The organism is Paracoccus sp. C2R09 (assembly GCF_018860625.1).
Classification (GTDB): Bacteria; Pseudomonadota; Alphaproteobacteria; order Rhodobacterales; family Rhodobacteraceae; genus Paracoccus.
This window is the reverse complement of the sequence record NZ_JAHKQB010000039.1, coordinates 1-57671: the sequence shown is the minus strand read 5'-3', so window position 1 is coordinate 57671 and position 57671 is coordinate 1. Positions and strand designations below refer to the sequence as shown.

50 protein-coding genes are annotated in these 57671 nt (G+C 63.0%); 35 read left to right on the top strand and 15 right to left on the bottom strand.

The features are described from left to right. Positions 1-1879: 1879 nt before the first annotated feature. The 3 genes from repC to repA all read right to left on the bottom strand — a co-directional run bounded on the left by repC (position 1880) and on the right by repA (position 5327). Positions 1880-3052, bottom strand: coding sequence for a plasmid replication protein RepC (gene repC, locus KO490_RS16300; protein WP_216020484.1), 1173 nt, complete (start codon positions 3050-3052; stop codon positions 1880-1882). 182 nt (positions 3053-3234) lie between these two features. Then, the gene (gene repB / locus KO490_RS16295) at positions 3235-4140 is read right to left on the bottom strand and encodes a plasmid partitioning protein RepB (protein ID WP_216020483.1); all 906 of its coding nucleotides are present in this window, start codon (positions 4138-4140) and stop codon (positions 3235-3237) included. Beyond that, complete coding sequence (gene repA / locus KO490_RS16290; RefSeq protein ID WP_216020482.1) at positions 4140-5327, bottom strand: plasmid partitioning protein RepA; 1188 nt, start codon at positions 5325-5327, stop codon at positions 4140-4142. The genes repB and repA overlap by 1 nt, the downstream gene beginning before the upstream one ends. 186 nt (positions 5328-5513) lie before the next feature. On the opposite strand from repA, the gene KO490_RS16285 reads away from it, so the two are divergent. Then, positions 5514-5753 carry a type II toxin-antitoxin system PrlF family antitoxin gene (locus tag KO490_RS16285; protein WP_216020481.1) on the top strand — a complete coding sequence of 80 codons (240 nt, stop codon included), beginning with the start codon at positions 5514-5516 and terminating at the stop codon, positions 5751-5753. Beyond that, a complete protein-coding gene (locus KO490_RS16280) occupies positions 5750-6151 on the top strand; it encodes a PIN domain-containing protein (protein WP_216020480.1) in 402 nt (133 codons plus the stop codon). The genes KO490_RS16285 and KO490_RS16280 overlap by 4 nt, the downstream gene beginning before the upstream one ends. Positions 6152-6169: 18 nt before the next feature. Here KO490_RS16280 and KO490_RS16275 read toward each other — a convergent pair whose 3' ends face one another. Further along, positions 6170-7066, bottom strand: a complete 897-nt coding sequence (locus tag KO490_RS16275; RefSeq protein WP_216020479.1) for a LysR family transcriptional regulator — start codon at positions 7064-7066, stop codon at positions 6170-6172. Positions 7067-7181: 115 nt separating this feature from the next. On the opposite strand from KO490_RS16275, the gene KO490_RS16270 reads away from it, so the two are divergent. The 5 genes from KO490_RS16270 to KO490_RS16250 all read left to right on the top strand — a co-directional run bounded on the left by KO490_RS16270 (position 7182) and on the right by KO490_RS16250 (position 13146). Continuing rightward, on the top strand, positions 7182-7835 hold the full coding sequence (locus KO490_RS16270) for a pyroglutamyl-peptidase I (protein WP_216020478.1): 654 nt from the start codon (positions 7182-7184) through the stop codon (positions 7833-7835). A gap of 13 nt (positions 7836-7848) precedes the next feature. Next, positions 7849-9690 carry an ABC transporter ATP-binding protein gene (locus KO490_RS16265; RefSeq protein WP_216020477.1) on the top strand — a complete coding sequence of 614 codons (1842 nt, stop codon included), beginning with the start codon at positions 7849-7851 and terminating at the stop codon, positions 9688-9690. Between the two features lie 33 nt (positions 9691-9723). Then, entirely contained in the window at positions 9724-11259 is a 1536-nt protein-coding gene (locus tag KO490_RS16260; protein ID WP_216020476.1) for an ABC transporter substrate-binding protein, read from the top strand. 83 nt (positions 11260-11342) lie between these two features. After that, positions 11343-12269 carry an ABC transporter permease gene (locus KO490_RS16255; protein ID WP_216020475.1) on the top strand — a complete coding sequence of 309 codons (927 nt, stop codon included), beginning with the start codon at positions 11343-11345 and terminating at the stop codon, positions 12267-12269. Between the two features lies 1 nt (position 12270). Next, on the top strand, positions 12271-13146 hold the full coding sequence (locus KO490_RS16250; protein ID WP_216020474.1) for an ABC transporter permease: 876 nt from the start codon (positions 12271-12273) through the stop codon (positions 13144-13146). Between the two features lie 136 nt (positions 13147-13282). Here the strand turns inward: KO490_RS16250 and KO490_RS16245 are convergent, their stop codons facing one another. Both KO490_RS16245 and KO490_RS16240 read right to left on the bottom strand, forming a co-directional pair. Then, entirely contained in the window at positions 13283-14176 is an 894-nt protein-coding gene (locus tag KO490_RS16245; RefSeq protein ID WP_216020473.1) for a hypothetical protein, read from the bottom strand. A 57-nt stretch (positions 14177-14233) separates the two neighbouring features. Then, positions 14234-14590 (bottom strand): peptidoglycan-binding protein, encoded by a 357-nt coding sequence (locus tag KO490_RS16240; protein ID WP_216020472.1) that lies wholly within the window; start codon positions 14588-14590, stop codon positions 14234-14236. A gap of 775 nt (positions 14591-15365) precedes the next feature. Here KO490_RS16240 and KO490_RS16235 point away from each other — a divergent pair. The 9 genes from KO490_RS16235 (at position 15366) to KO490_RS16195 (ending at position 27446) form a co-directional block, all read left to right on the top strand. Further along, positions 15366-15632, top strand: coding sequence for a hypothetical protein (locus tag KO490_RS16235; protein WP_216020471.1), 267 nt, complete (start codon positions 15366-15368; stop codon positions 15630-15632). A gap of 219 nt (positions 15633-15851) precedes the next feature. Further along, complete coding sequence (locus KO490_RS16230) at positions 15852-16004, top strand: hypothetical protein (protein ID WP_216020470.1); 153 nt, start codon at positions 15852-15854, stop codon at positions 16002-16004. Positions 16005-17133: 1129 nt separating this feature from the next. Next, positions 17134-18156 carry an efflux RND transporter periplasmic adaptor subunit gene (locus tag KO490_RS16225; RefSeq protein ID WP_216020469.1) on the top strand — a complete coding sequence of 341 codons (1023 nt, stop codon included), beginning with the start codon at positions 17134-17136 and terminating at the stop codon, positions 18154-18156. A 4-nt stretch (positions 18157-18160) separates the two neighbouring features. Continuing rightward, complete coding sequence (locus tag KO490_RS16220) at positions 18161-21268, top strand: efflux RND transporter permease subunit (RefSeq protein ID WP_216020468.1); 3108 nt, start codon at positions 18161-18163, stop codon at positions 21266-21268. Between the two features lie 157 nt (positions 21269-21425). Continuing rightward, positions 21426-22151 carry a DUF1499 domain-containing protein gene (locus KO490_RS16215; protein WP_216020467.1) on the top strand — a complete coding sequence of 242 codons (726 nt, stop codon included), beginning with the start codon at positions 21426-21428 and terminating at the stop codon, positions 22149-22151. Positions 22152-22227: 76 nt separating this feature from the next. Then, positions 22228-24012 carry an ABC transporter ATP-binding protein gene (locus KO490_RS16210; RefSeq protein ID WP_216020466.1) on the top strand — a complete coding sequence of 595 codons (1785 nt, stop codon included), beginning with the start codon at positions 22228-22230 and terminating at the stop codon, positions 24010-24012. Next, positions 24009-25880 carry an ABC transporter ATP-binding protein gene (locus KO490_RS16205; RefSeq protein WP_216020465.1) on the top strand — a complete coding sequence of 624 codons (1872 nt, stop codon included), beginning with the start codon at positions 24009-24011 and terminating at the stop codon, positions 25878-25880. The genes KO490_RS16210 and KO490_RS16205 overlap by 4 nt, the downstream gene beginning before the upstream one ends. Positions 25881-25883: 3 nt before the next feature. Next, the gene (locus KO490_RS16200; RefSeq protein ID WP_216020464.1) at positions 25884-26414 is read left to right on the top strand and encodes a ricin-type beta-trefoil lectin domain protein; all 531 of its coding nucleotides are present in this window, start codon (positions 25884-25886) and stop codon (positions 26412-26414) included. Positions 26415-26519: 105 nt separating this feature from the next. Further along, positions 26520-27446 (top strand): YHYH protein, encoded by a 927-nt coding sequence (locus tag KO490_RS16195; RefSeq protein WP_216020463.1) that lies wholly within the window; start codon positions 26520-26522, stop codon positions 27444-27446. On the opposite strand, the gene KO490_RS16190 is transcribed toward KO490_RS16195, so the two are convergent. Genes KO490_RS16190 through KO490_RS16180 form a run of 3 tightly spaced genes read right to left on the bottom strand, consistent with a single transcriptional unit; the run spans position 27380 to position 30365 of the window. Then, positions 27380-27838, bottom strand: coding sequence for a GtrA family protein (locus KO490_RS16190; protein ID WP_216020462.1), 459 nt, complete (start codon positions 27836-27838; stop codon positions 27380-27382). The genes KO490_RS16195 and KO490_RS16190 overlap by 67 nt on opposite strands. Further along, positions 27832-28845, bottom strand: a complete 1014-nt coding sequence (locus KO490_RS16185) for a glycosyltransferase family 2 protein (RefSeq protein ID WP_252727261.1) — start codon at positions 28843-28845, stop codon at positions 27832-27834. Before KO490_RS16185 ends, KO490_RS16190 begins: the two co-directional genes overlap by 7 nt. Continuing rightward, positions 28845-30365 carry a glycosyltransferase family 39 protein gene (locus KO490_RS16180; protein ID WP_252727260.1) on the bottom strand — a complete coding sequence of 507 codons (1521 nt, stop codon included), beginning with the start codon at positions 30363-30365 and terminating at the stop codon, positions 28845-28847. Before KO490_RS16180 ends, KO490_RS16185 begins: the two co-directional genes overlap by 1 nt. Before the next feature lie 169 nt (positions 30366-30534). Here KO490_RS16180 and KO490_RS16175 point away from each other — a divergent pair, with 169 nt between their 5' ends. The 16 genes from KO490_RS16175 to KO490_RS16100 all read left to right on the top strand — a co-directional run bounded on the left by KO490_RS16175 (position 30535) and on the right by KO490_RS16100 (position 48028). Further along, positions 30535-31206 (top strand): response regulator transcription factor, encoded by a 672-nt coding sequence (locus tag KO490_RS16175; protein WP_216020461.1) that lies wholly within the window; start codon positions 30535-30537, stop codon positions 31204-31206. A 10-nt stretch (positions 31207-31216) separates the two neighbouring features. Then, the gene (locus KO490_RS16170; protein ID WP_216020460.1) at positions 31217-32599 is read left to right on the top strand and encodes a HAMP domain-containing sensor histidine kinase; all 1383 of its coding nucleotides are present in this window, start codon (positions 31217-31219) and stop codon (positions 32597-32599) included. 997 nt (positions 32600-33596) lie between these two features. Further along, entirely contained in the window at positions 33597-33953 is a 357-nt protein-coding gene (locus tag KO490_RS16165) for an Hpt domain-containing protein (protein WP_216020459.1), read from the top strand. Beyond that, positions 33950-35902 carry a cellulose biosynthesis cyclic di-GMP-binding regulatory protein BcsB gene (locus tag KO490_RS16160; protein ID WP_216020458.1) on the top strand — a complete coding sequence of 651 codons (1953 nt, stop codon included), beginning with the start codon at positions 33950-33952 and terminating at the stop codon, positions 35900-35902. The genes KO490_RS16165 and KO490_RS16160 overlap by 4 nt, the downstream gene beginning before the upstream one ends. Before the next feature lie 6 nt (positions 35903-35908). Next, the gene (locus KO490_RS16155) at positions 35909-37813 is read left to right on the top strand and encodes a glycosyltransferase family 2 protein (RefSeq protein ID WP_216020457.1); all 1905 of its coding nucleotides are present in this window, start codon (positions 35909-35911) and stop codon (positions 37811-37813) included. After that, the gene (locus tag KO490_RS16150) at positions 37810-39219 is read left to right on the top strand and encodes a hypothetical protein (RefSeq protein WP_216020456.1); all 1410 of its coding nucleotides are present in this window, start codon (positions 37810-37812) and stop codon (positions 39217-39219) included. Before KO490_RS16155 ends, KO490_RS16150 begins: the two co-directional genes overlap by 4 nt. Positions 39220-39230: 11 nt before the next feature. Further along, positions 39231-40184, top strand: a complete 954-nt coding sequence (locus KO490_RS16145; protein WP_216020455.1) for a response regulator — start codon at positions 39231-39233, stop codon at positions 40182-40184. A 37-nt stretch (positions 40185-40221) separates the two neighbouring features. Then, the gene (locus tag KO490_RS16140) at positions 40222-42192 is read left to right on the top strand and encodes an ATP-binding protein (protein ID WP_216020454.1); all 1971 of its coding nucleotides are present in this window, start codon (positions 40222-40224) and stop codon (positions 42190-42192) included. Next, the gene (locus KO490_RS16135; RefSeq protein WP_216020453.1) at positions 42179-42577 is read left to right on the top strand and encodes a response regulator; all 399 of its coding nucleotides are present in this window, start codon (positions 42179-42181) and stop codon (positions 42575-42577) included. Before KO490_RS16140 ends, KO490_RS16135 begins: the two co-directional genes overlap by 14 nt. Further along, positions 42577-43260 carry a hypothetical protein gene (locus KO490_RS16130; RefSeq protein WP_252727259.1) on the top strand — a complete coding sequence of 228 codons (684 nt, stop codon included), beginning with the start codon at positions 42577-42579 and terminating at the stop codon, positions 43258-43260. The genes KO490_RS16135 and KO490_RS16130 overlap by 1 nt, the downstream gene beginning before the upstream one ends. Positions 43261-43749: 489 nt before the next feature. Next, positions 43750-44067, top strand: coding sequence for a hypothetical protein (locus KO490_RS16125; RefSeq protein WP_216020452.1), 318 nt, complete (start codon positions 43750-43752; stop codon positions 44065-44067). 86 nt (positions 44068-44153) lie between these two features. After that, positions 44154-44582, top strand: coding sequence for a cytochrome c (locus KO490_RS16120; RefSeq protein ID WP_216020451.1), 429 nt, complete (start codon positions 44154-44156; stop codon positions 44580-44582). Between the two features lies 1 nt (position 44583). Further along, entirely contained in the window at positions 44584-45963 is a 1380-nt protein-coding gene (locus tag KO490_RS16115) for a multicopper oxidase family protein (RefSeq protein ID WP_216020450.1), read from the top strand. Next, the gene (locus KO490_RS16110) at positions 45960-46367 is read left to right on the top strand and encodes a cytochrome c (protein ID WP_216020449.1); all 408 of its coding nucleotides are present in this window, start codon (positions 45960-45962) and stop codon (positions 46365-46367) included. The genes KO490_RS16115 and KO490_RS16110 overlap by 4 nt, the downstream gene beginning before the upstream one ends. A 63-nt stretch (positions 46368-46430) precedes the next feature. Next, positions 46431-47255 carry a DUF6692 family protein gene (locus KO490_RS16105; protein ID WP_216020448.1) on the top strand — a complete coding sequence of 275 codons (825 nt, stop codon included), beginning with the start codon at positions 46431-46433 and terminating at the stop codon, positions 47253-47255. Between the two features lie 11 nt (positions 47256-47266). Further along, the gene (locus KO490_RS16100; RefSeq protein WP_216020447.1) at positions 47267-48028 is read left to right on the top strand and encodes a MauE/DoxX family redox-associated membrane protein; all 762 of its coding nucleotides are present in this window, start codon (positions 47267-47269) and stop codon (positions 48026-48028) included. A 54-nt stretch (positions 48029-48082) separates the two neighbouring features. Here the strand turns inward: KO490_RS16100 and KO490_RS16095 are convergent, their stop codons facing one another. The 5 genes from KO490_RS16095 to KO490_RS16075 all read right to left on the bottom strand — a co-directional run bounded on the left by KO490_RS16095 (position 48083) and on the right by KO490_RS16075 (position 52364). Further along, entirely contained in the window at positions 48083-48958 is an 876-nt protein-coding gene (locus tag KO490_RS16095) for a copper resistance D family protein (protein ID WP_216020446.1), read from the bottom strand. A 1-nt stretch (position 48959) separates the two neighbouring features. Continuing rightward, positions 48960-49322, bottom strand: a complete 363-nt coding sequence (locus tag KO490_RS16090; RefSeq protein WP_216020445.1) for a copper resistance CopC family protein — start codon at positions 49320-49322, stop codon at positions 48960-48962. 80 nt (positions 49323-49402) lie between these two features. After that, positions 49403-50116 (bottom strand): copper resistance protein B, encoded by a 714-nt coding sequence (locus KO490_RS16085; RefSeq protein ID WP_303463317.1) that lies wholly within the window; start codon positions 50114-50116, stop codon positions 49403-49405. Between the two features lie 29 nt (positions 50117-50145). Continuing rightward, positions 50146-51825 carry a copper resistance system multicopper oxidase gene (locus tag KO490_RS16080; protein WP_216020444.1) on the bottom strand — a complete coding sequence of 560 codons (1680 nt, stop codon included), beginning with the start codon at positions 51823-51825 and terminating at the stop codon, positions 50146-50148. Positions 51826-52010: 185 nt separating this feature from the next. Next, positions 52011-52364: a hypothetical protein gene (locus KO490_RS16075; protein WP_216020443.1), complete on the bottom strand. Its 354-nt coding sequence runs from the start codon at positions 52362-52364 to the stop codon at positions 52011-52013. A 268-nt stretch (positions 52365-52632) separates the two neighbouring features. Between KO490_RS16075 and KO490_RS16070 the strand changes: the two genes are divergently transcribed. The 3 genes from KO490_RS16070 to KO490_RS16735 all read left to right on the top strand — a co-directional run bounded on the left by KO490_RS16070 (position 52633) and on the right by KO490_RS16735 (position 56918). Next, positions 52633-53277, top strand: a complete 645-nt coding sequence (locus KO490_RS16070) for a DUF998 domain-containing protein (RefSeq protein ID WP_216020442.1) — start codon at positions 52633-52635, stop codon at positions 53275-53277. A gap of 1307 nt (positions 53278-54584) precedes the next feature. Next, the gene (locus KO490_RS16065) at positions 54585-56108 is read left to right on the top strand and encodes a calcium-binding protein (RefSeq protein WP_216020441.1); all 1524 of its coding nucleotides are present in this window, start codon (positions 54585-54587) and stop codon (positions 56106-56108) included. A 378-nt stretch (positions 56109-56486) separates the two neighbouring features. Next, on the top strand, positions 56487-56918 hold the full coding sequence (locus KO490_RS16735) for a nuclear transport factor 2 family protein (protein WP_371822374.1): 432 nt from the start codon (positions 56487-56489) through the stop codon (positions 56916-56918). Positions 56919-57270: 352 nt separating this feature from the next. On the opposite strand, the gene KO490_RS16055 is transcribed toward KO490_RS16735, so the two are convergent. Then, the coding region (locus tag KO490_RS16055; RefSeq protein ID WP_371822373.1) for a hypothetical protein at positions 57271-57671 on the bottom strand (401 nt) is incomplete at its 5' end.

Genomic DNA, 57671 nt, shown 5'->3' with positions numbered 1-57671 from the left:
TATGACTTGAGAACTGTGACCTCTTTTGACGGGGGGCTATACAAACGGCATCATAGGACGTGCTCCAGCATAGATAACTCGCACGCCCACTCGATCGGCTTTATGGCAGGGTTGCTGGGCTCCCAACCCATGGCATGCGCTTCAAGCGGAAGAATACAACTACCGCCCTTCCCGGCTTTCCTGAAGGATACGTGTACAGCTGCTTTCCCGTCCGATCCTGCATGCTGTTCGGCGTCATTTGCACCCTCTTATGATCAGATCTAACGCATCCCTATGTGTCTTGCAGCCGAAGTCGCGGCGATATGCAACGTGCCCTCACGCAAATGGCGGCCAGTAGCATCATTTTTAACCCAGTATGTTTGCTGGAGAGTTGGATCGGCATTTGAGCAACGACCGGCTTGCGAGGGCTGTCTAGAGATCTAGGAGCATCGAAAGACCTTAACGATGCCGAGCTTGCGCACTACTTAACTTCGCATTTTCTGGACTATTCAGGCACGGCCATACAGTCCGGCGCAAGTGGACGGTCGCAACGAAATCGCGACGACAGACCAAAGGTATCACACTGTCTATTTCTTTCAGTTGTTCCGATCCGATTTCCGCCTGTGCCGAACTCCGACGATTCCTTGCATCATGCGATGACCGGAAGCATATCAACAATGGTACATTGGATTGAGCCTGCACTTTGAAAGTTGACAGCTGTCAACTTTGTGGCTGCTAAGCTGGACTTCGTGGACCTTGGCTCGGGCAGCCTGCCGACCGGGGACGTATCATATCGTCAGGCGGACCTACATCGACCAGCGGAAATCACAAGGGCCGAGTTGACAGCTGTCAACTTTCGCTAGCTTGAAAATTCGATACCGCCCCGAGGCACNNGTGCCTCGGGGCGGTATCGCGTCTACAACAGGACGAAGCCTCCAATTCGAAGCCAAGGCTTCAGCCTGCGCCCAAACGACCAGGTGCATTAGAAATTCGCCCTAAAACAGACACCGCAAATTGCGATCATTCCTGCGATCGAACCTAGGATAACATTGTCTTTGTCGAGCGAAGCAAGATAGCCATAACGCCATATAGAATAGCCTGAAGTCGTGGACGGTTCGCACCCACCCGCCGTCTCTCGAAGGTATTCAAACAGACGCCCCGCTTGCTGGTCGAACTCACGAAAGCATCCGAAGGTTGGCTAGCTTTGACCAGTATCACCTCAGCATCATGTACAAAGCGCGGCGGACTTCGATCAAGTGAAGAGAAGTACGAGAGATTATACATCGAACCTTCCGCATCGGCGTTATCCAGAGATGTTCACATCTCGTCACGATAGCCTTGACCAGCTGATCCTACACACGTTCGAATATCGCTAGCGAAAACTCTCGTGGCCAAATGCCGTGCGACGACTTCTGGTCTATCGGTGCCTCTAGGATCAAGAATGGGGCTGCCCATTTGTGGTAAGGAGTATACTCTTTGAGGACATGTAAGATACCCTTATACCCTAGCAAACTTTCAGTCGCCGGCTACTTAATCGGTAACCGCGGAGCGACAAAAGCCTCCTGCCAAGGCGAACAGATGACATGTGGAAGACTAATACTCTCCGAACCAAGACATGACTGAACAGAACTCTTCTGCTTGCTAATTTTTTTTTGGTGTGTCCGGCGCCATGCTAGTCTTGCCTACCAGAGCATGTCATTGGGAGCTTGAAAGTTGGTCGTAAGATCTAGGCAACTGTAGTCCAGATAGGGATGCACCAAACCCCGTCAAGAAGTGGATCGTTACTTCGATATGAGCTTACTCGTGATTCAGGGCTCCATTGCAGACATCGGCTCGAACTGGTCAAGTCAGAGTTTACGCCAGTTCCAACATTGAGGTGGATGCATATTCATGGACGATCTCAGGAGCTACCAATCGAAAAGCGCGATTTCCTACTCCCAAAGCAAGCGCCCTCGCCATTGGTTCGCAGCAAAGCGAATGTCATAGGCAATGGTGTAAACGATGCCATACGCGCTTTTTGAGATAGCTTTCGCAGATATGCTCCTGGATTTGCAATTGAGCCCGCTCTTTCTAACATGCAGGCTACCGTTATAGCTGCGTGCAGATCTCCCATTGCGTCACACGCATAACGCCACCCTTCAGCGGTTATGCCCAGCATAGGATAGACAAACCACGCAAGGCGGACCAGATCATGCCAGGTATGAATATCTTCGGAAGCATAGTTCTTGACCTCCGGCGCGGCTCTCAGCACCTGGTCGAGGGTAAGGTTTTCGTCCTCATAGCCCTCTTCAGATTCTTTAAGATCTGTTTTTGAACTCTGATAGTGCCGCCCATTTTGACCGTCATTGCCGTCCAATTTTACGGGCGTTGGTTGCTTTCTAGCTGCCCTGACCCCGGCTTCCAGCATTTCTAGATCACTTTCGATCTCTTCGAGAAGGGTAGGGGAGGGCTTCCGTCTAAGGCGTGTTTGCAGCTGGACGCATAGGTCAAGAGGGCAGGATCTGTCCAGTCCCTGGGTCTGCTCCCATTCCAGGATCTTCCGAGTGTCGCGCAGTCGGATAACCAGTTCTTCGCGTTTTATGCGAAGCTGTAGCACCCGCTCTCGTGTGGCCTCCGCCGCCGCGGCGATTTCCTCGGACATGACGAGCAATGGACGCAGATCGAAACCGAACGCGACCGAACGGCCGTTTACAGCCTTTCGTGAGTACCTCTTTCCATTCGCGCTATCGCGACGAATGATCAACCCGGCATCGATCAGCGCTGTGAGGTGCCGGCGGAGGGTGCTCTCGGCCATCCCATGCGCGCGTTCGGACAGGGACCGGTTCGAAGGAAACACCACGAGCATTTGCCCGTCCTGCAATTGCTGCGACGGATGGAAAGACAGCAGCGCTGAAAGCACACTTATATCGCGATCACTGACCTTGAATTGCTCTCGCGCGCAGGTCAGATCACGCAGGATCTGCCACTTGTCAGCGACAGGGCAGGGGGATGCTCTTTCGGACAGCGCTTGGGCTGCCAGAAGGCCAGCCGTAACCGGCTGCCGCCCAAAGGGCGTCATTGAAACGTGGTTCATGAGTGTTCACGGGTTATAAACCTCCGACCGCCCGACCGGACGCTGTTGACAGCTGTCAACGAATGCCGCTATCATTGAGTTGCGAGTTCAAGAAGCGGCCCTCTGGGATTTACGTCCTGGGGGGCTTTTCTGTTAGGTTCGTCCCTTCGTGCCTCCGTCTTAAAGTTGCGGGATTCTTCTCGTCACTTGTCTTTCCATTGACGATGAAGTTCGGGAAGCTGTTCCAGAAGCCAGTCACCAAAGGCGCGGCCTTCTCCGGTCAGCTCGATCACGGTCTTGCGCTTTTGGCGGAGCGCCTTGCCCAAGGACTTGCCGGTGCCGTCCGCCAAGGGCACTTCCTGGGCGGGTGTACGCGGGGGAGTCAAAGAGGACAGCACTGCCAGAAACCTTGCATCCGAGTCTGGTCCGACTGCTGCAGCGATTAAGGTGTCGACCGGTTTGCCCTTGGCCTTCTCGACCAAGGTGAGCCATCGGTCGCGACCTGCGCCCGGAGCTGACCCGATCACTTGGATCAGCTGAGTGGGCAGGGCATCGACAATCATCAGCATGCGAGAGATTACCGTCTTGTCGATTGAAAGCGCGTCGCAGATTATCTTACGATCGTAGCCGGCAGCCTGCATCTGCGCGGCGAAGCTGGCTTTTTCTATAAAGCTCAGGTTCTTGCGTGCGTTATTTTCCTGGCCCTGCGCAACGACGAGTTCACGATCGCTTAAACTGCGGACCATGGCGCGAACGGGTAGGCGAAGTTCCTTAAGTGCGCGGACGCGACGCCTTCCGAAGACGATGTCAAAACGTCCTTCCTCGGTAGTGCTCTCGCGCAGCATGACTGGGACCTGTTGGCCGTATTCTCGGATCGAAGCTTTGAGTGCGGCTATACCCTCCTCATCCTCGTCCAGCCGATCAGTCATGCCCGCCATGTCGATCAAATCAGCAGGTACATCGACAAGCGCGCGCGACTTAAGTTCCGAAAGCGACTGGCTAACGGCCCCGATCGCGCCTCGGTTCGATCGAGGCGCAGCAGTGGGGGCTGCGGGCCTATCGTCCGCGGTTGGAGTCATTAATCCTTTCAACAGGTCCTTGCGTGCCATCACAGCCCTCCCTTTCGTCCCCAAGCGGCCTGAATCAGATCCTCGATCTCTCTATTCACGGCGTTCAGGCTTTCCATCGCGCGTTCATAGGTTCCGCGCGTGAACTGGCTTTTTTCGACCTCGTAAAGGGTTTGCTTGGTGATCCCGGCATCCGAGATTGCCGTGGATTTGAGCACCGGATGGTTGAGTACGTGATCCCCGAACATCGATCGCATGAAGCTGACCATCTGGTTTTGGGGGCCGTCGCCCGGTTCGTACCGGGTCACGACATATCGCAGCCAGTCGTAGTTCATGTCGCCCCCCGCATCCGCGACCACGCCCAACAGGTTCGAGGTCATCAGCAGGAACTGACACATCGACATCACGTCCAGCATCTGGGGATGGACCGTCACCAGAATGGCGGTCGCAGCCGACAGCGCCGACATGGTCAGGAAACCCAGCTGGGGTGGACAGTCGATCACGACGACGTCGTAATCATCCTCGATTTCGGCCAGCTTGTCGCCAATTCTGGTAAAGAAAAGATTACCGGACCGCGCGGCCAGCGCGCGGGGCGTGTCATGTTCGAATTCCATCAGGTCCAGATTGCCGGGAATCAGGTCCAGATTGGTGAAATAGGTTTTCTGGATCACGTCGCGCAGCGGAACGGGATCGTCATAGCGGATCGCATCGTACAGCGTGCCGCCATCCAGCAGGTCGAATTCCGGCTGGAAACCGTGCAGCGCCGACAGGCTGGCCTGCGGGTCAAGATCGACCCCCAGCACCCGATACCCGTCCAATGCCAGCTTCTGCGCCAGATGCGCGGCGGTGGTCGTCTTGCCCGAACCACCCTTGAAATTAATCACCGCGACGACCTGCAGATGATCGTCACCGCGCCGGCCGGGCAAATAGGTTCCGGGCGATTTCGCTCCCTTTTCAAGGGTTTCGCGCAATTCCTGGATATCCGCCGGTGAATAGTATCGCCGCCCCCCGGCGCGCGTTTCCGGCGAAGGGCCGCGTCCCTCCAAATGGAGCATCCGCAAATAGGCGTCTTTAACGCCTAGCAGCGCCGCAGCCTCTCCCGAGGTAAACTTACGCAGTTCCTTTCGCGCATTAGGGGGAAAAAGCTGTTCGCGATGTGCTTGCAGCCGTTCGGACAGCCGTGCAGCATGATCGCCGACCAGCCGGTCTATCCTGGTTCGCTTGTGCATCCTGCCCTCAGTGCCTGTAGTTACGCTTTTTGGCGTCTTATTCGTCTTGTTTCGTAAACTATGCGCATGGCTGTGATTCTCGCAACATTTTTCGCGCCCGCGGTTGCCATTTTTCTGCTGGTCTTGATCCGGTAAGCCGAGGGGCCTATGTGTAATGCAAGATATGCTTTTGCATTGGGGCCTAACATGCAGGAATCCACCATCACGGCGCGGGGACAGACCACCGTGCCCCGCGACATCCGGGCGGCACTGAACCTGCGCCCCGGCGATCGGCTGCGTTATCTTCTGCTGGACGATGGCGAGGTGCGGCTAATGCGCTGCCGCCCCGCGATCGAGCTTGGCGGGCTGCTGAAGGGCAGGGGGCGCCAGGGCGTTTCGCTGCAGGACATGGACGATGCCATCGCCCAGGGGGCCGCGCGCAGGTGACGGGCCTCGATACGAATGTCGTCATCCGCTTCCTGATGCAGGACGATGCCGAACAGGGCAGGATGGCCAGCGATCTGATCGCGACCCTGACCGAAGAGGCGCCCGGCTTTGTCTGCCGCGAGGTGCTGGTCGAGATCGTCTGGGTGCTCGAACGCGCCTATGGGCTGGGCCGCGACGATATCTGCCAGGCGTTGGACGGTCTGCTCGAGGCGCAGGAGCTGATCCTGGAATCTGCCGAACGCGTCGCGCTGGCGGCCGAACGGTATCGCCGCGGCGGGCCGGGCTTTGCCGATCAGATGATCGCGCTGGCGGGGCAGGGGGCCGGCTGCGCGCGGACCGTGACCTTCGATCGCAAGGCCGCGAAGCTGCCCGAGATGGCGCTGGCGGGCGGATCCTAGCCCCGGTCGAATGCCTTTTCAGGGTTGATCGTCGGGCCCGTGGATCTGGCGCAGAACCTCGATGAAGGCATCGACCATCCCCGAGACCGGCTGCGCCTCGGGTCGTGCCACGACATAGGTGAAGTCCAGGCTCGGCTCGAACGGACGGGTCACCACGCCGCTTCTGCGCCAGGGATCCGCGGCGAAGGGCTCGATCAGCCCGATCGCCAGGTTCCGGGCGATCAGGGCATAGCCCGTATGAGAGCTTTGCGTGGCGATGTCGCTGCGGAACCGGACGCCGGACTGTTCCAGCACGGCGGTCGTCGCATCCCAATCGACATTGCCCTCGGGCAGGATGCGCAGCATGTTTTCCCCCGTCAAGTCCTGCGGCGTGATCACCGCCTTCGATGCCAGGGGATGGGTGTGATGCATCGCGCAGACATGCGCGGCCGTCAGGAACGGCTCTTGCGTCAGGCCGGGCAGATCGGGAAAGGCATGGGTGATTCCCAAGCTGGCCTGATGCGTCTGTAACCGCAGGGCGATCTGGGTATAGGACGCGGTTTCGAGCTGGAATGCCACATTTGCGTGCAGTTCGCGGAAGCGTGCAATCGCGCGCGGCAGAATGCCTGTCGAGAGGGCAGGGGTGGCGAAGACCTTCAGCGTGGTGGGTGAGCGGTCGCGAAGCTGCTGGGCGGAATGTTCCAGCGCATCCATCCCGATGAAGAAGCGGTCGACCGCGGAATAGAACCGGATCGCCTCGGGGGTCGGGTGCAGCCGCCCCTTGCTGCGTTCGAACAGCTTGAATTGCAGATGAATTTCCAGATCGGCAATCAACCGGCTGATCGCCGGCTGCGTCACCGACATCAGCTTGGCGGCCTGCGCCGTCGTGCCCGTCTGCATCACGAACCGGAAGGCTTCGACCTGACGATGCTTCATGATCTGCCCCGCAACCCATAACATTCACGCATAGAACAATGTATCAAAATGACTTGAACGCATCAACCTTGCAGCCAAGAAACATGGAATGGTTTTGGACAGGGAAGGATGCAGGGTGCAGCAACCAAGGATACTGGTCGCCGGCTATGGCGCATGGGCGAAGGCGGAAAACAACCCGGCCGCGCAGGTGGTCAAGGAGCTTGCCAAGCGCGACTGGACCGGCTGCGAGGTCATCGGCCATGTCATGCCGGTCAATACGGCCGATCTGCGCGGCCATGTCGAAGACCTGCTGACGACGCATCTCCCGGATGCCTGGGTCGGGATCGGCGTGTCCGAGGCGGCGATCGTCCAGGCCGAGATGGTCGGCATCAACTGGCGCCATTTCGACGTTCCCGACAGCACCGGCACAAGCGTCGACCGGCAGCCGATCCTGCCGGGCGGGCCGGTGGGTTACAACGCCACGCTGCCGAATGCCGCCATGGTCGCCGCCATGAACGAAGCGGGCATCCCGGCATCGCTGTCCTTCAGCGCGGGCACGCATCTGTGCAACCAGATGCTCTATACCACCGCGCATGTCATCGAGGAACGCGGCCTGCCGACGCTGAGCGGCTTCATCCACGTGCCCCAGACCCCCGCCAACATCGCCCTGATCCCGGGCCGCAAGCGGCATGCCGCCTCGATGAGCCTGGCGATGACGACCGATGCCCTGGCGATCTGCATCGACACCCTGGTCGCCGCGCTGAAGGCCCGCCACCCCGAAACCGTCTGATCAGGAGCCCCGCATGCAACAGGCCAGTTCATCGAATGCGCCCCTTCTCTCGGTCCGCGACCTCAGCGTCGATTTCGGCCACGGACCTTCCGCCGCCCGCGTCGTCGACGGCGTGTCCTTCGATCTGCATCACGACCGGACCCTTGCCATCGTGGGCGAATCCGGTTCGGGCAAATCGATCACCTCGCTGGCGATCCTGGGTCTGCTGAAGCATCTGGGCGGGCGCGTCGCCGGGGGCGAGATCCGGTTTCACAGCGACGTGCTGGGACGCGATGTCGACCTGGGCCAGCTGTCCGAGCGCGATCTGCGCAAGGTGCGCGGCAACGAGATCGCGATGATCTTCCAGGAACCGATGACCTCGCTGAACCCGGTCTACAGCATCGGCTCTCAGATGGTCGAGACGCTGGCCCTGCACCAGGACCTGTCGCGCCGGGATGCGCGCAGGAAGGCGATGGAGTTTCTGGACCTTGTCCGGCTGCCCCATGTCGGGCGGCTTCTGGACAGCTATCCCCATCAGCTTTCGGGGGGCATGCGCCAGCGCGTGATGATCGCCATGGCCCTGTGCTGCCAGCCCAAGGTGCTGATCGCCGACGAACCGACCACCGCGCTGGACGTGACCATCCAGGCGCAGATCCTGCACATCATCCGCGACCTGCAGGCCGAGATGCGGACCTCGGTGATCTTCATCAGCCATGACATGGGCGTCGTGTCGGAAATGGCCGACGACGTGCTGGTCATGCGGGCCAGCAAGCCGATCGAGGCCGGCCCCGTGACCGAGGTCCTGAGCCGCCCCGCCATGCCCTATACCCGCGCGCTGCTGGCCGCGGTGCCGCGCATCGGGTCGATGACCGGGACCACGATGCCCAGGCTTTTCGCCATTCCGGGCCAGAAGACCGCACCCGATGCCGTGCCCGCGAAACCCGTGGACCGCAGCAAGCCCGTGCTGGAGATCGAGGACCTGACCGTCCGCTTCGACATCCGCGGCGGTCTGATGAGCCGCGTCACCCACCGCGTCCACGCCGCCGAGAAGGTGTCCTTCGACATCTATCCGGGCGAAACGCTGGCCCTGGTGGGGGAATCGGGCAGCGGCAAATCGACCGTGGGCAAGACCATCCAGCAGTTGCAGGAACCGGTATCGGGCGCGATGCGCTTTCACGGGCAGGACATCTTCTCGTTGCCCGCCGAGGACCGCAAGGCGTTCCGCAAGCAGACGCAATACGTCTTCCAGGACCCCTACGGATCGCTGAACCCGCGCAAGCCGGTGGGCGAAAGCCTGATCGAACCGGCATGGGTGCATGGCCTCGTGACCTCTCGGGCCGAGGCGCGCGAGAAGGTGGCCGACCTGCTGGTCAAGGTGGGACTGCCCGCCGAACATGCCGGTCGCTATCCGCACCAGTTCTCGGGCGGGCAACGCCAGCGCCTGTGCATCGCGCGCGCCCTGGCCTGCGATCCCAGCCTGATCATCGCGGACGAGGCGGTGTCGGCACTGGATGTCAGCGTCCAGGCGCAGGTCGTGAACCTGCTGATGAAGCTGCAGGCCGAACAGGGGCTGTCCTATCTGTTCATCACCCATGACATGGCCGTGGTCGAACGCATCAGCCACCGCGTGGCCGTGATGTATCTGGGCCAGATCGTCGAGATCGGCACCCGGCAGCAGATCTTCGAGAACCCCCAGCACCCCTATACCAGGCGGCTTCTATCCGCCGTGCCCGTTCTCGATCCGGGGGTGCGCCGCAGCAGGCCGCCGCTGGAGGGAGAGATCGCAAGCGGCATGCGTGCCGTCGGCGACGAGCCCGCACCGATCGAATTCGTGGCGATCGGCGACGGGCATTTCGTGGCGGCCCACGCCCAATAAGACAAACCAATCACCCCGACAGGAGACATCCACATGAGTTTTCGTCACCCCTTCCCGGCAAGGAACGTCCTGCGTTCGGCAGTGCTGCTGTCCTGCCTGGCCCTGGCCGCGCCGGCCTTTGCCCAGGACAGGACGCTGACCGTCGGCCAGAACCGCGATCCCCAGAACCTGGACCCGATCGACACCTTCCGCCTGTCCTGGGGCTCGATCGGCAGCAACGTCTTCGACGGCCTGGTCTTCCGCGACGAGGACCTGGAGATCCAGCCCGGCCTGGCCACCGACTGGGAATTCCTCGACGATGACACCCGCATCCGCTTTCACCTGCGCGACGGGGTCGAATTCCACAACGGAGAGCCGTTCAACGCCGATGCGGTCAAGTATACCTTCGACCGCCTGCTGGGCGAGGAAGGCCTGAAGGGGCCGCAGCGCAGCAACTATACCTCGATCCGCGAGGTCGTGGTGGTGGACGAACGGACCGTCGATTTCCTGATGGAGCGTCCCGACCCGGTGCTGATCACCAAGCTGGCCGGTTACGGCGCGATGATCGTGCCGCCCAAATACATCGAGGAGGTCGGCGAGGAGGCCTTCGACATGAAGCCCGTCGGCACCGGCCCCTTCCAGGTGACCGAATACATCCCCACCGTCGGCGTGAAGCTGGCCAAGTTCGACAATTACTGGAACGGGGAGGCCAAGGTCGACGCGGTCAACATCCGCTTCATCCCCGAGGACGCGACCCGCATCGCCGAGCTGCTGTCCGGCGGGGTCGACATCTCGATGAACATCCCCTCGCCCTCGGTCGAGACGATCGAGCAGAACCCGAACGTGAACCTGCTGGCCGTGGACGGTCCGACCGTCGTGCTGACCCGATTCGACACCTCGAAGGGGATCACCGCCGATCCGCGGGTGCGCAAGGCCATCGCCATGGCGGTCGATCGCGACACCATCGTCCAGGCGCTGCTGGGCGGCCTGGCCAACCCCATCTCCAGCGCGCAGAGCGCCAAGAGCTTCGGCAACGATACCGCGTTGGAACCCTATCCTTTCGATCCCGAAGGCGCCAAGGCGCTTCTGGCCGAGGCGGGCGTCGAGCCGGGGACCGAGATCACGCTGGACATGCCCAGCAACGACGAAAGCTTCCGCGAGGTGGCGCAGGTCATCGCGGCCTTCCTGGGGCAGGTGGGTCTGAACGTGAACATCCGCAACCATGAACGCAGCGTCTATTTCGACGACATCATCGAGAACGGAAAGACCGGCGAGATGTATTATTTCGGCTGGGGCGGCTGGACCTTCGATTTCGACAACACGGCCTATCTGCTCTATCACAGCGGCGAACGGAACAATCCCTACATCGAGGACGAGAAGCTGGACACGCTTCTGGACCAGCAGCGCGAGACCTATGACCGCGAGGTGCGCGAGGGCGCGCTTCAGGAAGTGGCCCGCTATGCCCATGAACAGGCGCTGGACCTGCCGCTCTACAATCTCTCGACCATCTACGGTGTCAGCAACCGCGTCGAAGGCTTCGTGCCGGCCCCCGACGAGCGTGCCCGCTACATGGACGTGACGGTGAAATAAGCCGCATGGCCCCCGGGCGGCGTCCGGGGGCCATGTTCCGCAGCCGCATCCGCGCAAACCATCGGCCGCAAGAGAGGACCTTCATGCCCGTATTCCGTTTCATCCTGCAGCGTGTGCTCCAGGCCGTCCTCGTGACGCTGGTGGTGACGCTGTTCGTGGCCTTCGCCGTGCGACTGACCGGCGATCCGGCAGTGATGCTGACCTCGGAATCCAGCAGCGTCACCCCCGAGGACCTGAACCGCATCCGCGAGGCACTGGGCCTGAACCAGCCCTTCCACATGCAGTATTTCGACTTCATCCGCAGCCTGGTGACGTTCGATCTGGGCAATTCCTTCTTCCGCGGCTCGATCCGCGACCTGATCGGTATCGCGCTGCCTTCGACCCTGCTTCTTGCGCTGGCCTCGATGGGGATCTCGATCCTGATCTCGATCCCGCTCGGGATACATGCGGCGCTGCACAAGGGGGGCATCTCGGATCAGGTCATCCGGGTGCTGTCCCTCGTGGGGCTGTCATTCCCGAATTTCTGGCTGGGTATCATGTTCGTGCTGCTGTTCTCGATCGCCTTCCCGATCCTGCCGGCCTCGGGCTTCGAGAGCTGGTCGGCGCTGATCCTGCCCGCCACGACCATCGGGATCATCCTGACCGCCACCAATGTGCGGCTGGTGCGGACCCAGATGCTGGAAACGCTGTCGGCGCAATACGTGATGGTGGCCCGCGCCAAGGGCCTGAACGAACGGGCGGTCATCTACAAGCACGCGCTGCGCAACGCGGCCATCGCCATCGTCACCTTCCTGGGGTTGCAGTTCGGCAACCTGATCGGCGGCCTGGTCGTGGTCGAGCTGGTGTTCAACTGGCCGGGCATGGGCACCCTGTCGATCGAGGCGATCGCGCAGCGCGACTATCCGCTGCTGCAGGCGACCGTGTCGATCCTGGCGATCATGATCGTCGCCGTGAACCTTGCCGTGGACCTCGTCTATGGCCTCATCGATCCTCGTATCCGGGTGGCCTGACATGACCGACACGACGCAAACCCCCGCCCTCTCGGCCCTTGGCCGCTTCAAGCAAAGCCCCTTTGCCAAGTTCGAATTCGTCGCCGGCGCGACGCTGACCGCGCTGCTGACGCTGCTGGTCCTGTTCTCGGGCGTCCTGTTTCCCGGCGGAGGTGCCGAGGTGAACCTGCTTGCCCGCCTGGCCGAGCCGTTCCAGAGCTGGGCGCATCCCTTGGGCACCGACCCCCTGGGGCGCGACATCCTGGCCCGGATCGTCCATGGCGGGCGCATCTCGTTGATCGTGGGGCTTCTGTCGGCGCTTGGTTCGGTGATCCTGGGGACGGTGATCGGGCTCTATGCCGGATATTACCGCGGGTTTCTGGATACCTTCGTGATGCGCTTTGCCGATGTGCAGCTGGCCCTGCCGTTCATCCTGCTTGCCATCACGGTCATCGCCATCGTCGGGCCGGGCGTGGACCGGATCATCATCCTGATGATCGTGTCGCAATGGGTGCAATACGCCCGCCTGGTCCGCGGTTCGGTGCTGAGCCTGCGCCAGCGCGAATTCGTCCAGGCCGCGGTCAGCTACGGTCTGCCCAATTGGCGGATCATCTTCCGGCATATCCTGCCCAATGCGATGGGCCCGCTGATCATCCTGCTGACCCTGAACGTGGCCAACAACATCCTTCTGGAAAGCAGCCTGACCTTCCTCGGTCTTGGGGCCGATCCGCAGACGCCCAGCTGGGGCGGGATGCTGTCCGAGGGCCGCAGCTATGTCCAGACAGCGTGGTGGATCACGGTCTTCCCCGGTGTCGCGATCATGCTGACGGTGCTCGGGCTGAACCTGCTGGGGGATTGGCTGCGCGATGAGCTTGACCCCCTGGGCAAGACGCGCTGAGCAACTTGCCCTGTCATCATGCCGCCCTTCAGGGGGCGGCATATGGTGACCCGGTCGTGCCACGATCCGCTGGCCGGGCGTGGCGCGACCCCTGCCGGCGGAAATTCGACACGCCGGATGCATTCGGAATGATGGGTTACCGAAGAACGGCCAGGCTGGCATTTTCAGTCTGCGATCGCACCAGCCTCAGGCTGCCGCATCCGCCATAATTCACGGATCCCTCCATCTCATCGGCCGATAGACGCGTGGTGAAGCCCACCATCTGATACCCGGATGGCTTCTCTATCCAGGCGCGCGGCCGAGCCACGAGGATGTTTTCCGCATCATCATAGGATATCGCGATCTCGTATTTCCCATCCGGCACATCGTTGGCGTTGCGTTCGATGCCATAGAAATGGAACACCCCGGATATACCGTCCAAGGTTGCAATATCGTTGATCGTGACGGTCAGACCTGTCGAGCCTTGCCCGCAAAGGTACTCGCCCTTCCACACGCCCGGAAGCCGATCCGAGAGAGCTGCCAGCAACTCCTCCAGCCTTGCTTCCTCATCATCGGCCCGCACTTGCACCTCGGCCTGAAAACGCGCCGCTTCTTTCGAGCCGACGACAAGCGCGGCGGGATCGAAGAAGTCCTTGGGCCTGCCCAGGATGTTGATGGCATTCATGTTCTCGAACTCGAATTCGGTCCTGAATGCCCCCATGCTGATATAGGAATGGGATATTCCATAAAGGGAAACCTCGGTATCCGCCTTGGTGATCACTTCGATAAGCTCATAATCCGCCGGGGCGAATTCCTCTAGGTGATCGGGAAGAAAGGTCTGTCGATACAGGGGCTCACGGTTTGAAACCGAAGCGATCATCCTGTTTCTGATCAGCGGGTTCACTGCATCGCCCGAGGTTGCGCTGGCGGTGATCTCAAGGTCTTCGACCCGCATCCAAGCGGGCAGTGTCTCGGCAATGCCCTTCGCCAACTGCATCTCGTCGGGGGGTTCCTGCGTGAAGGCATGAACGGGGATTGCGACAACCGCCATAGCCACTGAGATTATTTTCAACATATACAACTCGCACAAGATATGGGGCCGATCGTGTCAGTAATCCGCTTCGTCGCCTTCGCCGAAAAGGTATTTGCCAAGATCGCCACGGGCGAGGGCAGTCAGATAGCCTTGGGTACCCGCCGGGGACGAAAGGTCGAACCGGACCTTTCGATAGCTGTTCTCGTAAATGAACTCGGCCGCGTTGATCAGCCCCGATTGAGTGCCACGGCCGTAACGACCATCGATGGCCCCGGTATAGAAGCCCCCCGTCTGCAATTGCTCCTGTGCCGCACGCCTGTCCCTGTCCGCCAGCTTTTCGAAAGAGCTTTGCAGCGGATTGGCCTGAGCCATGGAAACCGACGGAACTGCGAGGGCAGCCATTGCGGCAAGTATGAAGAAACGTCTCAGCATTGCAGATCTCCAAAAGCAGCGCGGAAGATACGACTCGGTTCTTTATTAGATAGACTAGAACTATGGCTTGATCGCGGAATCTTGTTTCCAAGTTTATTTATGATATCTTAATGAAATTGCGGAAAAATTTCTGGAAAGTTGGATGGCTGCGCTGACTGGCGGCTGGTTCATATTGTAACGCTGACCCTGTGCATTCGATATCGGCGCATTGCGCAGGCGCATCCAGCTTGGAGAACCTGCATAGCTACGCGCGGGGCTGAACCATCGGCTAGAACCCCCGCGCGCACGGATACCAGTCCACCTCTGCGCGCCCTCGAGCGGGGCATCGATCAGCGGCTTGCGGCGGGGTAGGGGAGTCGGCTGGCCGAGTGACGGTCCCGTTCCGAACTGGTTCGGACGGCCTAACAGGAGATGGCGTGGAAGGTTGGGCATGCCCAGGCGCGGATCAATGCTCAGCCCTGCCGAGCGCGCATCACCTGCATAGTGTTCTTGTTGCAGCCTCGAAGGATCGCCGCTGTCCGGTGATCAAACGACAGGATTTCTTCGATCATGATCTTGATTGGCGGGGCGAAACCAGGATCGGTTTCTGGCAGGGCCTTGCGCCATTGGGAACGACTTATTGATCGCACGTCATTTACCCGATCTCGCGGCCCGCAGCTTGCAAGGTTCACGGCCGGAATCACAATATTTTCCGAGGTGCTCTGTAACGCCGCAAGTTGGGGCCGCGTAATGCAGTGCATAACCGCCTCACGACGCAGACACTGGAGTTTTTGCCATGACCATCCGTAAGCTGACCGCCATCGCAGCCCTTTCCGCCCTGACCGCTTTCCCGGCCTTTGCCACCGTTCAGGGCGCCAACGGCCCGCGCTTCGCCGACGAGGCTCCGGCGCAGTCGCTTCTGCATCGCGAGGTGCGGGCGGGCGACATCCTGCAACAGAAGGATCTCAAGCGCGCCGAGCTGTCGGCCCAGGACAGGATCTCTGTCAGCGAAGTTCCCGCGAACAGCGATCCGGTCGATTTCTCGAGCGCCAATAACGGCTGAGACGCCCTGCACCTTCCGCTTCATGCCCCGCAGACCCCCGCCACCTTGGCGGGGGTTTTGCGTTTCAGGGCCGGAGCGGCACCCATACCGGGGCCTTTTCGCCGTAAACGCCTGCGACATTCCGCGCCGCCGCAGGCACTGGCGGCGACCGGTTCGATCCTGTAGCCCACCGTGAGACGGCTACTGTGAGATGGCCCACTGGACGAAGAGGCGGAACGTATGGAACACTGGTCGGATGTCTTCCCGCTGATCTTCCTGCCTTTCAAACTGATCGTCCTGGGGATCGGGATGTTCTTTGCCATCAGGTGGCATGTCCAGCGGGACGCCGAGGAACGCGAGAAGCGGCAGCAGCGCAGGCAACCGCCGCGCTAGGGCGCGGTCCTTCCCCATCTGGTATTCCCGCGCGCGGCGCGTCTTCCGGCCGGTCACACCGCTTACATTCACGCACCCGTCCGCCAGCATGAACCGGAACGCCGCCGAAGAACCGTTGGTGGGACTTACCTACCGTAACGGCGATCATATCGGTGCACGCACGTTGCTTGGTGACTTGCGCAAGGTCGAATGGTCGCGCCGAGATCGACGATACGACGCCGACTGGTATCGTCATGCACTGGAAGCCAAAGGAATGCCTGGCTGAAACTGGCGCAAGACGACAACGGCGATACGAGCGGTGCGACCGTCTCGAGATCATGCCCGGCAGCTTTGGCAACTGGCGGCGCATCGTCACGCGATATGGCCGCCGCCCCAAGGTCTTCCTCTGGGCTATCGGTCTTGCTGCGACGTTATCTACTGGCCACGGTCCTTGGGACCATTCGACAGGGGTAACGGGACGTGGACATCGCGCGTGACTGAATCCTGGACGAGAGGAAAGGGCGAATTATCGTCATCGCAGTCGCAATTTATTCCCGAATACCGCGCTGGTTGCGGGCTTTATTCCCTGCTTGATGCTGCTGGTCATCTGAATTGGACCGTGCCGACTTTTCTGGAATCCTCAACTCCAGATTGACACGGCGCATCACACACGAAACCTTGGACAAGGCTCCCAAGCCGGGATGCGCAGGGCTGTCACGCGCTTGCTCCGCGGACGGTGCCTCGGCGTGTCAGGGCGGCAGGGTGGAACGCGGTTCCGATGGCCCAGCCGCCATATCCTTGCCCGTCGCGCGGGCTGCGCCTTGGGGGCGGTGCCGGGCCGGACCGCGACCCGTGCCCGCGGGTCGGAGGGCGCGCGTGATTTGTCGTCCCGGCCTTGCTCGTAACGGAACTGTCATGGCACAATAGTTGCTGACTGTGCAATCTTTGCATAGTGAGAAATGAAATCGGCGGATAACCAAGGATCGAGTGTCGGATGATACACAGCGTTCTAAGGCGATTGGGGGCAGCGCTGGCGCTGACTGGGTCCGTGACCGCCGCCAATGCGCAATTCGGACCGCCGGGCGGCATGGACGCGGGACCGCTGGAGGTGGGCGTGGTCGAGATGACCCTCCAGTAGATCCCGCGCATCGTGACCTCGCCGGGCAATGCCGTCGCGTATCAAGAGGTCGAGGTCCGCCCGCGGGTGGGGGGCGTCATCGAGGAAGTGCTCTATACGCCCGACGAGGTTCTCGAAGTCGGCGATCCGCTGTTTCGCATCGACGATTCCTCCTATGTCGCGGCCGAGGCCGCCGCGCGCGCGGATGTCGCCACCGCCGAAGCGAACCTGATCCTGGCGCAGGCCTCCAGCGACCGTGCCGAAAAACTGGTCGGGCGGGGCTACACCGAGGCCGAGGTCGAATCCGCCCGCGCGACGCTGGCCGAGGCCAAGGCCACCGTGGATTCGACCAAGGCGGCACTGGAATACGCCCAGACCGAACTGTCCTGGACCACCATCAAGAGCCCGATCGCAGGGCGGGCCGACGTCTCGACCGTTTCGGTCGGCGACCTGGTGACGGCCGGTCAGAGCGACGCGCTGACCACCATCGTGCAATCCGACCCGATCTATGTGGACATGGTGGAAGCCAGCGCGCGCATCCTGTCGGTGCGCAAGGCGATCACGGAAGGCACGATTACCCAGAACGACACGCTGCAGGCGTCGCTGACGCTGGAAAACGACGATGTCTATCACGGCACGGGGCAGCTGTTCACGGCGGGCAACTCGGCCTCGACCACGACCGGGACGGTGACGATCCGGTTCAGGTTCGACAATCCGGACCATGTGATCATCCCGGGCATGTTCGTGCGCGGGCAGGTGACCATCGGGACGATGCAGGCCTTTCTGGTGCCGCAGCGGGCCGCGACGCGGTCCAATTCGGGCAAGCTGACCGCCTATGTCGTGGGCGATGACGGCAAGGCCCAGCAGATCACGCTGGAAGACGACGGCAGCTATGACAATTCCTGGATCGTGCGCACCGGGTTGAACGAGGGCGACCAGCTGATCGTGGACGGCCTGTCGTCGGTCAAGCCGGGGCAGGACGTGAAACCCGTCGCCGCGACGATCGACGATGACGGCATCGCGCGCGACGCCGACACCGCCGCAGCGGAGGACTGAACCGATGGCCTCCTTCTTCATCCACCGCCCGGTCTTTGCCTGGGTGCTTGCCATCGCGACCATGCTGCTGGGTGCCTTCAGCATGAGCAGCCTGCCTATCTCGCAATATCCCGACATCGCCCCGACGACCGTGCGCATCAGCGCGACCTATACCGGGGCCTCGGCGGAAACGGTGGAAAACTCGGTCACCTCGGTGATCGAGGACGGTCTGACGGGCCTGGACGGGCTGACCTACATGATCTCGTCCTCCAGCGAGGGATCGGCCAGCGTGTCGCTGACATTCGACGATTCCATCGACCCCGACATGGCGCAGGTGCAGGTGCAGAACAAGCTGCAGCTGGTGGAATCCCAGCTGCCCGACACGGTGACGAACAACGGCGTGTCGGTCACGCGCTCGACCAGCTCGATCCTGTTGGTCGGGGCGCTGGTCAGCGAAGACGAAAGCTACACCTCGCTGGAACTGGGCGACATCCTCAGCAGCACCATCGAGGATGCGGTCCAGCGCACCGAGGGTGTCGGCTCGATCAACAGCTTCGGCACCGAATATGCCATGCGGATCTGGCTGAACCCCGAACGGCTGTACCAGTATCAGCTGACGGCATCCGACGTCACCTCGGCCGTGTCCGAACAGAACACCAACGTCACCGTCGGCAGCCTGGGCGATCAGCCGGTGGTCAAGGGTCAGCAATTCACCGTTTCCATGTCCGCGCAGTCGCAGCTGGAATCGGTCGAGGATTTCCAGAACATCCTGCTGAAGACCGAATCCGACGGATCGGCGGTCTATCTGGCCGACGTGGCCACGGTCGAACTGGCCGAGGAGGATTACGGCAGCGTCAGCCGCTTCGACGGACATCCGGCGGCGGGTTTCGCCGTCAACCTGTCCACCGGCGCCAATGCGGTCGATACCGCCGAGCGTGTGCGCGAAGTGATGGACGGGCTGTCCGGGGCGCTGCCCGAAGGCGTCAGCATCGAATGCCCCTATGACACCTCGCCCTTTGTCGAACAGTCCATCGAACAGGTCTACGAGACGCTGATCGAGGCCATCGTCCTGGTGTTCCTGGTGATCTTCCTGTTCCTGCAAAGCTGGCGCGCGACGATCATTCCCACGATCGCGGTGCCGGTGGTTCTGCTGGGCACGTTCGGGGTGCTGTCGGCCTTCGGCATGTCGATCAACACGCTGTCGATGTTCGCGCTGGTGCTGGCCATCGGCCTGCTGGTCGATGACGCCATCGTGGTGGTGGAAAACGTCGAACGCGTCATGGAGGAAGAGGGCCTGGACGCGAAGGCCGCCACCGAAAAGAGCATGGGCGAGATTTCGTCCGCGCTGGTCGGGATCGTCATGGTGCTGTCGGCGGTGTTCCTGCCGATGGCCTTCATGGACGGCTCGACCGGGGTGATCTACAAGCAGTTCTCGGTCACGATCATCTCGGCCATGGTGCTGTCGCTCTTCGTGGCGCTGATCCTGACGCCGGCCATGTGCGCGCAGCTTCTCAAGCCTGGGCATGGCAAGGCGCCGGTGGCGCCGCTGCGCTGGTTCAACAACGGGCTCGACCGGCTGACCGGGGGCTATGGCTCGACCGTCGAGCGGCTGGCCATCCGGCCCTTCCGCATGGTGATCGTGCTGGCGCTGGTGGGCGTGGGGGCCTACTGGATCTATGACCGTCTGCCCAGTTCGTTCCTTCCGACCGAGGATCAGGGCGTCCTGATGACCATGGTCGAACTGCCCCAGGGCTCGACCGTCCAGCAGACCCAGCACACGATCGAACAGATCGAGAATTACCTGCTGACCGAGGAAACCGAAGGCGTCGCCAGCGTCTTCGCCAATGTCGGCTTCAGCTTCAGCGGTTCGGGTCAGAATTACGGCATCCTGTTCATCAAGCTGAAGGATTGCGAGGAACGTCCGGGCGTCGATGCGGCCGATATCATGATGCGCGCGAACCAGAAGTTCGCCCAATCGCGGCTTGGCAGCATCTTCGTGCTGCAGCCGCCGGCCATTCCGGGTCTGGGCACGTCTTCGGGCTTTACCATGTATCTGGTCGATCAGTCCGGCTCGGGACAGGATGCGCTGAGCACGGCCGCAGATCAGCTTTTCGCCCTGGGCAACGAGGACGGGCGGGTCACCAACCTGCGCGGCAATGACGACGCCACCGAACCCGCCCTGAAGCTGCGGATCGACCAGCCGCGGGCCGAGGCCCTGGGTGTTTCGCTGTCGGATGTGAACAGCATGCTGTCCACGGTGTTCTCGGGGTCCTACGTCAACGATTTCCCGCTTGGCAACGACCTGCGCGAGGTGATCGTCCAGGGCCGCGCCGACTGGCGGATGCAGCCTTCGGACGTGGATCACTGGTATATCCGCAACGACGATTCCGAGATGGTCCCGCTGACCGCCTTCACCAGCCAGGAATGGGAGACGATCACGCCCAAGCTGGCCCGATACGGCGGCACCCGCGCGCTGGAAATCTCAGGCGAGGCCGCAAGCGGCACCAGCTCGGGCGATGCGATGGACCTGATGGAGGAGCTGACCGGCGAACTCGACGGGTCCTACGCCGCCGCATGGACGGGGCTGAGCTATCAGGAGCGTCTGTCGGGCGATCAGGAGGCCATTCTCTACTCCATCTCGGCGCTGGTGGTCTTCCTCTGCCTGGCCGCGCTCTATGAAAGCTGGGCGGTGCCCTTCGCGGTCATGCTGTCGGTGCCGGTGGGCATCCTGGGGGCGCTGGCGACGACATGGATCTTCGGGCAGGCGAATGACGTCTATTTCAAGGTGGGCCTGCTGACGACCATCGGCCTGGCGGCAAGAAACGCCATCCTGATCGTCGAATTCGCGGAATCCCTGCGCGCCAGGGGCCAGACGCTGATCGAGGCGACGACCATGGCGGCCCGCCAGCGTCTGCGTCCGATCCTGATGACGTCGCTGGCCTTCGGCTTCGGCATCCTGCCCTTGGTGCTTGCCTCGGGGGCAGGGGCAAATGCGCAGAAATCCATCGGCACGGGGATGCTTGGCGGGATCATCTTCTCGGCGGTCATCGGGGTGGTGATGGTTCCCGTCTTCTATGTCGCGGTGATCCGCACGACCGAGCTGTTCGGCAAACGCCGCAAGGCGGCGGCGTGACGTCGCCCTGCCGTCCGGGTGGTCCGCGTCCTGCGGGCTGCGCGGACGGCCCGGCCCGCAGGACGCGGCGGGCCCCTGGAATTCATGCAATACGGACACATGCGCAGCCAAGGTGGATTGCGCGACGAACACGGGTGGTGAAAGGCCTTTGAAACTGATGAGACATCTGGGAAAAATCGCGCTGCTGATTGCCGTGCTGGGCCTGGGTTGCGCGGCGCTGATCCTGTTCGGCGCGCGGCTGGGGCTGTGGCAGCCGATCACCGGCTTCGGGCTCTATCGCAACTACTTCAACACCCTGGCGATGATCGTTGCCGCCGTGGGCCTGATCGCGCTGGTCGTCCATCTGCTGCGCCGGGAACGCGGGGGCATGCTGGCCGGCGGGATCGCCACGATCGTGGGCCTTGCCCTGCTGGCGCCGATGGCCATGTCCATGCTGAACCCTGCGCCGCGTGCCGCGCCGATCCACGACATCACAACCGACACCGCCAACCCGCCCATGTTCGAGGTGCTGGACGAAACCCGCGAGGGGGCCAGCAACACGCTCGACTATGGCGGGCCGGAACTGGCCGAGGCCCAGGCCGCGGCCTATCCCGATATCGCGCCGCTGGACACGGACCTGCCCGCCGATGCCGCCTTCGCGCGCGCACTGGAGGTCGCAGAGGAGATGGGATGGGAAATCGTCGCATCGGACGCGGATCGTCTGCGCTTCGAGGCCGTGGCCCGCACCTCGGTCTTCCACTTTGCCGATGACGTGGTCGTCGTCGTGACGGCGCTTGACGGGGGAAGCCGCGTCGACATGCGCGGCGTGTCCCGCGTGGGGCGCAGCGATCAGGGTGTGAACGCCGCACGTATCCGCGATTTCCAGCAGCGGGTCGGCGCCTGACCTGAACGGGCCTGCGATATTCCGCGGCCCCCACGGGCCGCGGGACGGGTGAAGAACGGCTTGCGGGGGGCGGCACATGACCGGGGCGATGGACATGACGGATGTGCCGGGGCAGGGCACCGGTGCCCCGACCTGGCGCGACAGGTTGCTGCGCCACCGATGGGCCCTTCTGGGGATCCTGATTTGCCAGATGGGTCAGGTCACGGCATCGCTGCTCTTGCCCAGTTTCAGCGCCGACATCATCGATATCGGGATCGGCGGCGAAGACCCTGCTGCCATCTGGCATTACGGCAGGCTGATGGGCATCGCCGCCGCGGCCCAGCTGGCGCTGAGCGGGACGGCGGTCTTTCTGGGGGCCTTCGTTGCCTATCGCATCGGGCGGGACCTGCGCGCGGATGTCTTCGCCAAGGTCCAGGGCCTTGCCCTGTCGCAATTGCAGGGGTTCACGGTCGGGTCGCTGATCACGCGTTGCACCAATGACGTGCTGCAGGTCCAGTCGATGCTGATCATGGCCCTTACCATGATCGTCGTGGCCCCGATCATGGGCGTGGGAAGCGCGATCATGGCGGTGCGCCAGGATGCGCGGCTTTCGTGGCTGCTGCTGGTCGCCGTCCCGGTCCTGGCGCTGCTGATCGGGTTCCTGACCGTCAGGGCCGTGCCGCTGTATCAGCGCATGCAGACGCAGCTGGACCGCGTGAACGGCATCCTGCGCGAACAGATCGAGGGCATCCGCGTCATCCGCGCCTTCCTGCAGCAGCCGCGCGAGGCCGGGCGCTTTGCCCAGGCGAATGCCGACCTGACCGGCACGGGCATCCATGCGGGGCGGTTGATGGCGATGATCATGCCTTCGCTGACCGCCGTGATGCAGCTTACGTCCGTTGCGCTGATTTGGGCGGGGGCCGGCCGGGTGCGCACGGGCGAACTGGAGATCGGGGCCCTCATCGCCTTTCTGTCCTATGTCGCGCTGATCCTTATCGGGGTGATGATGATGGGCCTGATGATCGTCATGCTTCCGCGCGCACTTGTCAGCGCCAGGCGCATCGCCGAATTGCTGCAAAGCCCGGTCGAGGTCGGCCCGCCATCCGATCCCACGCCCCTGCCGCCGCGCGGCGACGGGCTTTGGCTGCGGCTGAACCGGGTCGGGTTCGGCTATCCCGGTGCCGAGGCGATGGTCCTTGAGGACATCACCTTCGAGGTCGGCCCGGCCGAGACCCTGGGCATCATCGGCGCGACGGGATCGGGGAAATCGACCATCGTGAACCTGATCGCGCGCCTGGACGATCCGGTCACCGGGCGCGTCACGTTGGGCGATGTCGATCTGCGACAGGTCGCGCCGGACGACCTTGCCCTTCATATCGGCTATGTTCCGCAGAAGGCCTATCTCTTTTCGGGGACGGTCGCGGACAGCCTGCGGCTTGGAAATCCCGGCGCGGACGAGGCGACGCTGTGGAAGGCGCTGGAAATCGCGCAGGCCGCCGATTTCATCCGCGCGATGCCCGATGGGCTGATGTCGCCCGTGGCGCAGGGCGGGGCGAATTTCTCGGGCGGCCAGCGCCAACGGCTTGCCATCGCGCGGGCGCTGGTGGGCGGGGCGGATCTGTATCTGTTCGACGACAGCTTCTCGGCGCTGGATCAGGCGACGGATCGCAGGCTGCGCGCGGCGCTGCGGGCGGGTGTCGGCCATGCGGCCACGGTGATCGTCAGCCAGCGCGTGGCCTCGATCCGGGATGCGGACCGGATCCTTGTCATCGACAAGGGCCGGATGGTCGGGCTGGCACCGCACGAGGCGCTGATGCAAACCTGCCCGGTCTATGCGGAAACCGTCCGCTCTCAGCTTGGGTCCCGGGGGGACGCAGCATGACCGCCGCGCAGGACCGCAAGCTGGAAACCGTTTCGCGGACCCAGCCAGGCACGCCCGGACCCAGGGCCCCCGGCGGGTCGCTTGCGGGCGAGAAGCCGAAATCCGCGGGGGATGCCGCGCGCCGCATCTGGGCGGCCTTCGGCAGCAACCGCAAGATCCTGGTCGTGACGGTCCTGCTGAGCCTGGGCAGCGTCATCGGCAGTTCCATCGGGCCCTGGCAGCTGGGCCTTGCGACCAACCTGCTGGTCGGCGACGACTTCACCTTCGCGGCCCTCATGCGGCAGCTTCTGCTTGTGGCGGCGATCTATCTCGTGGCCTCGGGGCTGAACTTCGCGCAGGCATGGCTGGTCAACGACCTGGTGCAGAACATGGGGCGCGACCTGCGCAACGCCGCGCAGGCCAAGCTTGCGCGGGTGCCGCTTCGATGGTTCGACACCCAGCCCCGCGGAGAGATCCTGTCGCGTTTCACCAACGATATCGACAACATGGTCCAGAACCTGCAGCAGGTCGCCAGCCAGGCGATGCTGATGCTGATGACGGTCATCGGCGTGCTTGCCATGATGGTGCTGCTGTCGGTGCCGCTTGCCCTGGCCGCGATCGCGGCGATCTGCGTGTCGGTCGGGGTGACGCGCATTCTCAGCCATGCGGCACAGCCCAGATATGCCGAGCAGTGGCGCGAGACCGGCCATCTGAATTCGCTGGTCGAGGAGGCATTCACCGGGCAGGCGCTGATCCGGGTCCATGGCGCGCATGACCGCGTGAACCGGCGATTTGCCGACAGGAACGATGCCCTGACCGCCGCAGGCATGCGCGCGCAGGTCCTTGCCAGCCTGATCCAGCCCGCGACGATGTTCGTGAACAACTCCGCCTATATCGTGGTGGTCGTCTTCGGCGCGTTCCAGGTGGTGGCGGGCGCGCTCAGCATTGGCGGGGTGCAGGCCTTCATCCAGTATATCCGCCAGATCGGCCAGCCGATTTCCCAGCTTGGAAGCATGGCGGCGCAGGTGCAATCGGCCCTCGCCTCGGCCGAGCGGGTCTTCGAATTGCTGGACGCGCCCGAAATGTCCCCCGACAGGGAGGATGCCGCACCGGACGGCCCGATCAGGGGGGATGTGCGGTTCGAACATGTGGGGTTCCGCTATCGCGCCGATCAGCCGCTGTTCGAGGATGTCAGCCTTGATGCCGCGCCGGGGCAGATGCTGGCCATCGTCGGGCCGACCGGCGCGGGCAAGACCACCCTCGTGAACCTGCTGATCCGCTTCTACGACATCGACAGCGGGGTGATCCGGCTTGATGGCAGGGATATCGCTGCCATGCCGCGCGACGATCTGCGCCGCGCGATGGCCATGGTGCTGCAGGATGCGTGGCTGTTCACCGGGACGATCCACGACAACATCGCCTATGGCCGCCCCGAGGCCACGCGCGAACAGGTCGTCGCTGCCGCAAGGCGCTGCCATGTGGACGATTTCGTCTGCACCCTTCCCGAAGGCTACGACACGGTCCTGGACAATGGCGGTTCCGGCCTGTCGCAGGGCCAGCGGCAGCTGATGACGATCGCGCGGGCCTTCCTGCTGGATGCGCCGATCCTGATCCTGGACGAGGCCACAAGCTCGGTCGATACCCGGACGGAAATGCAGATCCAGACCGCCATGGCCGATCTGCGCCAGGGCCGCACGAGCTTTGTCATCGCGCATCGCCTGTCGACCATCCGGGACGCGGACATGATCGTCTACATGGAGGATGGAAACGTGCGCGAAACCGGCACGCACGACCAGCTCATGGCGCTGGAGGGGGGATACCGGAACCTCCAGACCGGAACGGGGGCGACCCCCGAATTGCGACCGAACCCAGATCAAGGAAAGGACTGACCGATGAAAAAGACCACTTCCGCCGTCATCGCCGCCGCATTGGGCATCGCGCTGCCGCACGGCGTGCTTGCCCAGGCACCGACAATCCAGACTGTCGGGCCGGTGATCCATCTTGCCGACAACCTTAACGAAGAGGCCAACCTGGGCTGGTGCATCGACACCGAAGGCCGCGGCGAGAGCGACCAGCTGCACGTCCATTCGTGCAAGCCGACCGGCGACGACGTGCTGTTCACCTTCCAGCCCGACAGCGGGATGATCATGTCGGCGACCTATGCCGATCAGTGCATGGTCCACAACGCGCCGGACGATCCCGAGAACCCCTTCGGGCTGGTCGATTGCGATGCCACGGACGAGGCGCAGAAATTCGCATATGACGACAGCAGCATGGAAATCCACCTCGGCTCGGACGCGGCGCAATGCGTGACCGTCGCGCCGACCATCGACGATGCCGGGCCCTATCAGTCGCGCGACCTGCTGGTGGCGGCCTGCGACGATCTGGAACCCGCCTACAAGCAGTGGGTCATCCGCGAATGATCGCATCGTGACAGGTGCAAGCCTTGCGAAAACCCGATCGGCGCGCCTGCAGCCCGGTCGGGACGCACCGACCAATCCAACGAGGACAGAGGGATCACCGACGCCATGACGTTCAACATCAATGCCCGCTTCGTCGCGGCCTGCGTGATCGCGGTCGCCGCCTCGGCCACGCAGAGCGGGGCACATGACATCACCGACGCGCTTCTGTCGGAACGTTCGGCGACCTGCGCGGATTACGCCGAGGCGAACACGGCCTCGGCCACCGACCTGCATACCGGGACACGTCACGACGCCGCGGTGACCATCACCACGGACGGGCAGACCTGCACGATCGCATCGAACGCGGTGCCCAACCACGACTTCAACACGCCCGAGGGGTTCTTCAACGGCTTTGCCGAACAGGACCAGACATATACGATCACCGCGACACCGACCGCTGCGGAAACGCCAACGCCCCTTGCGCTGAGCATGGACAACGCGGTCTTCCTGAACGGGGTCAAGCTGGATCTCATGGCGGCCGGATGCTCGGGCATCGGGGACGGGCTGTTCGGCTGCTTCGACATGTCCACGCCCTATCGTTTCGAGCCGATGGGTGCCGCCAGCAACATGTTCGGGACCGATGCACATAACGCGCATACCCAGAATGACGGGCTGTATCATTACCACGGCAACCCGATGGCCCTGTTCGAGCAGGAGAACCCGGATGCGCCCTCGCCTGTCATCGGCTTTGCGGCGGACGGTTTTCCGATCTTCGGCAGCTATATCGACGATAACGGGACGATCCGGGCGGCCACCACAAGCTATCGCCTGAAATCCGGCACGCGCCCGGACGGCGAGGATGGCCCCGGCGGCACCTATGACGGCACCTTTATCGACGACTGGGAATTCGTCGAGGGGCTGGGCGATCTGGACCAGTGCAACGGCATGGTCCAGGACGGCATCTATGGCTATGTGGTGACCGAGACCTATCCCCATGTCATGGGATGCTTCACCGGCACCCCCGACCCCTCCTTCGAGAAACCGCGCCCCTGACCGGATGCGCGGGCGGCGCGGCTGCCCGCGAACGCCCAGCCGCGCGACAGGACGAAGCTGCAGAACGCCGCGACCCCGGTCGAGATCAGGACCGCATGCCCGGGACCGGTAAGTCCGATCCCGGGCAGGAGATACAGCACCGTCTCGTTCACCAGGAACCCGGTCGCCGCGACGATGGCGAAGCGCCCGAGGGCACGCCCCGCCGCCGCGCCATGCCCGGCGAAGGTGAACAGATGATGCCCGAGGAAACTGACCGCGAAGGCCGTCGCGAAGGCTGCGGCATTGGCGATCAGCGGCGCCGTGCCGGATCGGATCAGCGCGATCGCGACGCCCAGATGCACAAGCGTCGCGGCCCCCCCGGTCAGGGCAAATCGCAGGGCCGGACCTAGCATTCGGGGGCCCGGGCGATCGTGACATCCTGGGCGATCAGGTAACCGGGGCGGCCCTTCACCTCGTTGAAGACGCAGGCCAGGTATTCGCCCAGCACGCCGATGGACATCACCTGGATGCCGCCGAAGAAGAAGATCGCCACCGCCAGCGTCGACCAGCCCGGCAGGTCATGGCCCAGAAGCAGGGTGCGGGCCGCCAGGAACAGCCCGTAAAGGATCGACATCGAGGCCAGCACCATCCCGATCCCGGTCCACATGCGCAGCGGCCAGTCGGTAAAGGCGGTCAGCCCGGTCATGCCCAGCCTCAGCAGGCGGCGGAAGCCGAACTTGGTGCTGCCGCCGCCACGCGGCTGCAACTCGACCGGGATGGCGAAGGTACGGAACCCGACCCAGGCATAGAGCCCCTTCATGAAGCGGTTGGTTTCGGGCAATGCGCAAAGCGCATCGACGACCTTGCGGTCCATCAGGCGGAAATCGCGCGCGCCCGCGGGTATCGGAACCTCGCTGCCGATATTGAGGAAGCGATAGAAGGCGGCGGTGCCCCGGCGTTTCAGCCAGCTTTCGTCGTCGCGATGGGCGCGGACGGCATAGACGATCTCGTGGCCCTCGCGGTATTTCTGCAGCATCGCATCGACATAGCGCAGCGGCTCTTGCAGGTCGGCGTCCAGGATCACGACCGCCTTGCCCGCCGCATGGCGCAGCCCGGCCATGATCGCCTGTTCCTTGCCGAAATTGCGCGACAGGCGCAGCAGGCGGACGGGCACCGCCCAATCCCCGGCCTGCACGAGGTCCGCCGTGCCGTCCCGGCTGCCGTCATCGACGACGATGATCTCGGACCGCGGCACCAGCCTGCCTGCCTTGCGCGAGACCCGGTCCAGCGTTTCCACGATGGTCTCGGCCTCGTTATAAGCGGGGATGACGAAGGATAGATCGGGCGCGGATGTGTCGATCCGCAGCACATGCCGTGTCATGATTGCGGTGTCGCGGGTGATTTCGTGCATGCGGCCCATCAGTTCACCTTGTCTGCGGTTGGGGTGACGAACAGGACGTGCCGTCCGTATTCGCCCAGGTCTTCGAGGCCAAGCGCCCGGGCCTCGGGGGCCAGGTCCGGCGGCACGGAAAAGGCGCTTGGGACGGCCCCCTTCGCCAGGGCGGTCAGATCGTCGGCAAGGGCGGCGCGTGCCCGCCCCCGGGAATAGAACTCGGCCGAGTAGCTGCGCCCGCCGACGGTATGAAGCGGCGCATCGGGCAGTGCCGCATCGGCGGCGGCGACCAGGTCCCTGTCGGTCTTCAGCCGGATCTGACGCGGCGCAAACACCGCCCCCGAGGTCACGGCCAGAAAGAACGCGAAGGTCGCCAGGCTTGCGACGGCAAAGCCGCGGCGCGCCGCCCCGCCGCCGGAAGACACCTGTCCGACCAGCACGACCAGCAGCACCGCCGAGGCGGGCAGACCCGGCAGGACATAGGCCGCAAGGATGTTGGATGCCATCGTGAACAGCACAAGCGGCGCCACCGCCCACAGCGCCAGATAGAGCAGCCAGCCCGAGCGATCCGTCCGGAACACCGTCATCGTCCGGCCGGGACGGGTCAACAGCAGGGCCGGGGCCAGGCTCCAGGGAAGGGCGGCCATCAGCCAGAACAGCCAGATCGTGCCCCTGGCCTCCTGGTGGCCCGACCCGTACAGATCGCCCTGCCAGCCCGGGGTCAGGAACCGCTGCAGATGCTCTCCGATCAGGAAATAGCGCAGAAAGCCGGGGGTGGCGATTTCGGCGGCGACATACCAGGGCAGCACCAGCACGGCCAGCACGGCCATCCCGCGCGCCCAAGGAAGCAGACGCAGCAGATGCCAGTTCCAGGTCAGCGCCAGCCACAGCGCCAGGGGGATCGCGCACAGCACGACCGCCACCGGCCCCTTGGCCAGCATCCCGATCGCCAGCCCCAGAAAGACGGAAAGGCCCCAGAGCCTGTCGCCCCTGCCGACCGCCTGCCAGAAGCCCACAATCACCAGCGTCGTGCCCAGCACCATCGGCATGTCGGTCATCACGAAGGCCGAGGCGCCAAGGAACATCGCCATCGTCGCCAGCACGGTCGTCGCGACCAGCGCCGTGTCGCGTCCGACGATGTCACGCACCCATGTCCGGATCAGAAACAGCACCGCCAGCGCCGTCAGCAGGATCGGCAGGCGCGCGGCGGCCTCGTTCACGCCGAAAACCTGCATTCCGCCCGCCGACAGCCAGGTATGCAGCGGCGGCTTGCCCCAGAAGGGCAGGCCATAGTCGAATTGCGGCGTCAGCCAGTTCCCGGTCTCGACCATCTTGCGGGCGATCTCGGCATAGCGCGCCTCGGTCGTGTCGGTGAAGGGCACCGCGAACATCGCCCAGACCCGCAGAAGCCCGAACCCCGCAAGGACGGTCAGCAGGAACCGGCGCGCCGTGCCGTCCAATCGCATGTCGCGCAGCATCGGCCGCACGGGTTGCCGGGCGCCTGTCGCGGCCGGTCGTTGGGCCGAAAGGGCCTCGTTCATCGTCATCTGGGAATCCTGCTGGATGGGCTGGGGTCGTCATGTCTGCCGCCACCTAGCAGGCGCGATCTGTCCGGGTGGTTGCCGGGACTATACCGATCCGTAATGTCCGGGTGTCTTGACCCGGTCGCGAAGGGGTCTATGCCTGCTGCCGGACAAGATATGGAAACCGGCAGCCATGCGCATCCTTGTGGTCGAGGATCATACCGAAACGGCGGAATACATCGCCACCAGCTTTCGCGCGCAGGGACATCTGGTCGATCACTGCGACAATGGCCGCGATGGCTTCCTGTCGGCGCTGGACAACAATTACGACGTGATGATCTTCGACCGGATGCTGCCCGGGCTTGACGGGGTGACGCTGATCAGGTCCGTGCGCGGTGCAGGTGTCGAAACGCCGATCCTGACCCTGTCGGCCATGGACGGGATCGACGACCGGGTCGAGGGCCTGGAAGCCGGGTCGGACGATTACCTGGTCAAGCCGTTCTCGTTCCAGGAGCTGTCGGCCCGGCTAGCGGCGCTGACGCGAAGACCGCCCCTGAAGACTGAGGAAACCGTGCTGCAGGTGGCCGACCTGGAGATGAACCTGATCCGCCGCACGGTCGCGCGGGCCGGCGTTTCCCTGGATCTGCAGCCCCGCGAATTCGGTCTGCTGGAATATCTGATGCGCAATGCCGGGCGAGTGCTGACCCGCACGATGTTGCTGGAATCGGTCTGGGATTTTCATTTCGACCCCAAGACCAACGTGGTCGAAACCCATATCAGCCGATTGCGCAACAAGGTCGACAAGCCCTTCGAGACCGAGTTGATCCACACGGTGCGCGGTGCCGGATACAGCCTGCATGGCTAGGGCAGGCGGCATGGCGCGCTTTCTGCGTTCGACCTCAGCGCGACTGTCGCTGCGCTTTGCGGGGCTTTACGCCATCATCACCGCCTTGGTCTTCGGCCTCAGCTATCACTTCGCGGATCGCGAGATCAGCGGTTGGGTCGCGGATCAACTGGCCGAGGAGGCGGCCGGATTTTCCAGCCTGTACGACAACGAAGGCCTGGACGCGGTTCGGGCGCAGCTGGGCGGCTTTGCGGGGTTCAACTTCGAGGATTACCGGATCTATCTTCTCGAGGATGCGGATGGCCGTGTTCTGGCCGGCAATGTCGAGGCCATCGACCGACAGGCCAGCAGCGGTTACGTCACGGCCACCGCCGTTCAGGCCCAAACGCCGCGCTACGAAGACGTGATGGGTTATGTGCTGCATTCGGTGCAGCTTGGTCCGAACCGCCTGACCCTTGGCACCAGCACCTATTTTCTTGAGGAACTGCAAGAGGTTCTGGGCCGCGGTCTGGTGGCGGGCTTCGTCCTGTTGCTGCTTGCCGGCCTGGTCGCGGGGATCGTCGTGGGTCGCAGGACCGAACGGCGGCTGAACCGGATTTCGGCCACGTTGAAGTCGGTGGCCCTGGGCCAGCTGGACCGCCGCGTCCCCGTCACGGGCGGCGATGGCGACGATCTTGCCCGCATGGCGGCCGAAATCAACCGCACCATCGCGCGGCTTCAGCAGATGGTCGAAAGCCAGAAGCAGATATCGGCCGACATCGCACATGATCTGCGCACACCCATGCAGCGGCTGCGCCAGCGGCTGGATGTCCTGCGCCATGCGCCCGACCTTCCCCCCCAGATCACGCAGGACGCCGAACAGGCCGTCGAGATCGCAGACGATCTGATCGAGACATTCCATGCCCTGCTGCGGATCGCGCAGATCGAGGCAGGCCAGCGCTCGGTCCGGTTTGCCGCGACCCCGCTTGCGCCGATCCTTGCCCGGATCGAGGACGCCTATGGCCCTGTGGCCGAGGAAAACGGTCAGACCCTGGTCTTCGACATCGAGGATCCGGGCGCGACGGTTCAGGGCGATCAGCAGCTGCTGACGCAGATGGTCGCAAACCTGATCGAGAACGCCCTGCGCCATACCCCCGCGGCCACACGGATCGAAGGGACGCTGACAGGGGCCGATGACGGCGTCCTGCTTCGAATTTCGGACAATGGTCCGGGCATCCCCGCCGCGGAGCGCGACAAGGTCTTTCGCCGGTTCTACCGCCTTGAGAAAAGCCGAACCACGCCGGGCAATGGTCTGGGCCTCAGCATGGTCAGGGCCATCGCGGAACTGCACGAGGCCACGGTGGTTCTGGGCGACAATCGTCCGGGCCTTTGCGTCACCGTCAGGTTTCGGCGCGACGCCCTGTCGGGAGGGTAATGGACCATCGGCCGTCGCCCGATCCGGGCCCGGCGGGTTGGCTTCTTGCGCATCGGGCCCGATTCATCTCGGCCGCTACCGATCCTTCAGGGTCGGCCTTCAGCGGGGTGCTGGGCCATGCGGCGACGACTTGGTGCAGGGACGCCTTCCGTTTTCGCCAAGTGCTAGGGTGACGGCACCAATGGGGATCCGATCGGCTGCGATGCTGTGACGTCTTCAAATTGTGCAAAGCCCGGGGATCCTTGCAAGCCCGGATCGCGCCGCCCGCCGTTGGTTTTACTGGAGGATCAGCACTCCAGACCGTCGCGAGTGAGAGTGCCGGAACCCAGCCGCACAGTATGGCGCCTCCAGGCGGCATACGCCTCCATCCGCGCTACATCCTGACAGGGTCACGAAGTGCCTGATCAGTCGACGCTTCAGTCGTTGGGAGATACGCGTGACGCAGTGGTCACTAGGCGCGACTTGTTGCCATGATCAGTGTAGCTTTGCCAATGGCAGGAACACGACGACGTCTCTCCATGTTGCGCATAATGCTGAAGCACCCATCTCGATACCTTGGGCTTTCGTCGGCTTCCCCAACCGGATTGCGGTCCGAGGCGAGACCCGGACGGATGGCCATTAGTCCCTTTAGCTAAGTGGATTGACGCGTCCACGCGGCTGATTTGGTGAGAAAAGCCTGCGAGCGTGATAGCGTCGGGCACCCAGATCCTTTCAGCGGGCGACGCGTCGATAGCAATCGGCTGCAGGGGCGCTGCTGGGCTGCACCAGGATGAAGCTGCTCATGGCCCCTAGATCATGGAATGTAGGTAGAGATTGCCACAAGATGCATTGGCGCAACTCTCAGAGGAAAAGCACAATCCAAGGTTGGCTTTGGAAATGGCTTTGTGGCAAGGTCGCGGAATAACCAGATGGATCTGCGTAGCAAGTTCAGTGACATAGGGCTTTGTTGCGCCGACGGTCTTGCATGGTCCCGCAGAGCCAAATTGCAGAGGAAGCCATGTCCGACAAGAAAAGTTCCTATGACGAGCGGCTGGGCGAGGTGCGAAAGAGGTTCGTCGGAAGCCTTCACGAAAGGCTGGACACCATCGCGGAGGAAACCCGCAAGCCCGACGATGCCAGCGCCCGCGAGACGCAGCTGGAGAAGGTCCACCGCCTGCTGCACGACCTGGTCGGGAATGCGGCGATGCTGGAACTGCACGACGTCCAGAACGAGATCCAACCGGCCCTGACCCTGGTCGAGAGCCGCCACGAACACGACGCGCCCCTCTCTCATGATGATCTTGCGCAGATCGACAAGGCCCTGGCCGCAGGTCGCCTGGTCGCCACCAACCTGGAAAGGCAGTATACCGCATGAGCTCTCTTTTCCGGTATTCATTGGCCCTTCTTGCCGCGATGGCCGGTCATGCGCATGCCCAGCAAGGCGCGCCGACCCCTGCCCAGGCTTCCGCGTCCCCGGCTGCCATCTCGCGCGTGCTGACGCTTGCGGATCTGGGATACACGGACGGCGTTTCCTTCCGGCAGATGAACGGCCAGGCGACGCTCTATGTCCCCCTGGCCCAGCCGCAGGTGATCCGCGACGGCGTGCTGCGTCTGCAGCTGCGCCAGGGGGAAACGCTGCCGGCCGACCGCTATCTTCAGGTGCGGCTGGGTGAACGCATCGTGGCCAGCCGAAGCCTGCAGGATGCGGGCGACGCGTTCGTCCTGCCCATCGCCTTCGAACCCGAAGACGTGACGAACGGCTTCCTGGTGGTCACGATCACCTATTCGGGGGCGATCAGCGATCACGTGTGCATCGACGATCGGGCCTCGGGGGATTTCGTCAGCATCTCGCCGCAATCGACGCTGGAGCTTGAGCTGACGGCGGACGCGGTGGATTCGCCGATGCTGTTTTCCATGCTGCGCCCCTCGGAGATGCGTGTCCTTCTGTCCGAAACGGACAGCCTGGCGGGTCTGGCAGCCGCGACAAGGGCGGCCGTGCTGTTCGGCGCGCAGTCCGGTCAGCTGCATTTCGGACCCGATGACGGGGGGCAGGACGACGCAGGGCCGGACGGCCGATGGGCCGAGGGCGTGGTCAATATCGAACCGACCAGTTCAGGTGCCGCGGTCGAGATGTCGGTCTCGAACGCCGCGGGTCTGCCCGAGCTGACGCTGCGCGGGTCCGACCCGCAGATCGGGCTGTGGCAGCTGGCCTCGGAATGGAATTCGCTGGCTGACACGCAGGACGTGGTGACGGACCGGGTCGAGCTTGCGCAGCCCGACCTGGAGGCTTTGCCGCTGGCGGTGCTGGATGCCGATCTTGCGCCGCGCGAGGTGGTGGGAACCTCCGAGGTGCTGGTGCCCTTCTCGATCAACGATCTGCCTTCGAACAAGACCGTCGCGGCGGTTGATCTGCAGGTCGCGGCCGCGCTCGACCCCGAGGGACGGGGGGCGACGGCTTCGGTCTATCTCAACAACACGCTGCTGGGGAACCGGCCCCTGTCCAGCGGGCTGCCCGAGCGTCTTCTGTTCGATGTGGCCGACGGCCTGATCGGGCGCGACAACCTGCTGCGCATCGTCATCCAGCGCCAGCCGGTCGGCGGGGAATGCCGCTTCCGGCCGCAGGGCTATCCTGCGCAGGTTCTGCCCGGCAGCGTGCTGCGACTGTCCGACCGGGCCGACGGCTCGGATGATTTCTTCCACATCCAGCAGGATTTCGGCGCGGGCGTGCAGCTGGTGCTCGACCCGGATTCGCGGCTGGATATCCAGTCGGCGATGCCCTGGATCGCGGGTGTCGCGGGGTCGCTCATTCCGGGCAAGGCCCCGGTCGTCCCGCGCGGCACCGTCGATGCGATCGAACCGGGCATGCCCTTCCTGGTCGTTTCGAAGAACGATCCCGGGGACGAAAAGGCCGCCGTTACCTTCGATGAAGGACAGGTGCAGATCCGCGATTCCGACGATGAGGTGATCTATTCGGGCGAGGATCTGGAGCGGCTGGGGATCGTGCAGATCGTGTCGCGCAACGGGGAACGGGGTGTCTGGCTGCGTCCGGGTGACGGGCCGCAGCCGGTCCTGTCGCCGCAAAGGCCGCTGGTCCTGGACCGGGGCGATCTTGCGCTGGTGGGGGAACAGGGCGTCCAGCTCGTGACCTCGATGGACAGGGCGCCGCTGATCCAGGTCACCTATCCCGAACAGCAGAGCCTGGCGCAGCTGTTCGCCAAGTATCGCCCCTGGGTCGTGGGCGGTCTCTGGGTGCTGCTGACCATCGCCGTGCTCGGCTTCTTCCAACGGATCTACAGCCGCCGAAAATCATCGTCCGGGTCCTGATCCATCATGGCCCGCGATGTTGAAAGCGAGGCGATCGGTGCTCTGCTGCTGGACAACGGTGTCCTGACGGCAGAGCAGCTGGATCAGGCCGAGGATCTGGCCGAGGACTGGGACGTGTCCCTGGTCAAGGTCCTGCTGTCCCGGCGTTGGGTCGGCACCGAGGAGCTCTACCGGAGCATCGCCCAGTATTACGACGTGCCGCTGGTCAACCTGTTCGACGACATCCCCGACGAGGATCTGGTCAGGCAGTTCGATCCGGCGCGCATGAACGCCGCGATGACCATGCCCATCCGCAAGCAGGACGGCATCTTCACGATCGCCACGGCGCGTCCGGGGCCGCAGAACCTGCTGCATATCCAGGACAGCTATGGCGAGAACGCCGAGATCGTGGTCGCATCGCATTTCGATATCTCGTGGGCCCTGCAGCGGGCGTTTCGCGAACAGCATTCCCACGAGGCCGTGTTCGCCCTGGCCGAGCTTGATCCCGACATGTCGGCCCAGAAGGTCGTCACGCCTCCGCAGATCCTGATCATCTACCTGCTGATATCGGCATTCCTGCTGGGAATGGCCTTTTCGCCGGTGGGGACGATCCTGGCGGTGAACATCATCCTGACGGTGTTCTATACCGGGAACTTCCTGTTCAAGGCGGTCCTGGTATGGGTCGGCGGCGCCGCGCAAGAGACGTCGTCCAAGGCCATCGCCGCCGAGGCCAAGCTTCTGCGGGACGAGGATCTTCCGGTCTATACCGTGCTGGTCCCGATGTTCCGCGAACCCGAAGTCCTGCCCATCCTGGCGCAGGCCTTGCGCAACCTGGACTATCCGCTGGCGAAACTGGATATCAAGATCGTCCTGGAAGAGGGCGATCACGAGACCATCGAGGCGGCGAGAAAGCTCGATCTCGAAGGCGTCTTCGAGATCATCCGCGTTCCCGCCTCGCATCCGCAGACCAAGCCCAAGGCCTGCAATTTCGCCCTGCGTTATGCCCAGGGCGAATTCCTGGTCATCTTCGATGCCGAGGACAAGCCCGAGCCGGATCAGCTGAAGAAGGTGGTGGCCGCCTTCAACCAGTCCTCGGACGATACCGCCTGCATCCAGTGCCGCCTGAACTACTACAACGCCAGGGAAAACTGGCTGACGCGCATGTTCACGCTGGATTATTCGCTGTGGTTCGACCTGATGCTTCCGGGGCTGGAGAAGCTGAAGGTTCCCATTCCCCTTGGCGGGACGTCGAACCATTTCCGCATGGATGTCCTGCGAGAGATGAACGCGTGGGACCCGTTCAACGTCACCGAGGACGCGGATCTGGGGATCCGGCTGACGCAGAAGGGCTATCGGGTCGGGGTGATCGATTCCACGACCTTCGAAGAGGCGAACGTCTCCATCCCGAACTGGATCCGGCAGAGATCACGCTGGATCAAGGGGTATATGCAGACCTTCCTGGTCCATAGCAGAAGGCCGGTCCATCTGTGGCGCTCGGTCGGTGCGGCGGGCGTCTTCGGCTTCGTGTTCTTCATCGGGGGGACCATCCTGTCGGGGCTGCTGAACCCCATCTTCTGGGCGACCTTCCTGATCTGGATGATCTTCGGGGCCGAGGCGATCGAACCCTATTTCCCGCTTCCCGTGCTCTATCTCAGCCTGGTCAACCTGCTGGCCGGCAACGGCCTGCTGATCTATCTGACGATGGTCGCGCCGTTCCGGCGCCGCTGGACGGATCTTGCGCCCTGGGGCGTGACGGTGGTGGGGTACTGGATCCTGATGACGGTGGCGGCATACAAGGCGCTGCAGCAGCTCGTCTCGAACCCGTTCTACTGGGAAAAGACCACCCACGGCCTTTCCAAGCATACGGCAAGCGAGGTGGCGGCGGCCAGTTCGGGCAGTGCTGCCCGGCCATCCGCGGAGGATGCAGCATGAGCCGCCTTGCAAGATCCTGGGTGCTGTGGGGCGGGCTCTTTCTTGTGCTGCTGCTGTCATCGGGCTGGGCCGAGCTGAACGGCTTCGTGTCCGACGCGAACACGAACCTGTGGGCGCGCATCATCATCCAGGTCGACGGCCCCAGCAGCTATCAGGTGTCGGATGCCTTCTATCCGCCGATCCCGTTCGTCCTGGGATTGCTGGCATATCTGGCGACGGGCATCAGCTCGGTCCCCACGACCTTTCTTCTTGCGGCGGCAATCGCGGCGGCGCAGCTGGTGCTGTGGTATGACAGCCTGCGTTCGAACGGGTCCTTCGGGCGGGCATCCAGCCTTGCCATCCTGGTGCTGCTGGGCGCCAATCCGTTCTTCCTGCGCGCGGTCGCGGACGGCCCCGAGACCATGCTGACGATGCTGGGCACATGGGTGTTTGCCCGGGGCCTGGTCAACCTGCGCCTGACGGGGAACGCGCCCGACATGATGAAGGTGGCCGTCGGCCTGATGGCGACGTCGTTGTCCAGCAGCTATGGCCTGATGATCTGCCTGGGCGCGCTGCCCTTCATGATCGTCGCGGCACGCCCCAGCATGGTCGCCACCTCTTCGTTCGGTTACCTCTTCGCGATGTTCTATCCGGTGCTGGCCAGCATCGGATCGCTGCTGGCCGTTGCCGCGATCTTCGACAGCAACCTTGTCCCGCTGCTGGTCGAGGACATGGTCGAGCAGACGGCACGGGAACATGTTTGGGTGATCGGAAGCCTGATCCCGGCGACGCTGATCGCCTGCCTTCAGAACATCCGGTCGGGCTGGCTGCTGTTTCCGCTGCTGGCGGCCGTGGGGTCGGTCATCGCGGCCTATGTCCTGAATTTCGGCTTCCATGTCGAAAGCGATCCGGCCGTCGCGGCCGCGCCGCTGCTGGCCGTGACCGTCGTCGCGCTGCGTTTCTGGCCCCCCCATCCGGCGCGGACCGTGATGGTCCTGTCCATGCTGGGCGCAAGCCTGCTGCTGTGCGTGCCCGCCATCGGCAAGCTGCAGCGGGTCGAGACCGCAAGCTGGGTGCAGGCCATGCAGGGCCGTGCGCTGGCCGAGCGGCAGGCCACCCTGGAAGTCGCCGCCTTTGCAAGCGGCAAATCCGGAATAATGGTAGATGTGGAACGAAATCCCTCGATCGTAACCATGCTGGGCGGTGTCGAACAGCTTATCGTCGCGGGCGAGCCGTTGTATGATTGGCCCCTGGAAGGGGCGATTCCGCAGGTGCCCTATATTCTGGTCCCTGCCGTGGCGCCGGGGACGGTGCCCCGGGATCGCATCCTGCTGCGATTCCCCGAACTGCAAAGAGACCGCCTTGATGGATACGACGAGGTCTTCAGAAATGACGGATGGCTCGTTTTCGAGAAGGCTACATCGTGAGAGAGATATCAATGCAGCCTAGAATCATGGCGGTCGACGATTCGGATCTGGCCCAGGAAGTCATCCGGGCCTCGCTGAACGATATCGGGTTCGACAACATCGTCGGGTTCACCAATCCCGCCGAGGCGCTGGAGAGGATCAGGACCGGCGACGTCACGGCGGATATCATCCTGATGGATATCTTCATGCCCGAGATGAACGGCATAGAGCTGTGCGCCAAGGTCCGAAGCGTTCCCGAATGGGCGGATGTTCCCATCATCATGCTTACCAGCCAGAAGCAGGTCTCGTATCTTTCCAAGGCCTTCATGGCGGGGGCGAACGATTATCTAACCAAGCCCTTCCAGCGCGAGGAACTGCATGCCCGCATCCGCAACTGCCTGCGGCTGAAATCCGAGCTCGACCGGCGCCGGGTCCTCGAGAACGGTCGGTCGTCGCGGCAGCGCGCAAGGATCAACCAATCCGTCATCCCCGAGATATTCGGGTCCCAGGACGGGTTTCGCGCGAATATCCAGGCCATGCAGGTTGCCGAGCAGGAAAGGCTGGGGATCATCGTCTTCAGGATCGACGACCCCCAGGATGGACAGGAAGAAGACCTGGTCCGCCGGCAGGCCGTCAGGCGCCAGGTGGCCGATGTCCTGGGCGATGTCCAAGTGCCCGCATCCGAGGTCCTGTCGCATTGGGAAGAGGATATCTTCTGCCTGGCCCTGCCCAATGCATCGAACGACATCCTGCAGGAAAGGGCGCAGAGCTTCATCGACCGGGTGATCGCCGCAAGGCTGAAGCGGGGCGGGCTTCTCAGCCGGCAGCCGGTCACGGTTTCGGCGGTCATCGCGCCCCCCGGGGGCAGCTCTGCCAGCGCGTCCCTGGTGAATGCGATCAAGAAGGCGGACACCGCTTCGGATGGCGGTCCGCGCGGATCCATCGCCTGGATCGATCCCGCCGCGGCCGGGGGCCCGCAGCCCTGACATTGTCTGAACTCGAAAGAAATTTGAGCCGGGAAACATGAGCACACTCGAACTTTCCAAGGGCATGCCAGACCGGCTGCCCGCAAGATCAGGCTTTCGGTTCTATGCATTCATTGCCACCCTGGTGGCGATATTCTTTCTGGGCATGGCTGCGCTGATCGCCTCGGATTATCGCAGATATGCCACCCGCGCGGAATTGCAGCTGGGGCATTTCGCCGAGCTTTACAGCCAAGCGGTGGATTCCTCGCTGGCCATCGCCAACCTTGAAATGGAGAAGGTTCTCGGGCTGCTTCCCGACAATGCCTTCGAGGGGACCCGGTGGGTCGATGACGATTACAGCAACTGGATCCGGGGCGAGATCGCGAAGATCCAGCAGATCGACTCCTTCGTTCTCTTGAACCCGCAGGGGCGCGTCATATGGGCGACGGCGCAGGGGCTGGTCGGTCAGAACCTGTCCGACCGAGAGTATTTCAAGAAGGCCAAGCTGCTGGATACCGGCCGTTTCGCGGTGGATGTTCCGATCCTTGCGCGTGGGTCGGGCCGGCGCCTTACGCCGATGGCATGGCCGCTTCGCGATGAGGATGGCGAATTGCGCGGGGTCGCCGCGTCCTCTCTGGGCGAGGCGTATTTCGAGGATCTCCTCAATCTCGAAGAGATGCAGGACGGCCTGCATGTCGAGATCATCACCGCGAATGGCGAACCGGCCTTCGTCTCGGACGTGCCCCCCGAGGTGGCGATCTTCTCGGCCACGCGGCGGATCCCATCGATCGGGCTGGAGGCGACCGTGTCGATGAGCCGCGCGATGGCGATGCAGGGCTTTTGGCAGCGGACCATCGTCATCGTCCTCGTGGCCACGGGCCTGTTCATCACCGCGCTCGGGGCGGCCATTCAGGCACGAAAGCGGTCCGTTCTTCTGACCGAGAGCCTGTGGCGGTCCGAATTCGACCGGCGGCGCATCAATGCCGCCAAGACCGAATTCGACACCATCTTCGACAGCGTGGGGGACGGGATCATCGTCTTCGACGAGACGGGCAGCCTGAGACGGGCGAACCTGCGGGCGCGCGCATTGCTTGACGTATCGAACGATGCGCAGGCGGTGCAGCGCATCAGGGGGCTGATCCCCGCGCTGTCGCGCATGACCGCGGACGAAGAGGTGCATCGCCTCAGCCTGCAGGACGGGGACGACCCCGAGGCCGAGATACCGATCCAGTGCCGGGTCATGCGCCTGCACCTTCACGGCGAGGATATCGCCTATTGCGTGCTCGAGGATGTCGGCTCGCAGGAGCGGCTGGTCGCGGCAAGGGCCGCCTTCATCACCTCGGTCAACCACGAGCTGCGCACGCCGCTGACCTCGTTGTCGGGCGCGCTGGACATCCTTCAGGCCCGGTTTGCCGAGGCCATGCCCGAAGGGGCCGCCAAGCTGATCACCATGGCATCGCGGAACGCCGACCGGTTGCTGGTGCTGGTGAACGATATCCTGACGCTGCAGGCGATCGACCAGAAGCAGCTGAACATCACCGTCAAGCCGGTCGATGTCCGCCATGCCCTGAACGAGGCGGTGACGACGAATTCCAGCTATGGTTCCGCCCGAGAGGTCCGGCTGGTCGTCTCGCAGCCCGAGATCGAGGCCCATGTCCTGGCCGACACGACGCGTCTGCAGCAGATCCTGTCGAACCTGATCTCGAACGCGTTCAAATACTCTCCCAAGGGGGGGCAGGTCGTCATCGGGGCGGAATGCCAGGGCGACAAGGTCCGCTTCTTCGTGCGCGACGATGGGCCGGGTATTCCCGCGACCGGTCGCGGACAACTGTTTGAACGCTTTACCAAGCCCATCCATTCGCGCAAGGTTCAGGCTTCGGGAACGGGATTGGGCCTGGCGATCACCCAGGAGCTGGTCATTCGCCAGGGAGGAGAGATCGACTTCGCCACAAGGTCTGCAGAAGATGGCGAGGAGCCGTCCGGCACGGAATTCTTCTTCACCCTGCCTCGCGCGGATGCACAAGCTTGAATGGGCCGGAACGCCTGGAGGGACCGTGAGAATTCTTTTCGTAGACGACGAAGCCGACATCCTCGAACTGATCGAGATCGCGTTGATGACCGAGGATGACCTGGATCTCACCTTCGCGCCTTCCGGGATCGAGGCGATCCGGCGTATCGAGGAAGAGAAGTTCGATATCATCATGCTCGACGTGATGATGCCGCCACCCAACGGGATGGAGGTGCTGAGATATGCAAGAAGCATGGCCGATCTGAACGGATCAATCATCGTGATGTGCACCGCGCGCACATCCCCGGAGGCGGAACAGGAAATGCGTGCCTTGGGCGCCAATCACATTCTTCACAAGCCGTTCAAGCCGCTTGGCCTTGCCAGCTATCTCCGGGGGCTGGTCTGATGGGCGGTTCGGGGGTTCTGGCGCCGCTGCGGTCAGCCGCGATCGCGGCGGTCCTTCTGTGGCCGCATCTGCCGTCCTCTCAGGCGCAGGCCGGGGCCTGGCCTCGTGCCGAGGGGGCGTCGTTTCTGTCGTTCTCCGTGCAGGACCAGATCGATGGGCCGGATTTCGGCGCTTATGCATCGCTGTTTTACGAATACGGGCTGACCGACACGCTGACATTCGGGATTGATGCTGGGGGCAATCTGGATATCGGGGATCGGCGCGCGATCCTGTTCCTCAGGCATCCCATCGCCTTGGGCACAGGGGCCAATCTCTTTGCAGGGGAGATCGGCCTGGGCACCGAGAACGGAGACGCGGCGCTTCGGCCGGGGATATCCTGGGGCAGATCCTACGAGACGGGCTGGGCCAAGGGCTGGATGGGCATCGAGAGCAGCTATGCCCTGATCAGCGGCGGGGGATCGCTGGCCAAGGTCGATGCCACCTTCGGCGTGGATCACGGCGCCGGCGCGCTGAGCATCCTGCAGTTTCAATATGCCAACGGGTCGGACGGTCCGAGCACCCAGGCCCTGGAGGCATCGCGGATAATCCCGGTGGTCGAGGGCTTCAAGATCGAGATCGGCGCAAGCTACGAGGCGCAATACGAGACCACGCAGGTGAAGCTGGGCTTCTGGAAGGATTTCTGAGGGGGCCCTTTTGACAGGAAGCCGCCGCCCGGAGCGTCATCGGCAGGCGCCGCTTTGCGAGGCGCCGTGAAAGACCCGAGATCTGCAGGACCGAAGCGGCATTCGGGAAACTGGCCAGGGTCGCGGATGATAGGATCCGACCCCGGCCAAACCATGCTCCGTGAGCCGCGCACGGATGTACTCGTTACAGAAGCTGACACACTTGCAAATAGGAAACCATGTGACCCGGGCAGTGAACGTCCGGCACTGACATTGGTTTCCCAAATGTTTGAATCGGTTGCATAAAGCAACCATGAGTTGTCCTTGATCCCCGCCAGTTGCCGGAACGCCCATCGCAACACGGATCCGGGCGCGGCGCCGGAAATCCGACCCGATGGCATGATCGCATCCCGCCACGCCGCCGGGCGGATCGCCCCGGATTAGTTTCCGTCAGGTGTTGACGAAGCCCGTCCCGCATCCCACTTACACCGATGGGGACCGGGAGATCGAATGCGGCTGATTGCCATCATCGTACTGACCAGCGTCATGATGCTGGCCTCGCTGTCGCACACGGTTGCGGCGGGTACGGCGATGCATGACTGCCCCTCTTGCCCGGAATCGATGATGATGCCGGATCACCATGCCCCCGACCGGCAACCGGCCGATGCGCTGTGCATGAAGATGGCGACCTGCAGCGCCGCGCTGTTCTTCGTGGACATCCAGCCGCGTCGAAGCGGCGAACCGGTCCATCCGCAGATCGCATGGCCCGAACCCCGCCAGGGGGGCGGCATCGACCTGTCCCTGGATCTGCCTCCTCCTCGAATCTGACCCTGTCGCACGATGTTACCTGGCGGACTCTGTTCGCCCTCATGTGATCGCGCGGCACAGGCTGCCGCGTTGGACAGGATAAATTCATGAAGAAGTTCGCCCTTGCAGGGGCCGCGCTGATCGGCGTGGCGCTTGGTGCCTATGCTTTCACCCATCCTGCGGCGATGGACGGGGCCGCAGATCCCCATCAGGCCGAGCCCATGGTCGCGGTCGTGCTGCCCGAGACGCTGTCGCCGCAGGCCGCCCGGGGCAAGACCGCCTTTGACGAGGTCTGCGCCAGCTGCCACGGCGAATACGCCGCCGGCAAGATGGGCTTCGGGCCGCCGCTGATCCACGAGATCTACGAGCCGTCGCATCACGGCGATCCGTCCTTTCAGGCGGCCGCCGCCATCGGCGTGAACGCGCATCACTGGAAGTTCGGCGACATGCCGCCCCAGACGCAGGTCGCCCGGGCCGAGGTCGCCTCGATCATCGCCTATATCCGCGAATTGCAGCGCGAAAACGGGATCGAGTGACATGGGACCGACACGCCGAGGATTCTGCGCGGGCCTGGCCGCCCTGCCCCTGCTGCGCCCCGCCTTCGGGCAGGGGATGCGGTCGCTGACGGCGGGAAAGGCCACCGTCCAGCTGGCGCCCGATGCCTATCCGGCCACGCCGGTCTGGGCCTATGACGGCACGCTGCCGGGCACGGTGCTTCGGGCCCCGCAGGGCGGTCGCCTGGAACGGCGGCTGGTCAATGCGCTGGATGTGCCCACCTCGATCCACTGGCACGGCATCCGCATCGACAATGCGATGGATGGCGTCGCGGGGCTGACGCAGGACGCCGTGCCGCCGGGCGCGGGCTTCGACTATGCCTTCGATCTGCCCGATGCCGGCACCTATTGGTATCACGCCCATGTCAATTCTACCGAACAGGTCGCGCGCGGCCTTGCCGGGGCCCTGATCGTCGACGAAAGCGCCCCGCCCGATATCGACCGGGACGAGGTTCTGATGATCGGGGACTGGCTGATCGACCCGGACACGGGATCGTTCGTCGACAATTTCGCGGCCCCGATGACGCTGAGCCATGGCGGTCGCACCGGCAACCTGGTGGGCGTCAACGGGCGGCACGATTTCAGCCTGTCGGCCGGGCGCAACGAAAGGCTGCGGTTGCGGCTGATCAATTCCGCCAATGCCCGGATCTTCGGGCTGCGACTGGAGGGCCTTCGGGGCTGGACGGTCGCGCTGGACGGAATGCCCCTGGCCGAACCCGTGCCCGTGACCGACATGCTTGTCTTGGCGCCTGCGCAGCGGATCGACCTGATCGTCGATGTCACGGCCGAACCGGGCGCGGCGGCGGGGATCGGCTTTGCGGATGGCGATGACGGCTGGGGCATGCTGGCCGCGATCGAGGTGACCGGGCATTCCGCAACCGTCGCGCGGGACCGCCCCGCGCCCCTGCCGCCCAACCCCCGGATGCAGATCGGCGGCATCGAGGCGGCCCCGGTCCTGGACATGCCGCTTCAGGGCGGCGCGATGCGCGGGCTGAAGGGGGCCCGGTTCGACGGACAGGACATGGGCTGGAGAGAGCTGGTCCGAAACGGCCAGTTCTGGGCGCTGGCCGGGCAGGTGGGGCTGGGAACGGCGCCCTTCGCCACCCTGTCGCGCGGAGAGACCGCGCGGATCCGGATGGCGAACGACACGATCTTTCCCCATGCGATGCATCTTCACGGGATGCATTTCCGCGTCCGCGCCCCGGACGGCACCCTTGGGCCATTGCGGGACACCGTGCTGGTCATGCCGAACGACATGGCCGAAATCGTCTTCGTCGCGGACAACCCGGGCAAGTGGCTGCTGCATTGCCACATGCTGGGGCATGCCGCCTCGGGGATGACGAACTGGGTGATGGTCGCATGAGGGGGGCCCGGCTGCTTTCCCTTGCGCTGGCGGGCCTGGCCCAGGCAGCGGCGGCGCAGGATGGGGCCGCGCTGTACCGTCAGCATTGCGCATCCTGCCACGGGGCCGACCTGGAGGGTCAGGCGGACTGGCGCAGCCGCGGCCCGGACGGGCGCCTGGCCGCACCGCCCCATGATGCGACGGGCCATACCTGGCACCATGGCGACGATCTTCTGCTGCGCATCACGCGCGAGGGGAAGGCCACCGTGGTGGGGGGCGGTTATGACAGCGCCATGCCGGGTTTCGGCGACAGGCTGGACGATGCCCGGATCCGCCGCATCCTCGATTACATCAAATCCACCTGGCCCGAACGCGAACGCGCCTTCCAGAAGAAGGTCTCGGGTCGCGAACGGGTCGCAGACTGAATTTCCACCGGAACATCCCCGATGCCCGAAACGATGTTCCCAGAAACAAGCCCGGAGGTATCCATGGCATATTCCCGCTTTTTCCTGATGATCGCCGTTTCGACGGTGCTGATGTTCGGACTGATGTATCTGAACACCTACCTTCTCAGCCACGTCTTCTGGTCCGAGACCCGCGCCTACATGGCCCTTGTGATGGGGGCGGTGATGGCCTTCGTCATGCTGGCCTTCATGCTGGGGATGTATCAGAACCGCGGCCTGAACATCGCGATCTTCCTGGGGTCCATCCTTGTCTTCGCGGGCGCGCTCTGGCTGGTGCGTGCCCAGGTCACCGTGCAGGACCGCGCCTATATGCGGGCGATGATCCCGCATCACTCGATCGCGATCATGACCTCGACGCGGGCGCAGATCACCGATCCGCGGGTGCGGACGCTGGCCGATGACATCATCTATGCCCAGGACAAGGAAATCGCCGAGATGCGCTTTCTCATTGCCGATATCGGGGCGAATGGCGAAGCCGCCCCCCGCCCCGAGACCCCCGGCGCCGAAATCGCCACCCCGCAAGAGGCCCTGGCCAGCGAGGTCGTGTCGAAGGTGGACCCGGAATCGCTGACGGATGCCGATATCGCCAAGGTCTTTCCCGACGGGGCAAGCTGCAGCTTCACCTATACCCAGACCAGCCCGCCGGTTCTGGTGTCCGCCGAGGGCGCGGCCCTGATCAAGATCAGCGGCGACCTGGTCCGGCTGGAGGGCGACGGCGACAGCTTCGCGGCGGATCCGATCGCAGTCCAGCTGCGCCAGACCGATGACGATGGCCTGCGCGACCTGGTCATCACCGCCGGCCCCGAATACGAGGCCGGATTCCGCGGCCAATACGATTGCACCAATTGAAGGAGCCCGAGATGCCCAAGGATTCCGACAAGACCGCGATCCTCTATCGCATGGTCATGACCGAACATACCTGCCCCTTCGGCCTGAAGTCCAAGGACCTACTGGAACGGAACGGATACGCGGTCGAAGACCACCACCTGACGACCAAGGAGGAGACCGAGGCCTTCAAGCGCGAGCATGACGTCGCGACGACCCCGCAGGTCTTCATCGACGGCCAGCGCGTGGGCGGTCACGACGATCTGCGCATCTTCCTGGGGATCGACCCCCCCAAGGAGGAGCAGAGCGATACCACCTATCGGCCGGTCATCGCGATCTTTTCCGTCTGTGCCCTGCTGGCGCTTGGGCTCTCATGGCACCAATACGGCACGGTGCTGACCTGGCGCAGCTTCCAGTGGTTCATTTCGCTGTCGATGTCCGTGCTGGCCATCCAGAAGCTGCAGGATGTCGAACAGTTCTCGACCATGTTCCTGAACTATGACCTGCTGGCCAAGCGGTGGGTGCCCTATGGCAAGATCTATCCCTATGGCGAGGCGCTGGCCGGGATCCTGATGACGGCGGGGGTGCTGACATGGATCTCGGTGCCGGTGGCGCTGTTCATCGGCACGATCGGGGCGGTCAGCGTGTTCAAGGCCGTCTATGTCGACAAGCGGGAACTGAAATGCGCCTGCGTGGGGGGCAATTCCAACGTGCCGCTCGGGTTCATATCGTTGACCGAGAACCTGATGATGATGGTGATGGGCCTGTGGATGGGGCTGCGCGCCCTGGGGATGTGAGCGACGGAAACGGGGCGGCATGGCGCCGCCCCGTCATTGCGCGGGGCAGGGGCGTCACATCCCGCCGGGCGCCACGGTCGAGGTGAAGGTCGCGGTCACGATCAGGATCGCGGCGAAGACCGCGATCTCGTACCGGATGGATGTCCGCAGCGCGGTGCCGTCCCCGGTCCGGGCCAGCTCCGGTGTCAGGTGCAGCTTGTTGAGAGCCGCAAGCCCCAGAAGCACCGCCACCGCAACCAGCTTCAGCGCCAGGAACTGCCCCCAGGGCTGCGCCAGCACCGCGATGGGATCGCCCGCCAGGATCACCAGGATCACGCCGCCCGCGCCGACAAGCAGCCCCACCACGACAAGCGCCGCCCGGCCGAAACGTTCGACCGTGCGGACGGCCGCGGCATTCCCCCGCCCCGCCATGTCATAGAGCGGGAAGAACCCCCCGATCCAGAAGCTGGCGGCCAGGACGTGGATGACGAACAGCACCGACAGCGCCAGCCGCGGATCCTCGGTCGCATGGCCGCGCAGCGCGAAGCTGACGGCCACCAGCACCACCCCCAGCATCGAGACCGGCCCCGTCCATTCCCGGTCCAGCCCGACCGCGGCGATGGCCAGAAGACCCAGGATCCCCGCCTCGACCGACAGGCCGAGCGGGCTGAGCAGCGCGATCTCGAGCATCATCGCATCGGTGGCGCCGGGCATCCCGCCATAGAGGAAGGCGGCCCGCAGCGGAATGCTGAGCGCGCCCAGCACGATCCCCACAAGCGCCGCCCCTGTCGCAAGCCGCATCAGGCGGCGGCTTGCGATGGCGTCCAGTTCGGTCAGAAGCCGCAGGTTGATGACCGAGCCCGCCGCAAGCAGGACACTGACATATGTCCCCGCCTTCACGAGGATTGCGGCGATCTGTATCGGCCCCAATGCGGCAAGCACGCCGCCCATGTCAGCCGGCGACCCTGAACCCGAAGCTGCCGTTCATCGGGTGACCGTCGGGCGACATGCCGCGCCAGTCGATCCGGTAGTTGCCGGGCGCAAGCCGGGGCAGCCTGCCTTCCCAGGTCTTGACGGCGCGGTTGGCGGGGGGGCCGTCGATCCGGTAGGTCTTGCCGTCCGGGGCGCCCATGGTGACCGTGGTGATCTGCATGGGATCGCTGAACATCAGGTGCATGACCTTGGTATCCGTGCCGACGGTCTGACCGTTGCCCGGCATGGTCATCATGCCCTTGCCATGGGCGATCGCGGCCCCCGCATTCAGGGCCAGCCCAAGCGTAAGCGCGGCAGAGGTGATGATATGGCGCAGTTTCATTGGATATCTCCTGTTGATCGATAAGGTCGAAGGACTGCGCCCCGTCCCGGCCTTCGGGGCCGAAGCGGGGCGCAGAATGCTCAGAACATCAGGTTGACGCCGACGAGGGTGGTCAGCTCGTCCACGTCATGGCCATGATCGCGCAGGATGTCGGCGGTCCCGCCGAAGGCGCGTTCGTAATTCACGCCCACATAGGGGGACACGGCCCGACCGATCAGGTTGTAGCTGAGGCGCAGGCCCAGTTCGGCCGAGACGCCGCCGGCCGCGATTTCGCGTTCCGGGTCGTCCGCCAGCGGCAGCCCGATTTCCACCGAGGGCGTCAGGATCAGCCGATTGGTCAGCAGCCCCTCGTATTCCAGCTCGGCCCCGATATAGGGGTGGCGCGATACATAGAGCGCGGCCTCGGCCTCGAACCACTGGGGCGCAAGGCCCGTCACGCCCACCACCCCGTGATAGCGTTCGGGAAGCCCGTCCGGGGTCGATGCGGCCAGCCCGACGAAGCCGTCGAAGAAATCGGTGACGGGTTTCTGCAGGCGGATCTCGTTCTCCATCTCCTCGAAATCGCCGCCCTCGATCCGCAGGCCTTCGCTTTTCCAGACCAGGCGCAGTTCGTCATCGCCGGTCCATGCCTCGAAATCCCAGGCAAGGCCGTCCTCGTCGCCCATCCGGTATTCAAGCTTTTCCGACCGCAGGCCCCAGACGGTCGGGGACATGGCCGGGTCGGCCATCGCGGCCGATACCGCGGCCAGCGCAAGGGGCAGCGACAGGGCCGCCCCGAAGGTGACGGTTCTCACGGCGCCGTCCTTCCGGAGTTTCCCGCCGATCATGCCGGACCCCCTTCGACGATGACCTTGCGGAACATGCCGCCGGCCATGTGATAGGAAAGATGGCAGTGGAAGGCCCACTGGCCGGGGGCATCGACCTCGGTCTCGGTATAGAGCGTCGTTCCGGGGGCCACGCTGACCGTGTGCTTCACGGGATCGAGCGCGCCCATGCCGGTATCCACGATGGACCACATCCCGTGCAGATGCATCGGATGTGCCATCATCGTCTCGTTGACGAACTTGAACCGGACGCGTTCGCCGTATTGCAGGCGGATCGGTTCGGCATCCTCGTATTTCACGCCGTTGATCGACCAGATATAGCGTTCCATGTTGCCGGTCAGCCGGATCTCGATCTCTCTCGTGGGGGCCCGGTCGCGATAGAGCGGGCGGCGCGCGGTGAGATCCTCGTAGCCCAGGAACCTGCCGCCATTGGCCGCCGTCGGGATCAGCCCGCTGCCCGGCGCATAGAAGGCCGCACCCGGAGCCCCTTCGGACGGAACGACGGGGATGCCCCCGCCCATGTTCATGCCGGACATGTCCATGCTGCCCATGTCCATCCCGGAATGATCCATGCCCGACATGTCCATACCGCCCATGTCCATGCCCGAATGGTCCTTGCCCGACATCATGCCGCCCATGTCGGCCATGGTCAGCAGGGGCTGGGGACGCATCTGGTAATAGGGACCGACCATCCCTGCGGCCGGGGCCAGCGTCCCGCGCACCATCGCAGTCCGTCCGACGCTCTCGCCGATGATCGAATAGGCCTTGGCCTCGCGCGGCTCGACGATGACGTCATAGGTCTCGGCCACCCCGATACGCAGTTCGTCCACGGTCACCGGCTTCACGTCGTTGCCGTCCGCCTGAACCACGGTCATCTTCAACCCCGGCACCCGGATGTCGAAATAGGTCGAGGCCGAGGAGTTGATCAGCCGCAGGCGCACCTTTTCGCCGGGCTTGAACATGCCGGTCCAGTTCTGCTGCGTGCTGGCGCCGTTGATCAGGGGGGCATAGCCCTGAACATCCTCGATATCGGTGGGCATCATGCGCATCGCGCCCCACATCCTGCGATCCTGCATCGCCGCCTTCAGCCCGCCGGCGCCGGCCTCCTCGATCAGGTCCATGGCCGTGCGTTGTGCCCGGTTGTAGTAATCCGCCGAGGCCTTGAGGTTGCGGAAGATCCGCGACCCGCTATGGGGGTGCTTGTCGGTCAGCTGGACCACATAGTCGCGATCCGCGCGGACCGTCTCGCCGTTCCGGGGCGAGATCACGATGGCCCCGTAGGCGCCATCGGGTTCCTGGAAGCCGGAATGGCTGTGGAACCAGTAGGTGCCCGCCTGCCTGATGGGAAAGCGATAGGTGAAGGTTTCGCCCGGTCGGATGCCGTTGAAGCTGATGCCCGGAACGCCGTCCTGGCGGAAGGGCAGGATCAGCCCGTGCCAATGGATCGAGGTGCTTTCGCGCAGGTTGTTCTTGACGCGGATGACCACGTCCTCGCCTTCCTGGAAATGCAGGACGGTCGGGGTCTGGCGGCCGTTATATCCGATCCCGGTCCCGGCGAAGCCGCCGGTATCGATGCGGATCTTGTCGACCGAGATGTCGTAGGTGTCGGCCTGTGCAGGCATGCCGAGGCCAAGCCCCAGCACCACGGCCAGCGACCGCAGCAATGTGATATGTCTCATGTGTTTTCCATGGGCGCAGGCCGAATGCCGACCGCGCGATCAAGGGGTCACCGCAAGGGCGGTGATGTTAGGATGAGGGGGGGGATCAGATGCCGCGCGGGTCGACGACCCGGATGCGCGCATTCGATCGGATTGCCGGACGCGCCCGCAGGGGCCGCGTGGCAATCGACGCCGTCAGGGCGTGCTCAGACCAGCGGAGGCCGGAGATGGGACAGAAGGACCGATTGCAGGGCCCTGCGAGGCTCGGCCGGGTTCAGATCGGCATTGCGGACATCGTCGCGCGGTTCGACCATCGCGGCATTGTCGAACGGGGCCGTGCAGACGACGCTGGCGCAATGCAGCAGCCCCGTCGGCATGGGCTGCTGTTCGGTCCCCGCATCGATCTGGATCGCCTGTTCCGCCGGGGCGGAACATTCCGCGTCGTGCGAATGCTGGGCCGACGGAAGCGAACAATGCTGGGGCGTTGTCATCGCATGCGCAAAGGCGCTCGTGACCACGAGCTGCAATGCGACAAGAATGATGAGGATACGACCGATCACCGAGCTTCCCTTCGTTCCGTGACGATGAATACCGCCATGGGGTCGGCCGTCAAGTGGCAAGCGCGACACCGACCGGTGATCCGTGGGCAAAGGGCACGGCCTGGCCCGATGTCACCTTGGCTTCCGCGGCTGCGATCCTGCGGGCGGGGCCGGACCCGACATCCGCTGCATGACGCCGCGATCGCGGTCGCGATCTGACGTCCGCCCCACCCCGGGGAACAAAGCATCGGCGCATCTGGTTGTCATCTGACAAGAAGGAGAATTCCGCATGACGGCCGAAACCGGGGGAGGTGCCGCAATCCAGGAAAGACCCGCGCTGATAACCTTGCTGGGATGGTATGCCATAATCGGCTGCATCATCTTCGCGGCAATGATCCTGATCGCGGATTTCGTGGTTCCGGACCACGACTGGATCGCCGACACCATCAGCGACCTGGGGGCGGGCAAATACGAATTCATTGTCGATATCGGCATTTATGCGTTCTCGGCGTCGCTCATATCCATCGCCCTGCTTGCCGCGCATGTGCATCTGGGCAACCGACGCTGGAGCTTCGGTATCGTGGGGTTCACCATCCTGGGGCTGATCGTCTTCCTTGTGGGCGCCCGCAACGAATATGGCGACAACGACAAGGACGGCGTGGTGATCCACAGCTATCTCGTCTATGCGCTCGGCGTGCTGATGGCAGTCTTGCCGTGGTGCATGTCCGAGGGCGCGCGCCGCTGCGGGGCAGGATATGCCAAGATCCTGGTCGGGCTTTCCGTGCTGTGGACGATTTCGGCGCCGGTCTTCTTCATGCTGCCCAGTGATATAGATGGCATCTACGAGCGTTATCTGGGTGTTATCGCAATGACGACGGTGATCACGCTGGCAACAATGTTTCTTGGACGCGGGCAAGGCAGGCCGGGCAACTGATCTTGGGTGCATGAAGTCCCGGTCGACCAATATGCGAGTGGCATGAGAAAGATGCGGCGAACGATCGCATGGCACCGGCGTACGTTTCTCAAGTACCAAGCCGGGACCAGCTATCGTTGGGTGTTTGGTCCCACAGTTTGATAGTATGATCCGGTCGAATAGGGGGGTGCCTTATAGGCCAGATTGGCCACGAAAGCGCTACGGTCACGCATGGCGTCGGGGCAGCAATAGGGTGTTCGCAAGGCTGAGCGAGGAGCTGGGGATTAATTTCGAGACGGTTACGAAATGGCCTTAACCGTAGACGGTCGATGACCTCGAGACGGGCCCAAAGCAGCTTCCTTCGACGGTCCTCACGGAGGCTGAGGAGGCTTCCGTCATCGCGTTTCGGCGTCACACTCTGCTACCGTCTGACAACTGCCACTATGTCCGTCAGCGATCCATACTGCATTTTGTAAGATTACTTCAGCCCTGCCGTCCGCACAGCCATGGCATTTCATGCCTACCAAACGCCGAGCGAGATAATCAATGTGCTCTATCTCAAGACCTATCGCAGGTCGGCGAGCCTGCAGGTATGAAAGGGATGAGTGTACGCCTGCTCGGCGGAAGTTCTAAGATTAGGAAAAAGCTCGAGGGCTGTTCTTCTGATGACTGGCGGCATGATCATTATGCTGCATGTCACCTGTAACAGCCAACGACAGCCTCTCGATCAGTTCGACACCGCAAGGCCATTCAGCGATTACATCGGCGTATAGGCAGCTCTCAGTGCCCTGCCAAAAGTCGGCTGGTTGGCTGGGGGCGCGGCTATGACGCCGACTGGCTTCGAGAAGCCTTCACACTTAAGAGTACAGGCGCCTGCATCAAGCAGCACAAGACGGCCGTTGAGTACGAGCAGCGGCGCATACATGCCGAGATCATGTCCGGAGGGCTCAGGGACTACAAGTGTGTGACCACCCGAGACGGGTGCCCAAGAGTTTTCCTTTTTGCCATCGCGCTCACCGTATTCGAAATCTACTGCTTAAGAATTTCCGCTCCAGAGCTCGTATAAGGCGAAGAGGGGGGCGAAGCGTGATCATCGAGGACGTCTACAGGATTGATCCTGTAGTATGAAACCGATCGTTGTGTACACTTTCTATTAACCCTTGCGGAACTATACTAAGTTTCCTCACGGCAAACGTGGGCTGCCCACCCCCAGATCTAGTACATATAGAGAAATCGCGGGGATTTTATGAAACTACTGAGGTTTTTTCATGTCTAGCACTTATGCTGCGAACCTGCCCCCTTCTATCACACTCCGAGAAGGTGAAAGCGTGTTGCAGGCCCTTCGCTTCCGTGGCTTGACGGATCATCATTTCTCCTATCGCTATGACGTCACCGACGGCACAGCAGACGCGGCGGATTACAGTGGATCCAGTGGTAGTGGGTACATATCGACCCTTTCATCTTTGCCTTCCAACCGCACCGAATACATCTCGATTACTGCAATGCGCGACGGGACCGCGGAGCGTGTCGAGACCGCTTACCTGACCATTACCTTGTCGGGTACAATGCGGTTTGCCGATGGGCGTCAGACCCAAGTCACCAGGATCGATATTATCGACGATAATCTTTCGACAGGGACGGAGAAGGCGGATGTCTTGCGCGGCACTTCCGAGGCCGAGACGCTGATGGGACTTGGGGGCAACGACATCTATTATGTGACACCTGGCGATCTGGTGGTCGAATCCGGAAAAGGCGGCGTTGATTTGGTTTTCACGGAATCGGACTATGCGCTTGCCGATCACGTTGAGAATCTGATCCTTACGGGTGGCGCCTCGATAAATGGCTCGGGCAATGGGCTTGCGAACCGCATTTTCGGGAACGCAGCGGCAAACAAGCTCGACGGGTTTGCAGGCTTCGATACGCTACGGGGTGCAGCGGGCGATGACGTGCTCTATGGCAATAACGGCAATGACACGCTCGGGGGCGGTGAAGGCGCCGACGTCCTCTATGGTGGCGGGCATGATGACGCGCTGTGGGGTGGAAGCGATAATGATCGGCTATACGGTCAGTTCGGAAACGATCGCTTGTACGGGCAGTTGGGCAGCGACTTATTGGGCGGTGGGGCTGGAAACGATACGCTGTTCGGCGGGAAGGGCAGCGACACGCTTGTCGGTGCCGATGGTGACGACGAAGTATTTGGCGGATACAACAACGATGTCCTGTGGGGCGGCAGTGGCCATGACAAACTTTATGGCCAGATAGGTAACGACCTTCTGCAGGGTCAAGCCGGGAACGACCTTTTAGGTGGTGCCGGAGGAAACGATACTCTGTTCGGAAATAACGGCAGTGACACGCTTGCTGGCGCTAATGGCTCCGATGTGCTCTACGGCGGCAACCATGCTGATATCCTATGGGGTGGCAATGGCGGCGACAGGCTGTCAGGCCAGGTAGGAGCTGATCGTTTGCAAGGTCAGGCAGGGAACGACACGCTGATAGGCGGCTTGGGAAGAGATACCATGATAGGCGGCACAGGCAGTGACCATTTCGTCTTTGCCAGCATTAAGGACAGCGCTATTGGACCTCTATTTCGCGATACCGTCACAGATTTTCGAAGCGCCCAGTCGGACCGGATCGACCTACGCGGAATAGACGCCGATACGAGCGCGACCGGCAATCAGGCCTTCGACTTTATCGGGCAGGACGGCTTCTCGGGCGATGCGGGACAGGTTCGGTTTCGCTACCTGAGCGGAAACACCATCATTGCGGGCGACGTCGATGGGGACGGCCGCAGCGACTTTTCAGTGTTACTTATGGGGCAAATCGGTTTGGCAGAGACTGACTTCTTACTCTGATTCGACGCGCAGCCTCAGCGTGCGTAAATTGTCAGGCTACGCATGTAGAGCTTGATCCTAGCTTTTTTGATCATTCGCTGAAGGGTGATCTGCTATTAGGTGTTTGATTCCTCGATTTGATGGTGTGGTTCTTTCAGAGGACTGGAAGGATGCCTTATGGGAGAAGTTAGCCACGGAATCGCAATGACCAAGCACAAGAGTCTTAGTGGGCTTACGCCATACGAACACATCCGCAGGATCTGGGTGCCTGGGCCAGAAAAATTTCTCCCAGCTTGGCCTGCGGACTTCTTGGACTGAACACCTCGTATGCTGGGGAGGTGGATCGCATCAGCTTATTCCTAACCCAAATTTAACATTTATAGTCTATAGCTAGGCACTATGAAGGCAAAGGCTCGTGATAGGTGTGGTCTATTTGACCTAAAAGCCGGCGCATTTATCGCGCCAACTCAGATAACTGAGGCAAGACGAGCATCACAAGCAAGCAATGCAAGAGTCAGGTTGATGAGTCATATAGAACTTCTCCGCAAGTGGGTCGAGGCATTCAATACGGGCCACGTTGAAACTATGGCAATGCTCTACGCTGACCATGCAGTAAACTTTCAAACTAAAAATCTGCTTTCTGTGGGTAAATCGGCGATCATTCGGGGTTTCGTTGAGGAATTTTCAAGGCCTAGAATTTCCCGCTCTGTTGACAATATTCACGAAGATGGCGAGTGGATGATACTCGAGTGGAAAGATGCCCTTGGCTATCGTGGATGCCAAATTTTCCAAATGGCTGGAGGATCGATTGTTCTTCAGAGGGGATACTGATCGCAATGGATCCTTTCATATCGGCTCAAGTTGATAGCCTTTCTCGGGGCCGACTCTTGTTGTAGTTTGCCTAACAGCGACTTTTTTTCTACTGCGACCAGAGGCTAGTTCCTAATCGGATCGATCGATGTTGCACGAGCATTCGCTCGCTGCGCAAAGTTTTTTTCGTGCTTGGAAGTCGGTCGTATTACGCGATTTGCACCCGTGCCGTTGCCGGCGGGCATGGTCCTGCTGCTGTCGGGTCTGGGAATGGGTGGCCTGCTGCGCCGTCGCAAGCGCGCCTGGACCTGGTATCGCCGCGTGATCGTCCGGGGCCCTGCGGGGCCCCGGAGTTCTTTTGCGCCCTGCCGTGTCAGATCAGCGGGTCGTCCATCACTAGGACCCCAGGTGCGGCCAGTGCATCCCAGAGCTGAGCCAGTGCCGCATCGTCGCTGTAATCGACGAAGGCTTCCACGCCACTGGTGGCCATCTTAACCATGCCGCTACCACTGCCGTCCTCGCCCAGCACCAGCGTGACCTCGTCTTGGGCATAGTCGATGCGGATCAGCGCATCTTGATTGATGCCCAGCCCCTCGACCCGCACGCTTCTGAAGCTTCCAATAAGCTCGTCGACATCGATCAGGACCGTCTCACCCATCGCTGTCGAACCGGCCCAATCGACGAGATCCAGAACGAGTGATCCGTCCAGACGGACGCCCGAAGTGACCTTGCTTTCATCGCCCATCGCGCCCGAACGGAACTCGGACAGCTGGC

Excerpts from the sequence above, each read along its gene's own strand:
- KO490_RS16215 (WP_216020467.1), top strand. The coding sequence starts at position 21,426 with ATGAGACATCTGGGAAAAATCGCGCTGCTGATTGCCGTGCTGGGCCTG.
- KO490_RS16135 (WP_216020453.1), top strand. The coding sequence starts at position 42,179 with ATGCACAAGCTTGAATGGGCCGGAACGCCTGGAGGGACCGTGAGAATT.
- KO490_RS16160 (WP_216020458.1), top strand. The coding sequence starts at position 33,950 with ATGAGCTCTCTTTTCCGGTATTCATTGGCCCTTCTTGCCGCGATGGCC.
- KO490_RS16100 (WP_216020447.1), top strand. The coding sequence starts at position 47,267 with ATGCCCAAGGATTCCGACAAGACCGCGATCCTCTATCGCATGGTCATG.
- KO490_RS16130 (WP_252727259.1), top strand. The coding sequence starts at position 42,577 with ATGGGCGGTTCGGGGGTTCTGGCGCCGCTGCGGTCAGCCGCGATCGCG.
- KO490_RS16180 (WP_252727260.1), bottom strand. The coding sequence starts at position 30,365 with ATGACGATGAACGAGGCCCTTTCGGCCCAACGACCGGCCGCGACAGGC.
- KO490_RS16210 (WP_216020466.1), top strand. The coding sequence starts at position 22,228 with ATGACCGGGGCGATGGACATGACGGATGTGCCGGGGCAGGGCACCGGT.
- repC (WP_216020484.1), bottom strand. The coding sequence starts at position 3,052 with ATGAACCACGTTTCAATGACGCCCTTTGGGCGGCAGCCGGTTACGGCT.
- KO490_RS16175 (WP_216020461.1), top strand. The coding sequence starts at position 30,535 with ATGCGCATCCTTGTGGTCGAGGATCATACCGAAACGGCGGAATACATC.
- KO490_RS16255 (WP_216020475.1), top strand. The coding sequence starts at position 11,343 with ATGCCCGTATTCCGTTTCATCCTGCAGCGTGTGCTCCAGGCCGTCCTC.
- KO490_RS16150 (WP_216020456.1), top strand. The coding sequence starts at position 37,810 with ATGAGCCGCCTTGCAAGATCCTGGGTGCTGTGGGGCGGGCTCTTTCTT.
- KO490_RS16235 (WP_216020471.1), top strand. The coding sequence starts at position 15,366 with ATGACCATCCGTAAGCTGACCGCCATCGCAGCCCTTTCCGCCCTGACC.
- KO490_RS16115 (WP_216020450.1), top strand. The coding sequence starts at position 44,584 with ATGGGACCGACACGCCGAGGATTCTGCGCGGGCCTGGCCGCCCTGCCC.
- KO490_RS16275 (WP_216020479.1), bottom strand. The coding sequence starts at position 7,066 with ATGAAGCATCGTCAGGTCGAAGCCTTCCGGTTCGTGATGCAGACGGGC.
- KO490_RS16105 (WP_216020448.1), top strand. The coding sequence starts at position 46,431 with ATGGCATATTCCCGCTTTTTCCTGATGATCGCCGTTTCGACGGTGCTG.
- KO490_RS16205 (WP_216020465.1), top strand. The coding sequence starts at position 24,009 with ATGACCGCCGCGCAGGACCGCAAGCTGGAAACCGTTTCGCGGACCCAG.
- KO490_RS16240 (WP_216020472.1), bottom strand. The coding sequence starts at position 14,590 with ATGCTGAGACGTTTCTTCATACTTGCCGCAATGGCTGCCCTCGCAGTT.
- KO490_RS16285 (WP_216020481.1), top strand. The coding sequence starts at position 5,514 with ATGCAGGAATCCACCATCACGGCGCGGGGACAGACCACCGTGCCCCGC.
- repA (WP_216020482.1), bottom strand. The coding sequence starts at position 5,327 with ATGCACAAGCGAACCAGGATAGACCGGCTGGTCGGCGATCATGCTGCA.
- KO490_RS16165 (WP_216020459.1), top strand. The coding sequence starts at position 33,597 with ATGTCCGACAAGAAAAGTTCCTATGACGAGCGGCTGGGCGAGGTGCGA.
- KO490_RS16145 (WP_216020455.1), top strand. The coding sequence starts at position 39,231 with ATGCAGCCTAGAATCATGGCGGTCGACGATTCGGATCTGGCCCAGGAA.
- KO490_RS16185 (WP_252727261.1), bottom strand. The coding sequence starts at position 28,845 with ATGGGCCGCATGCACGAAATCACCCGCGACACCGCAATCATGACACGG.
- KO490_RS16080 (WP_216020444.1), bottom strand. The coding sequence starts at position 51,825 with ATGAGACATATCACATTGCTGCGGTCGCTGGCCGTGGTGCTGGGGCTT.
- KO490_RS16125 (WP_216020452.1), top strand. The coding sequence starts at position 43,750 with ATGCGGCTGATTGCCATCATCGTACTGACCAGCGTCATGATGCTGGCC.
- KO490_RS16140 (WP_216020454.1), top strand. The coding sequence starts at position 40,222 with ATGAGCACACTCGAACTTTCCAAGGGCATGCCAGACCGGCTGCCCGCA.
- KO490_RS16095 (WP_216020446.1), bottom strand. The coding sequence starts at position 48,958 with ATGGGCGGCGTGCTTGCCGCATTGGGGCCGATACAGATCGCCGCAATC.
- KO490_RS16220 (WP_216020468.1), top strand. The coding sequence starts at position 18,161 with ATGGCCTCCTTCTTCATCCACCGCCCGGTCTTTGCCTGGGTGCTTGCC.
- KO490_RS16070 (WP_216020442.1), top strand. The coding sequence starts at position 52,633 with ATGACGGCCGAAACCGGGGGAGGTGCCGCAATCCAGGAAAGACCCGCG.
- KO490_RS16250 (WP_216020474.1), top strand. The coding sequence starts at position 12,271 with ATGACCGACACGACGCAAACCCCCGCCCTCTCGGCCCTTGGCCGCTTC.
- KO490_RS16230 (WP_216020470.1), top strand. The coding sequence starts at position 15,852 with ATGGAACACTGGTCGGATGTCTTCCCGCTGATCTTCCTGCCTTTCAAA.
- KO490_RS16260 (WP_216020476.1), top strand. The coding sequence starts at position 9,724 with ATGAGTTTTCGTCACCCCTTCCCGGCAAGGAACGTCCTGCGTTCGGCA.
- repB (WP_216020483.1), bottom strand. The coding sequence starts at position 4,140 with ATGGCACGCAAGGACCTGTTGAAAGGATTAATGACTCCAACCGCGGAC.
- KO490_RS16155 (WP_216020457.1), top strand. The coding sequence starts at position 35,909 with ATGGCCCGCGATGTTGAAAGCGAGGCGATCGGTGCTCTGCTGCTGGAC.
- KO490_RS16195 (WP_216020463.1), top strand. The coding sequence starts at position 26,520 with ATGACGTTCAACATCAATGCCCGCTTCGTCGCGGCCTGCGTGATCGCG.
- KO490_RS16245 (WP_216020473.1), bottom strand. The coding sequence starts at position 14,176 with ATGGCGGTTGTCGCAATCCCCGTTCATGCCTTCACGCAGGAACCCCCC.
- KO490_RS16170 (WP_216020460.1), top strand. The coding sequence starts at position 31,217 with ATGGCGCGCTTTCTGCGTTCGACCTCAGCGCGACTGTCGCTGCGCTTT.
- KO490_RS16200 (WP_216020464.1), top strand. The coding sequence starts at position 25,884 with ATGAAAAAGACCACTTCCGCCGTCATCGCCGCCGCATTGGGCATCGCG.
- KO490_RS16265 (WP_216020477.1), top strand. The coding sequence starts at position 7,849 with ATGCAACAGGCCAGTTCATCGAATGCGCCCCTTCTCTCGGTCCGCGAC.
- KO490_RS16120 (WP_216020451.1), top strand. The coding sequence starts at position 44,154 with ATGAAGAAGTTCGCCCTTGCAGGGGCCGCGCTGATCGGCGTGGCGCTT.
- KO490_RS16735 (WP_371822374.1), top strand. The coding sequence starts at position 56,487 with ATGAAGGCAAAGGCTCGTGATAGGTGTGGTCTATTTGACCTAAAAGCC.
- KO490_RS16190 (WP_216020462.1), bottom strand. The coding sequence starts at position 27,838 with ATGCTAGGTCCGGCCCTGCGATTTGCCCTGACCGGGGGGGCCGCGACG.
- KO490_RS16090 (WP_216020445.1), bottom strand. The coding sequence starts at position 49,322 with ATGAAACTGCGCCATATCATCACCTCTGCCGCGCTTACGCTTGGGCTG.
- KO490_RS16110 (WP_216020449.1), top strand. The coding sequence starts at position 45,960 with ATGAGGGGGGCCCGGCTGCTTTCCCTTGCGCTGGCGGGCCTGGCCCAG.